General features: G+C 72.1%; 48 protein-coding genes. 32 read left to right on the top strand and 16 right to left on the bottom strand.

Translation table 11 applies throughout. The features are described from left to right. Positions 1-44: 44 nt before the first annotated feature. The 5 genes from ABT116_RS08140 to ABT116_RS08120 all read right to left on the bottom strand — a co-directional run bounded on the left by ABT116_RS08140 (position 45) and on the right by ABT116_RS08120 (position 6,451). Positions 45-3,164 (bottom strand): efflux RND transporter permease subunit, encoded by a 3,120-nt coding sequence (locus tag ABT116_RS08140; protein ID WP_351629526.1) that lies wholly within the window; start codon positions 3,162-3,164, stop codon positions 45-47. Between the two features lie 159 nt (positions 3,165-3,323). Next, a complete protein-coding gene (locus ABT116_RS08135; RefSeq protein WP_351629523.1) occupies positions 3,324-4,007 on the bottom strand; it encodes a response regulator in 684 nt (227 codons plus the stop codon). Continuing rightward, positions 4,004-5,224 (bottom strand): sensor histidine kinase, encoded by a 1,221-nt coding sequence (locus ABT116_RS08130; RefSeq protein ID WP_351629520.1) that lies wholly within the window; start codon positions 5,222-5,224, stop codon positions 4,004-4,006. Before ABT116_RS08130 ends, ABT116_RS08135 begins: the two co-directional genes overlap by 4 nt. Positions 5,225-5,363: 139 nt before the next feature. After that, positions 5,364-5,642: a PspA-associated protein PspAA gene (pspAA, locus tag ABT116_RS08125; RefSeq protein ID WP_175432129.1), complete on the bottom strand. Its 279-nt coding sequence runs from the start codon at positions 5,640-5,642 to the stop codon at positions 5,364-5,366. Between the two features lie 23 nt (positions 5,643-5,665). Continuing rightward, on the bottom strand, positions 5,666-6,451 hold the full coding sequence (locus tag ABT116_RS08120) for a PspA/IM30 family protein (RefSeq protein WP_351629517.1): 786 nt from the start codon (positions 6,449-6,451) through the stop codon (positions 5,666-5,668). 318 nt (positions 6,452-6,769) lie between these two features. Here ABT116_RS08120 and ABT116_RS08115 point away from each other — a divergent pair, with 318 nt between their 5' ends. Continuing rightward, the gene (locus ABT116_RS08115) at positions 6,770-7,369 is read left to right on the top strand and encodes a DUF3043 domain-containing protein (protein ID WP_344457273.1); all 600 of its coding nucleotides are present in this window, start codon (positions 6,770-6,772) and stop codon (positions 7,367-7,369) included. An 83-nt stretch (positions 7,370-7,452) separates the two neighbouring features. Then, positions 7,453-8,154, top strand: coding sequence for a class I SAM-dependent methyltransferase (locus tag ABT116_RS08110; RefSeq protein ID WP_351629514.1), 702 nt, complete (start codon positions 7,453-7,455; stop codon positions 8,152-8,154). A gap of 46 nt (positions 8,155-8,200) precedes the next feature. Here ABT116_RS08110 and ABT116_RS08105 read toward each other — a convergent pair whose 3' ends face one another. Continuing rightward, the gene (locus tag ABT116_RS08105) at positions 8,201-8,413 is read right to left on the bottom strand and encodes a hypothetical protein (RefSeq protein ID WP_062926420.1); all 213 of its coding nucleotides are present in this window, start codon (positions 8,411-8,413) and stop codon (positions 8,201-8,203) included. 222 nt (positions 8,414-8,635) lie between these two features. Between ABT116_RS08105 and ABT116_RS08100 the strand changes: the two genes are divergently transcribed. Further along, the gene (locus tag ABT116_RS08100; protein WP_351629511.1) at positions 8,636-9,835 is read left to right on the top strand and encodes a bifunctional adenosylcobinamide kinase/adenosylcobinamide-phosphate guanylyltransferase; all 1,200 of its coding nucleotides are present in this window, start codon (positions 8,636-8,638) and stop codon (positions 9,833-9,835) included. A 23-nt stretch (positions 9,836-9,858) separates the two neighbouring features. On the opposite strand, the gene ABT116_RS08095 is transcribed toward ABT116_RS08100, so the two are convergent. Next, the gene (locus ABT116_RS08095; protein ID WP_351629509.1) at positions 9,859-10,905 is read right to left on the bottom strand and encodes a class I SAM-dependent methyltransferase; all 1,047 of its coding nucleotides are present in this window, start codon (positions 10,903-10,905) and stop codon (positions 9,859-9,861) included. Positions 10,906-11,118: 213 nt separating this feature from the next. Here ABT116_RS08095 and cobT point away from each other — a divergent pair, with 213 nt between their 5' ends. Both cobT and ABT116_RS08085 read left to right on the top strand, forming a co-directional pair. Further along, complete coding sequence (gene cobT / locus ABT116_RS08090; protein ID WP_351629507.1) at positions 11,119-12,276, top strand: nicotinate-nucleotide--dimethylbenzimidazole phosphoribosyltransferase; 1,158 nt, start codon at positions 11,119-11,121, stop codon at positions 12,274-12,276. Positions 12,277-12,410: 134 nt separating this feature from the next. Further along, positions 12,411-13,109: a hypothetical protein gene (locus ABT116_RS08085; RefSeq protein ID WP_351629505.1), complete on the top strand. Its 699-nt coding sequence runs from the start codon at positions 12,411-12,413 to the stop codon at positions 13,107-13,109. Here ABT116_RS08085 and ABT116_RS08080 read toward each other — a convergent pair. Beyond that, a complete protein-coding gene (locus ABT116_RS08080) occupies positions 13,049-13,810 on the bottom strand; it encodes a hypothetical protein (RefSeq protein ID WP_351629504.1) in 762 nt (253 codons plus the stop codon). The genes ABT116_RS08085 and ABT116_RS08080 overlap by 61 nt on opposite strands. A gap of 60 nt (positions 13,811-13,870) precedes the next feature. Here ABT116_RS08080 and ABT116_RS08075 point away from each other — a divergent pair, with 60 nt between their 5' ends. Both ABT116_RS08075 and ABT116_RS08070 read left to right on the top strand, forming a co-directional pair. Further along, on the top strand, positions 13,871-14,653 hold the full coding sequence (locus ABT116_RS08075; protein WP_351629501.1) for an adenosylcobinamide-GDP ribazoletransferase: 783 nt from the start codon (positions 13,871-13,873) through the stop codon (positions 14,651-14,653). A gap of 81 nt (positions 14,654-14,734) precedes the next feature. After that, positions 14,735-15,346, top strand: a complete 612-nt coding sequence (locus ABT116_RS08070) for an RDD family protein (protein ID WP_351629499.1) — start codon at positions 14,735-14,737, stop codon at positions 15,344-15,346. Here ABT116_RS08070 and ABT116_RS08065 read toward each other — a convergent pair. Further along, the gene (locus ABT116_RS08065) at positions 15,306-16,085 is read right to left on the bottom strand and encodes an endo alpha-1,4 polygalactosaminidase (protein WP_351629496.1); all 780 of its coding nucleotides are present in this window, start codon (positions 16,083-16,085) and stop codon (positions 15,306-15,308) included. The two genes, ABT116_RS08070 and ABT116_RS08065, sit on opposite strands and share 41 nt — an antisense overlap. 441 nt (positions 16,086-16,526) lie before the next feature. On the opposite strand from ABT116_RS08065, the gene ABT116_RS08060 reads away from it, so the two are divergent. From ABT116_RS08060 to ABT116_RS08030, 7 genes are all read left to right on the top strand, one after another. Further along, positions 16,527-18,053: a leucyl aminopeptidase gene (locus tag ABT116_RS08060; RefSeq protein ID WP_351629493.1), complete on the top strand. Its 1,527-nt coding sequence runs from the start codon at positions 16,527-16,529 to the stop codon at positions 18,051-18,053. Positions 18,054-18,344: 291 nt separating this feature from the next. Continuing rightward, positions 18,345-19,733, top strand: a complete 1,389-nt coding sequence (gene lpdA, locus ABT116_RS08055; RefSeq protein WP_033312603.1) for a dihydrolipoyl dehydrogenase — start codon at positions 18,345-18,347, stop codon at positions 19,731-19,733. Positions 19,734-19,796: 63 nt separating this feature from the next. Then, the gene (gene sucB / locus ABT116_RS08050) at positions 19,797-21,602 is read left to right on the top strand and encodes a 2-oxoglutarate dehydrogenase, E2 component, dihydrolipoamide succinyltransferase (protein ID WP_351629489.1); all 1,806 of its coding nucleotides are present in this window, start codon (positions 19,797-19,799) and stop codon (positions 21,600-21,602) included. A 234-nt stretch (positions 21,603-21,836) separates the two neighbouring features. Next, complete coding sequence (locus ABT116_RS08045; RefSeq protein WP_351629483.1) at positions 21,837-22,460, top strand: GntR family transcriptional regulator; 624 nt, start codon at positions 21,837-21,839, stop codon at positions 22,458-22,460. 267 nt (positions 22,461-22,727) lie between these two features. Further along, positions 22,728-25,430 carry a pyruvate dehydrogenase (acetyl-transferring), homodimeric type gene (gene aceE / locus ABT116_RS08040; RefSeq protein WP_351629480.1) on the top strand — a complete coding sequence of 901 codons (2,703 nt, stop codon included), beginning with the start codon at positions 22,728-22,730 and terminating at the stop codon, positions 25,428-25,430. A gap of 204 nt (positions 25,431-25,634) precedes the next feature. Continuing rightward, on the top strand, positions 25,635-26,621 hold the full coding sequence (locus ABT116_RS08035) for a helix-turn-helix transcriptional regulator (RefSeq protein ID WP_351629479.1): 987 nt from the start codon (positions 25,635-25,637) through the stop codon (positions 26,619-26,621). A gap of 56 nt (positions 26,622-26,677) precedes the next feature. After that, positions 26,678-27,196 carry a DUF4240 domain-containing protein gene (locus tag ABT116_RS08030; RefSeq protein WP_351629531.1) on the top strand — a complete coding sequence of 173 codons (519 nt, stop codon included), beginning with the start codon at positions 26,678-26,680 and terminating at the stop codon, positions 27,194-27,196. On the opposite strand, the gene ABT116_RS08025 is transcribed toward ABT116_RS08030, so the two are convergent. Further along, a complete protein-coding gene (locus ABT116_RS08025) occupies positions 27,197-27,424 on the bottom strand; it encodes a hypothetical protein (RefSeq protein WP_351629476.1) in 228 nt (75 codons plus the stop codon). A gap of 52 nt (positions 27,425-27,476) precedes the next feature. Beyond that, on the bottom strand, positions 27,477-28,340 hold the full coding sequence (locus ABT116_RS08020) for a peptidoglycan recognition protein family protein (protein ID WP_502983839.1): 864 nt from the start codon (positions 28,338-28,340) through the stop codon (positions 27,477-27,479). A gap of 188 nt (positions 28,341-28,528) precedes the next feature. On the opposite strand from ABT116_RS08020, the gene ABT116_RS08015 reads away from it, so the two are divergent. Beyond that, positions 28,529-29,713 (top strand): MarP family serine protease, encoded by a 1,185-nt coding sequence (locus ABT116_RS08015; protein ID WP_351629473.1) that lies wholly within the window; start codon positions 28,529-28,531, stop codon positions 29,711-29,713. 7 nt (positions 29,714-29,720) lie between these two features. Here the strand turns inward: ABT116_RS08015 and ABT116_RS08010 are convergent, their stop codons facing one another. Next, complete coding sequence (locus ABT116_RS08010; RefSeq protein WP_351629471.1) at positions 29,721-30,218, bottom strand: GNAT family N-acetyltransferase; 498 nt, start codon at positions 30,216-30,218, stop codon at positions 29,721-29,723. Positions 30,219-30,289: 71 nt separating this feature from the next. On the opposite strand from ABT116_RS08010, the gene ABT116_RS08005 reads away from it, so the two are divergent. Both ABT116_RS08005 and ABT116_RS08000 read left to right on the top strand, forming a co-directional pair. Then, entirely contained in the window at positions 30,290-31,192 is a 903-nt protein-coding gene (locus ABT116_RS08005) for a TIGR01777 family oxidoreductase (protein WP_351629469.1), read from the top strand. Positions 31,193-31,473: 281 nt separating this feature from the next. Continuing rightward, entirely contained in the window at positions 31,474-32,880 is a 1,407-nt protein-coding gene (locus tag ABT116_RS08000) for an NAD(P)/FAD-dependent oxidoreductase (protein WP_351629466.1), read from the top strand. 67 nt (positions 32,881-32,947) lie between these two features. Here ABT116_RS08000 and ABT116_RS07995 read toward each other — a convergent pair whose 3' ends face one another. Continuing rightward, positions 32,948-34,426 carry an NsdA family TPR-like regulatory protein gene (locus ABT116_RS07995; RefSeq protein ID WP_351629464.1) on the bottom strand — a complete coding sequence of 493 codons (1,479 nt, stop codon included), beginning with the start codon at positions 34,424-34,426 and terminating at the stop codon, positions 32,948-32,950. Positions 34,427-34,664: 238 nt separating this feature from the next. Between ABT116_RS07995 and lipB the strand changes: the two genes are divergently transcribed. The 4 genes from lipB to ABT116_RS07975 all read left to right on the top strand — a co-directional run bounded on the left by lipB (position 34,665) and on the right by ABT116_RS07975 (position 37,869). Next, entirely contained in the window at positions 34,665-35,507 is an 843-nt protein-coding gene (gene lipB, locus ABT116_RS07990; protein ID WP_351629463.1) for a lipoyl(octanoyl) transferase LipB, read from the top strand. Between the two features lie 133 nt (positions 35,508-35,640). Beyond that, positions 35,641-36,627, top strand: coding sequence for a lipoyl synthase (gene lipA, locus ABT116_RS07985; protein ID WP_351629461.1), 987 nt, complete (start codon positions 35,641-35,643; stop codon positions 36,625-36,627). A gap of 261 nt (positions 36,628-36,888) precedes the next feature. After that, positions 36,889-37,092: an SCO2195 family GlnR-regulated protein gene (locus ABT116_RS07980; RefSeq protein WP_030837456.1), complete on the top strand. Its 204-nt coding sequence runs from the start codon at positions 36,889-36,891 to the stop codon at positions 37,090-37,092. Between the two features lie 75 nt (positions 37,093-37,167). Further along, the gene (locus ABT116_RS07975; protein WP_351629458.1) at positions 37,168-37,869 is read left to right on the top strand and encodes a DUF4191 domain-containing protein; all 702 of its coding nucleotides are present in this window, start codon (positions 37,168-37,170) and stop codon (positions 37,867-37,869) included. A gap of 112 nt (positions 37,870-37,981) precedes the next feature. Here ABT116_RS07975 and ABT116_RS07970 read toward each other — a convergent pair whose 3' ends face one another. Then, positions 37,982-38,449 carry an RDD family protein gene (locus tag ABT116_RS07970; protein WP_351629456.1) on the bottom strand — a complete coding sequence of 156 codons (468 nt, stop codon included), beginning with the start codon at positions 38,447-38,449 and terminating at the stop codon, positions 37,982-37,984. A 210-nt stretch (positions 38,450-38,659) separates the two neighbouring features. On the opposite strand from ABT116_RS07970, the gene glnA reads away from it, so the two are divergent. The 8 genes from glnA (at position 38,660) to ABT116_RS07930 (ending at position 45,540) form a co-directional block, all read left to right on the top strand. Continuing rightward, positions 38,660-40,069, top strand: coding sequence for a type I glutamate--ammonia ligase (glnA, locus tag ABT116_RS07965; protein ID WP_351629454.1), 1,410 nt, complete (start codon positions 38,660-38,662; stop codon positions 40,067-40,069). 109 nt (positions 40,070-40,178) lie between these two features. Beyond that, positions 40,179-40,445: an SCO2583/SCO2584 N-terminal domain-containing protein gene (locus ABT116_RS07960; protein ID WP_351629452.1), complete on the top strand. Its 267-nt coding sequence runs from the start codon at positions 40,179-40,181 to the stop codon at positions 40,443-40,445. Between the two features lie 13 nt (positions 40,446-40,458). Beyond that, entirely contained in the window at positions 40,459-40,632 is a 174-nt protein-coding gene (locus tag ABT116_RS07955; protein WP_351629450.1) for a hypothetical protein, read from the top strand. Between the two features lie 11 nt (positions 40,633-40,643). Beyond that, positions 40,644-41,015, top strand: coding sequence for a cupin domain-containing protein (locus ABT116_RS07950; protein ID WP_351629448.1), 372 nt, complete (start codon positions 40,644-40,646; stop codon positions 41,013-41,015). A gap of 96 nt (positions 41,016-41,111) precedes the next feature. Next, positions 41,112-42,029 carry a zinc metalloprotease HtpX gene (htpX, locus tag ABT116_RS07945; protein ID WP_351629445.1) on the top strand — a complete coding sequence of 306 codons (918 nt, stop codon included), beginning with the start codon at positions 41,112-41,114 and terminating at the stop codon, positions 42,027-42,029. A 7-nt stretch (positions 42,030-42,036) separates the two neighbouring features. Continuing rightward, entirely contained in the window at positions 42,037-42,621 is a 585-nt protein-coding gene (pspAB, locus tag ABT116_RS07940) for a PspA-associated protein PspAB (protein WP_351629442.1), read from the top strand. 41 nt (positions 42,622-42,662) lie between these two features. Beyond that, entirely contained in the window at positions 42,663-44,285 is a 1,623-nt protein-coding gene (locus tag ABT116_RS07935) for an alpha/beta fold hydrolase (RefSeq protein WP_351629439.1), read from the top strand. Positions 44,286-44,352: 67 nt separating this feature from the next. Then, positions 44,353-45,540 (top strand): winged helix DNA-binding domain-containing protein, encoded by a 1,188-nt coding sequence (locus ABT116_RS07930; RefSeq protein WP_351629437.1) that lies wholly within the window; start codon positions 44,353-44,355, stop codon positions 45,538-45,540. A 129-nt stretch (positions 45,541-45,669) separates the two neighbouring features. Here the strand turns inward: ABT116_RS07930 and ABT116_RS07925 are convergent, their stop codons facing one another. Continuing rightward, the gene (locus ABT116_RS07925; RefSeq protein ID WP_351629434.1) at positions 45,670-46,296 is read right to left on the bottom strand and encodes a TetR/AcrR family transcriptional regulator; all 627 of its coding nucleotides are present in this window, start codon (positions 46,294-46,296) and stop codon (positions 45,670-45,672) included. 103 nt (positions 46,297-46,399) lie between these two features. Here ABT116_RS07925 and ABT116_RS07920 point away from each other — a divergent pair, with 103 nt between their 5' ends. Continuing rightward, on the top strand, positions 46,400-47,455 hold the full coding sequence (locus ABT116_RS07920; RefSeq protein WP_351629432.1) for an aldo/keto reductase: 1,056 nt from the start codon (positions 46,400-46,402) through the stop codon (positions 47,453-47,455). Positions 47,456-47,509: 54 nt separating this feature from the next. Here the strand turns inward: ABT116_RS07920 and ABT116_RS07915 are convergent, their stop codons facing one another. Then, positions 47,510-47,824 (bottom strand): hypothetical protein, encoded by a 315-nt coding sequence (locus ABT116_RS07915; protein WP_033312582.1) that lies wholly within the window; start codon positions 47,822-47,824, stop codon positions 47,510-47,512. Between the two features lie 228 nt (positions 47,825-48,052). Between ABT116_RS07915 and ABT116_RS07910 the strand changes: the two genes are divergently transcribed. After that, positions 48,053-48,412 (top strand): arsenate reductase family protein, encoded by a 360-nt coding sequence (locus tag ABT116_RS07910; protein ID WP_351629430.1) that lies wholly within the window; start codon positions 48,053-48,055, stop codon positions 48,410-48,412. Positions 48,413-48,531: 119 nt separating this feature from the next. Next, the gene (locus ABT116_RS07905) at positions 48,532-49,218 is read left to right on the top strand and encodes an SCO2207 family protein (RefSeq protein ID WP_351629427.1); all 687 of its coding nucleotides are present in this window, start codon (positions 48,532-48,534) and stop codon (positions 49,216-49,218) included. Positions 49,219-49,336 lie beyond the last annotated feature (118 nt).

The raw sequence follows: 49,336 nt of genomic DNA, 5'->3' as shown, positions 1-49,336 counted from the left end.
ACCGTCCGTGAAGGCCGGTGCCCGGCCGCCGCCGGGTCAGGCCGTCACACGCCCGCGCGCTCCGGCTCCGCCGCGTCCGTCCGCTGGGCCGGGAGGCCCTTCTTCGCCGCGCGCTTCTTCGCCCGGCGCTCCTTGCGGAGTTCGACCATCGCGTACAGCGTCGGGACCAGCAGCAGCGTCAGCAGCGTCGACGTGACCAGGCCGCCGATCACGACCACGGCCAGCGGCTGGGCGATGAAGCCGCCCTCGCCGGTGATGCCGAGGGCCATGGGCAGCAGGGCGAAGATCGTCGCCAGGGCGGTCATGAGGATCGGGCGCAGCCGGTGCCGGCCGCCCTCGATCACGGCCTCGACGACGCCGTGACCCTGCTTGCGGTACTGGTTGATCAGGTCGATCAGCACGATCGCGTTCGTCACCACGATGCCGATCAGCATCAGCATGCCGATCATGGCCGGGACGCCCATCGGGGTGCCGGTGGCGATCAGCAGGCCGATCGCGCCGGTGGCGGCGAACGGGATGGAGACGAGCAGGATCAGCGGCTGGACCAGGGACTTGAAGGTGCCGACCAGCAGCATGAAGACGATCGCGATGGCCGCCAGCATCGCCAGGCCCAGGTTGGCGAACGCCTCGTCCTGGTCCTCGGAGACACCGCCGATCGACGCCGTGGCGCCGTCCGGGAGCTTCAGCGCGTTGATCTTCGACTGGAGCTGGGCGCTGACCGCGCCGGTGTTGTCGCCGGTCGGCTTCGCGGTGACGGTGGCCGCGCGCTGGCCGTCGATGCGGGTCATCGAGACCGGGCCGTCGACCTGCTTCACCGTGGCGATGTCGCCGAGCTTCACCGCGCCGCCGAGGCGCAGTTCCTGAAGCTGCTTCAGGGTCTTGGCGGGCTTGGCCGAGCGGATGACGACATCGCGCTCGGTGTCGTCCAGGACCGCCTTGGCCGCGGTGGTGCCGCGAACGGCCTGGGCGACGGCGGCGCCGAGCGTCTGGTCGTTGAACCCGGCCGCGGCAGCCTTGTCGTTGGCCTTGACCGAGATGCGCGGCACGCTGGTCGCGAGGTCGCTGCTGACGTCCGTGACGTCGTCGAGCGAGGCGACCGTCTTGCGGACCTCCTCGGACGCGGCGCGCAGGACGTCGGCGTCGGCGGCCTTCACGACCACGCTGAGGTCCTGGCTGCCGAAGCCGTCACCGGCGGCGACGGTGGTCGTGCCGATGCCCTTCAGCCCGGCCAGGCCCTTCTCGATGCTGCTCTGGACGTCCTCGTAGGACGCCGAGTCGTCCAGCATCACCTGGTACGAGGCCTGGTTGGTGTCCGTGCCGCCGCCGAAGGCCGCCATGAATCCGGACGAGCCGACCGTGACCTGGTAGTCCTTCACGCCCTCGGTACCGGCGAGCAGCCGCTCGACCTTCTTCGCCTGGGCGTCGGTGGCCGCCAGGCTGGTGCCGGGCTTCAGCTCCTGCTTGACGGTGAGGACTTCCTGCTCGCCCTGGTCGAAGAAGTTCGTCTTCAGCAGCGGCGCCATGCCGAACGTGCCGACCAGGACGACGATCGCGATGGCCACGCTGGTGAGGCGGCGGCGGGTCGCGAAGCGCAGGACAGGGACGTAGATGCGCTGGAGGCGGCTCTTGGCCTCCTTCTCCTCAGCGATCCGGCGTGCCTCGTCCGCGTCCTCGGGGGTGCCCTTCGGGGGCCGCAGGAACCAGTACGACAACACCGGTACGACCGTCAGGGAGACGAGGAGCGACGCCAGCAGCGCGGCCGTGACCGTCAGGCTGAACGAGCCGAACAGTTCGCCCACCATGCCGCCGACCAGTCCGATCGGCAGGAACACCGCGACCGTGGTGAGCGTCGAGGACGTCACCGCGCCCGCGACCTCGCGCACGGCGTTGAGGATGGCCGAGTGGCGCTCCTCGCCGTAGCCGAGGTGGCGCTTGATGTTCTCCAGGACCACGATCGAGTCGTCGACGACCCGGCCGATGGCGATGGTCAGGGCGCCCAGGGTGAGGACGTTCAGCGACAGGTCGCGCGTCCACAGCACGATCAGGGCGAGGACCACGGACAGCGGGATGGACACCGCCGTCACGAGGGTCGAGCGGATCGACGCCAGGAAGACGAGGATCACCAGGACGGCGAAGAGCAGACCGAGCGCACCTTCGGTGGTCAGGCCCTTGATGGACTTGGACACGGCCGGGCCCTGGTCGCTGACGACCGTGAGGTTCGCGCCGGACCCGAGGTCCTTGCGGAGGTCCGGGAGCTTGTCCTGGACGGCGTCGGAGATGGCGACCGCGCTGCCGTCGCGGTCCATCGTCACGGCGACCGAGAGGCTCGGCTTGCCGTCGGTGCGGGTGATGGAGTCGGCCGTGGCCTCCTGCTGCTTCACGGTGGCGACGTCACCGAGGCGCACCGGCTTGCCCTTGCCGGGCTCGCCCGTGACCATCAGGTCCTGGATCTGGCGCAGCGAGGTCAGGCCCCCGCCGACCTGGACCGTGCGGTTGGCGCCGTCCTCGTCGAAGGAGCCGGCCGGGACGGTCGCGCCGCCCGCCTGGAGCGCCTGGGAGAGGGACTGCGAGGTCAGACCCGCCTTGGCGAGCTTGGCGTCGTCGGGCGTGACGGTGACCTGGAGGTCGCGCACACCGTCGACGGTGACCTGGCCGACGCCGTCGATGCTCTTGAGGTCCGGCACGACGGTCTTGTCGAGCTGGTCGGCCAGGGCCTGCTGGTCACGGCCGGAGGTGACGGCGAGGACGACGGTCGGGATGTCGTCCGTGGAACCGGCGACGACCTGCGGGTCGACGTCGTCCGGAAGCTGGACGCGGGCCCGGTTGACGGCCTGCTGGACGTCGGCGACCAGCTGCTCGGTGCCGTTGCCGTAGTCGAAGGACGCCATGATCACGGCGTTGCCCTCGCTGGCGGTGGAGGTGACGCCGCTGATGCCGTCGACGCCTTCGAGGCTGTCCTCGATGGGTTCGACGACCTGCTTCTCGACCACGTCCGGCGACGCGCCCTGGTACGGCGCCAGCACGGACACCATGGGCAGTTCGATGGTGGGCAGCAGCTGCTGCTTGAGCTGGGGTATCGCGATCGCCCCGAAGACGAGCGCGATGATCGACATCAGCCCGATCAAGGCCCGTTGCGCGAGGCTGAACCTGGACAGCCAGGACATGGGTGAAGGTCTCTCTTCTGTTAACGGCAGAAGCGGCAGCGGGCGCGCAGATGAGCGCCCGCCCCTACACCCTGAGCCATGGGGGGACGGTGTTTCGTAGACCCCAGGTCCATTTCCTTATGCGGCGCATACTCCGGCCGCAGTACGCCCGGGTCGAGCTCACTCCACCCTTGGTCGGACCAGGCCGGACTCGTACGCGGTCACCACGAGCTGGGCGCGGTCGCGGGCGCCCAGCTTGGCCATGGCCCGGTTGACGTGCGTCTTCACGGTCAGCGGGCTGACTTCGAGGCGCTCGGCGATCTCGTCGTTGGAGTGCCCGCCGGCGACCAGGACCAGCACCTCGCGCTCCCGGACGGTGAGCGAGTCGAGCCGCTCGCCGCGAGCCGGGTCGCTGTCGCCGTCGGCCGGGTCGTCCGTGGCGAGGAACCGGGCGATCAGACCCGTGGTGGCCGCCGGGGAGAGCAGGGCCTGGCCACCGGCCGCGATGCGGATGGCGTTCAGCAGCTCCTCGGGTTCGGAGCCCTTGCCGAGGAAGCCGGAGGCGCCGGCCCGCAGCGACTGCACGACGTAGTCGTCGACCTCGAAGGTCGTCAGGATGACGACCCGGACGTCGGAGAGGTCGGGGTCGGCGCTGATCATGCGGGTCGCGGCGAGCCCGTCGGTGCCGGGCATGCGGATGTCCATGAGGACGACGTCGGCCTGCTGCTCCTTCGTCAGCCGGACCGCTTCCGCGCCGTCGGAGGCCTCGCCGACCACCTCCATGTCGGGCTCCGAGTCGACGAGCACACGAAAGGCGCTGCGCAGCAGCGCCTGGTCGTCGGCGAGCAGGACACGGATGGTCATGCGGGGTCCTCCCCGGTCGGTGTGCGGTTCTTGACCGGCAGGATCGCATGGACGCGGAAGCCGCCGCCGTAGCGGGGACCGGTGGTGAGGGTGCCGCGCAGGGCGGTGACGCGTTCGCGCATGCCGAGCAGTCCGTGGCCGCCGCCGCTGTCCTGGGGCTCGTGCTCGCCGCTGCCGTCGTCGAGCACGGTGATCTCGATGTGCGGTCCGACGCGGACGACGCTGACCTCCGCCTTGGCCTGGGGCCCGGCGTGCTTCTGCACGTTGGTGAGGGCCTCCTGGATGATCCGGTAGGCGGCCAGGTCGACGGCCGCGGGCAGGGTGGTGCCCTGGTCGGCGCGGGCGACCTCGATGTGCAGGCCGGCGTTGCGGAAGGTGCCGGTGAGTTCGTCGAGGCGGTCCAGGCCCGGGGCGGGTTCGGTGGGGGCCTCGGGGTCGTCCGACTGCCGGAGCAGGCCGACGGTGGCGCGGAGTTCGTTGAGCGCGGAGCGGCTGGCCTCGCGGACGTGCCCGAGGGCTTCCTTGGCCTGGTCGGGGCGCTTGTCCATGACGTGGGCGGCGACCCCCGCCTGCACGTTGACCAGGGCGATGTGGTGGGCGACGACGTCGTGCAGGTCCCGGGCGATGCGCAGGCGTTCCTCGGCGACGCGGCGGCGGGCCTCCTCCTCGCGGGTGCGCTCGGCCCGTTCGGCGCGTTCCCTGATCGCCTGGACGAAGGCGCGGCGGCTGCGGACGGCGTCGCCGGCGGTGGCGCCGATGCCGGTCCAGGCGAAGATCGCGAGATTCTCCTGGGCGTACCAGGGCAAGGGGCCGGCCGACATGGCGGCGCCGGTCAGCACGGTCATGGTGAGCAGGCCGACGCGCCAGGTGGTGGGGCGGTCGGTGGTGGAGGCGACGGTGTAGAGCGCGATGACGGCGGACATCGCGACGGGGGCGCGGGGGTCGCCGGTGAGGGACTCGATGACGGAGAGGGTGCCGGTGAGGGCGAGGACCGTCATGGGGGCGCGGCGCCGGAAGACCAGCGTCGCGGCGCCGAGGGCCATGAGGACGAGGCTGAGAGGGTCGGGGGTGCGCAGGGCCCAGCTGACGCTGTGCTGGTGCCGGGGCTCCACGAAGGAACCGGCGACCATGCAGGTCAGGACGGCCGCGGCCAGGACGGCGTCCATGGCCAGGGGGTGCGCCTTGGCCTGGCATCGGGCCCGCGCGAGGGTGCTCACGGGGGTTTACGGTAGCCGGGGTGGGTGTGCGGGGGTATGGGGGGGCGGGGTCGCGAGGCCGGTTGTACGGCGCTCGGCGTCGGGGCCGGGTGCGTCCGCAGCCCGGCGTGCCGGAGTGCCGCCCTGGGCCGGCACGGGGCTAACCCGGAATCAAGCCGTCGTCGCTGAGGAGCTCCCGGACCTCCTCCAAGGTCGCGTCGGGAGACGGCAGGATCAGTTCCGACGGTTCCAGGGAGTCGTCCGGGAGGGGGTCGCCGAGGTCGCGGACCCTGGCCAGGAGGGCCTGGAGGGTGCGGCGGAAGCCGGGGCCGTCGCCGTTCTCCATTTCCGCCAGGAGTTCGTCGTCCAGCTTGTTCAGCTCGGCGAGGTGGCCGTCGGCCAGACTCACCTGGCCCTCCCCCATGATCCGTACGATCATGTCGCCCTCCTAGGCGTGGACCCCTACTGCTTGTCGAAGCGCGGGGTGTCCTGCGGCTGCTGCTGGGCCTGCTGCTGGCTCGTGCCACCTTCGAGGGCCTGCTGCCCGCTGCTCGGGCCTCCGGCCAGCTCGGCCTTCATGCGCTGCAGCTCCAGCTCTACATCCGTACCACCGGAGAGCCGGTCCAGCTCGGCCTGGATGTCGTCCTTGTGCATGCCGGAGGGGTCGTCGAGGGCGCCGGAGGCGAGCAGCTCGTCGATGGCGCCGGCGCGGGCCTGGAGCTGGGCCGTCTTGTCCTCGGCGCGCTGGATCGCCAGGCCCACGTCGCCCATCTCCTCGGAGATGCCGGAGAAGGCCTCGCCGATCCGGGTCTGCGCCTGCGCCGCCGTGTACGTGGCCTTGATGGTCTCCTTCTTCGTACGGAAGGCGTCGACCTTGGCCTGCAGCCGCTGGGCCGCGAGGGTGAGCTTCTCCTCCTCGCCCTGGAGCGTCGCGTGCTGGGTCTCCAGGTCGGTCACCTGCTGCTGCAGCGCGGCCCGGCGGGAGAGCGCCTCCCGGGCCAGGTCCTCGCGGCCCAGCGCGAGCGCCTTGCGGCCCTGGTCCTCCAGCTTGCCGGACTGCGACTGCAGCTGGTTCAGCTGCAGTTCCAGGCGCTTGCGGGAGGTCGCCACGTCGGCCACGCCACGGCGGACCTTCTGCAGCAGCTCCAGCTGCTTCTGGTACGAGTAATCGAGGGTCTCGCGCGGGTCCTCGGCCCGGTCAAGGGCCTTGTTCGCCTTCGCGCGGAAGATCATCCCCATACGCTTCATGACACCGCTCATGGGCTTCGCGCGCCCCCTTCTGACCGACTCCGGCAGCTGCTCCTGCGACAGAACCCACAGTACGGGCCCTGCATCCATTACCGCACTGTTCGGGGACGGATGCGCTCATCCCCAAGGACGACTGCGTGCGCTCCCGCTCCGGCGTAGGGAGTAGGTGGTCCCCGGGATCTCCGGAGCCGTACACCCCGGGGACCATCCGGAGGCGTACGCAACGTCCCCTCTGTCCCCCTTACTGACGACTGGTGTTGCCGGATCGTTCCCCACCGGGCTGGGGTCCATGCCCGGAAGCCCTTACCCTTGGGTTTTGTGTTCCGTAGCCGTGCGAAGGATGAGAAGGCCCAGGACGCCGACAAGGCGCCGGTGACCGACTCCAGTCAGCCCCGTCACCCCGAGGCCCCCAAGGGCCGCCCCACGCCCAAGCGCAGCGCGGCCCAGTCGCAGCGCCGCAGCGTGGCCAACACGTCGACGACGCGCAAGGAGGCCGCCAAGCGACAGCGCGCGGAGCGCCGTACCGCGATGGAGCGGCAGCGCCAGGCGCTGGCGAGCGGCGACGAGCGGTATCTGCCCGCGCGTGACAAGGGACCGGTCCGCCGGTTCGCGCGCGACTTCGTCGACTCGCGGTTCAACATCGCGGAGTTCTTCCTGCCGATGGCCGTGGTCATCCTCGTGCTGAGCATGGTGCGGGTGGCGGCGCTGCAGAACATCGCGCTGCTGCTGTGGCTCGTGGTGATCGTGCTGATCGTGCTCGACTCGTTCGTCACGTCCTTCCGGCTGAAGAAGCAGCTGAACGAGCGCTTCGCGGGTGAGAACAAGCGCGGCGCCGTCGCCTACGCCCTGATGCGTTCCCTCCAGATGCGCCGGCTCCGGTTGCCGAAGCCGCAGGTCAAGCGCGGAGAGCGGCCCTGACCACGACGCCGTTCTCCGGGGGTGCGGCGGATGCCTGGCTGGACAAGCTGGGCGGGCTGCGCGATGTCGTCCGTCAGGAGCTGGTGGCCCGCCAGCTGGACGAGCAGATAGTCGGCCGGTTCCCGGTCGGTCGGCGCCTGCGGGTGCTCGACGTGGGGATGGGCCAGGGCACGCAGGCGCTGCGGCTGGCCCGGGCCGGGCACCAGGTGACCGGTCTGGAGCAGGACGCGACGATGGTCGCCGTGGCCCGGGAGTCCCTCTCCGGGGAGCCGGAGGGCATCCGGGAGCGGATGCGGATCATCGAGGGCGACGGCCGGGACACCGGCGTGCACTTCCTGCCGGGCAGTTTCGACGTGGTGCTGTGCCACGGCGTCCTGATGTACGTGGAGGAGCCCGACCCGCTGCTGGCGGGGCTCGCGCGGATGCTCGCGCCCGGCGGGCTGCTGTCCCTGCTGGTGCGCAACGGCGACGCGCTCGCGATCCGGCCGGGCCTGTCCGGTGACTGGTCGGGGGCGCTGACGGCCTTCGACACCGTCTCCTACCGCAACCGGCTGGGGCTCGACGTGCGGGCCGACCGGCTGAAGGACCTGACGTCGACGCTCGCGGGGATCGGGGCGCCGCTGCACGCCTGGTACGGGGTTCGGGTGTTCACCGACACGGCGGCGGACGGCGCGGAGGTGCCGGCCGACGTGGAGACGCTGCTCGCGGTGGAGGAGAAGGCCGGGCGGACGGATCCGTACCGCGGGGTGGCCGCGCTGCTGCACCTGTGCGGCGTGCGCGGCTGACACACGGAAGGGGGGCGGGGGCCGACGGCCCCCGCCCCCTCCGGGCTCACGCCTCGGCCGCGTGCAGGCTCATCGGCCCGTAGATCTCCGTGGCGTCCTCGAACAGTCGCACCTGGTCGGCACCGCCCTCCTGGAGGGCCTTCCAGTGCTCTCCGATCCAGGACTCGGCGTCCCCCTGGGTGGGGAACTCCTCCGGCGGCACCGCGGGCTGGACCTCCGTCCCGTCGGTCTTCTCGAACCGCCACGTCCATGCCGCCATGTACGCCTCCCATGTGTGTGAGCACACTGCACAGCGAAAGCCGGATCTTGGTCCGGCTCCTCCTCAGAGCGTAAGCGCTCCGCCGGGTGGGGCGTTATAGGCCTTGCGAGTGCGCGTAATCGGGCGCGTTCGGGTTGTTGCGGGCTGGTCGCGCAGTTCCCCGCGCCCCTTCAGGGGCGTCTCCATCACGCGTGTCCCATGCTCACGGGTGAGAATCGTTGCGTGGAACTCACTCTGCTCGGCACCGGCGCCCCCGCGGGACTCCCCCGCCCCGACTGTCCCTGCGCGGCCTGTGCGGCCGCCCTCGGTCCCGACGCGCGGGCGGCCACCTCGCTGCTCCTGGACGGGGCGCTGCTGCTCGACCTGACGCCGGGCGCGGCGTTCGCGGCGGCGCGGGCGGGGCGTTCCCTGACCGGTGTACGGCAGGTGCTGCTGTCGCATCCCCACGACGGGCCTGCGGTCGAGGTGCCCGCCGGGCTGCCGCAGCCCGGACGGGTGCCGGACGGGCGGGAGTTGACGCTGCTGACGGGGCACCGGGTGCGGGCGGTGGCGCTGGACGCGCCGGGCACGGGGTACGCGGTGACCGGGCCGGAGGGACAACGGCTGCTGTATCTGCCGCCGGGCGGAGCGCCGGCGGGTCTGGAGCAGCCGGCCGAGTCGTACGACATGGTCCTCGCGGACGTCGTGGGGCGGCCGGACGCGCTGGCCAGGCTGCGGGCGGTGGGGGCGGTCGGGCCGACGACCGACGTGGTCGCCGTTCACCTGGATCACGACCTGCCGCCCGGCCCCGAGCTCGGGCGGCGGCTCGCGGCGGCCGGGGCGCGGGCCGTGCCGGACGGGGTGACGCTGGTGGTGGGTGCGTACGAGGACGTGCCGGACGTGCCGCGGCGGACCCTGGTGCTGGGCGGGGCGCGGTCGGGCAAGTCGGTGGAGGCCGAGCGGAGGCTGGAGGCCTTCCCGGACGTGCTGTACGTGGCGACGGGCGGGTCGCGCAACGGGGACACGGAGTGGTCCTCGCGGGTGGCGGCCCACCGGGACCGGCGGCCGGGGTCGTGGCGGACGGTCGAGACCTGCGATCTGGTGCCGTTGCTGGAGGCCGAGGGGCCGCCCCTGCTGATCGACTGTCTGTCCTTGTGGCTGACCGACGCGATGGACTCCGCCGGGGCGTGGGACGACGCGGTGTGGGCGGAGCGCGGGGAGAAGGTGCTGCGGGAGCGGGTGCGCGAGCTCACGGAGGCGGTGCGGGTCACCCGGCGGACGGTGGTCGCCGTGTCGAACGAGGTGGGGTCCGGGATCGTGCCGTCGACCGCGTCGGGAAGGCGCTACCGGGATGAACTCGGGCGGCTGAACGCGCGGTTCGCGGACGAGTGTGAGCATCTGCTGCTGGTGGTGGCGGGGCAGGCGATGGTGCTGCGGGGCTGAGGCGCCTCCCCCTCAGCCTCCGTCTACAAAGCTGTTCGGGCGATCACCCGGTAGGTGTTCGCGAAGCGCGTGCGGCGGGCCACCGGGGCGATGAGGTGGTCCGCCAGTGCCGCCACGGCCACCAGGGGGGCGCCGGCGCGCAGCAGGGCCGTTCGGGCGTGCCGCTGCACGGGGGGCGGGGGGATCGCCCGCCAGGGGGTGTCCGGGGCGGGCAGCGCGTGGGAGAGGGCCAGGGACGTGGCGCCCGCGAGGTCGTGGGGGACGTGGACCGGGCGGTGGTCGAGCGTCAGGATCGTGCAGCCGGCCGACTCCAGTTCCGCGCGGACGTTCTGCGGGGGCAGCAGGTGCAGGTGGCGCGGCTGGTCGTAGGGGAGCCACCAGCGGCCCAGCAGGGCCGCGAAGACGCTGCGGGGGCTCAGGGTCTCGATGAGCAGGTGGCCGCCCGGGCGCAGGACGGAGAGGGCGGCCCGGAGTTCCGCTCGGGGGTCCGGCGTGCCCTCCAGGTGGTGGAGCATGCTGACCACGTCGTAGCGGGCGCGCAGGGGGCCGGCGATCCGGGGGTCCGTCAGGCGGCCGACGTGGGCTTCCTCGACGCGGTCGGCCGTGCGGGCGCGGACCACGCGCGGGGTGGGGTCGAGGCCGTCGAAGCTGGTGTAGGGAAAGAACTGACGGGCCGTGGCGGGGAAGCGGGCGTGGCCCGTCCCGACGTCCAGCCAGCTCTCCGGCTCGCCGCAGCGCAGCATCGCGCGGGCCGCCGAGCGGTGGCGACGGGGGCTGCCGCGCAGGGCGAGGAGGCCGTCGCTCGCCGGGTCCCTGGGCGTCCCGCGCGCGGTCCGGTGGTAGAGCGCGAGACCCTCCACCGTGAGGCGGGGGTTCTGGAAGGTGTGGCCGCACTCCCGGCACGCGTCGACGGTGAAGCTGCCCGGCTTGTACTGCCGCAGGTCACCGGTGCGCAGCCGGTTCCGCAGCTGTGCGGAGCCGCACCAGGGGCAGTCCTCCCGGCGCGGTTCGTGGACCGGTGCGGTCGCCTGGGAGACGGGGAGTGCGGACGAGGCGGGGTGTGCGGGCATGGGCGGCTCCCGGGCGCGACGGCGTACGGCGAGGACGTACGGCGGGGACGTCGCACGACCGTGTACGACCACGTACGACCGCCTACGGCCGTGTACGACAATCCGCTGCAAAACGGAACGTATGGGATGCCGATCTCGGGTGCAACGACGTCGCCCTCACGGAGTGGTGATGTGGCGCCGTGCTGTTCGACCCGGGCCGGTACTGTTCGGCGAATGAGCTCGCTTAATCTCGACGACTTCACCGATCTGATCGAGCGTCCGGACGGCGGGATCCGCCGTGACGCCGAGGCGCGCCGGGAGCGACAGATCGTGCCGCCCGGGTCGCTGGGCCGACTCGACGAACTGGGTGAGTGGCTGGCGGCGGCGCAGTCCGCCGTGCCGGTCCGGCCGGTCGAACGGCCGCGGGTGGTGCTCTTCGCCGGTGACCACGGCATCGCCGAGCTGGGCGTCTCGGCCCGGCCGGCGGGCAGCGCCGGGGAGTCGGTGCGCGAGGTGCTGGAGGGCGGCCGGCCCGTGTCGGTGCTGGCACGGCGGCTGGGCGTGCCGGTGCGGGTCGTCGACATGGCCCTGGACTGCGACCCCGAGGCCTTGCCGGCGGACGTCGTACGGCACCGGGTGCGGCGCGGCAGCGGGCGGATCGACATCGAGGACGCGCTGACCCCCGAGGAGGCCGAGGCGGCCTTCCTGGCCGGGGTCGCGGTGGCCGACGAGGAGGCCGACTCGGGCACGGACCTGGTGGTGCTCGGCGATGTGAGCGTCGGCGGCACCACGGTGGCGGGCGTGCTGGTCGCGGCGCTGTGCGGGGTCGACGCGTCGGTCGTGACCGGGCGCGGCGGGCAGGCGATCGACGACCTGGCGTGGATGCGCAAGTGCGCGGCGATCCGCGACGCGCTGCGCCGGGCGCGTCCGGTGCTCGGGGACCAGTTGCGGCTGCTGGCGGCGGTCGGCGGGGCCGACATCGCCGCGATGACGGGCTTCCTGCTGCAGAGCGCGGTGCGCAAGCTCCCGGTGGTGCTCGACGGGGTCGTGGCGGCCGCGTGCGCGCTGGTCGGGCAGCGGATCGCGTTCCGGGCGCCGGACTGGTGGCTGGCCGCGCACGACAGCGGCGAGCCCGGGCAGGCGAAGGCGCTGGACCGGATGGCGCTGGAGCCGCTGCTCACCCATGGTGTGACCGTCGGGGAGGGCGCGGGCGGCCTGCTGGCGCTGCCGCTCGTGCAGGCCGCTGCCGCGCTGGCGGCGGAGCTGCCCGAGAAGCCGAAGGAGTCCGAGGAACCGAAGGGGTCCGGGGAGTCCGAGGGGGCCGAGGAGCCGGGTGGGTCCGAGGAGCCGGGTGGGCCGGAGGCCTCGGAGGCGGCGCCCGCCGGGCAGTAGCGGTCCCGAGATCCAGGTCACTCACGCCTGGCTCAACTTCGTCCCGTTCCGGCCGGTCTTGGAATGTGGTGTCGGTTTGACCGAGTCACAGACACCCTCAGACCACGCCGTGCACGGACGAGGACGACCGCCGGATGACCACGCTCGCCCGCTGGGCCCGCGCCGAATGGGGTGCGCTGTACGCCGCGGTGCGCGGGCCGCTGGCCGAGCGGCGGTGGCGGGCCGCGCCGTTGGCGGTCGGGGCCGTGTGCCTCACGGCCGTGCTGCACGTCGTGCACAGCCAGGCGTGGGGCTACCAGCTCGTGCAGAGCGCCGGTGGCGTGCGTGCCGAGGACCCGTTGTGGCTCGCGCTGCTGCGCACGCCGCTGTCGCTCTTCGTGCCCGCGCTGGATCTTCCGGTGTGGGGCGCGCTCGTCCAGATCCTGCTGGTCTTCGGCATCGCCGAGCTGTGCCTGGGCCGGTGGCGCACCCTGGCCCTCGCCTACGTCGCGACGCTCGCGGGCACGCTGTACGCGCGCCTGGGCATCTGGCTGGGCCCGGACTCGCCGCTCGGGCTGCCCGCCTCGGACGCCCGGGTCGTGGACACCGGGCCGTCGGCGGCGGTGGTGGGCCTGGCCGTCTTCCTGGGCCGGCGCCACCGCGCGTACGTCACGGCCTCGGTGGTGATCGTGGCGATGGTGGTCGAGGTCGCACTGAAGGAGAACCTCGCGGGCAAGGAGCACCTGGCGGCGATCGTGGCGGTACTGGTGCTGTGCGCGGCGGGCGAGCTGCGTCAGCGGCGTTCGAGGGAGCGGGTCGGCTCAGGGTCGGGCGCGCCGCCGATCCAGTCCTGAACAGCTCGCATGGGAGTCGCCCAGCGGCGGTCGTGGTGGTAGGAGCGCAGGGCGGATCTGGCCCGGGCGCGGGGCCTGTTGCGGTAGAAGCGTTTGGCCCACGGGGAGGTGGGCCGGGCCAGCCGTACGGCCGCGACCAGGGCGACGAGCGGGATGATCACGCCGAGGACGGCGAGCCGGACCTTGCCCTTGAACAGGGCGATGAGGGCGAACGCGAAGTTGACGAGGACGTTGACCAGGACGACGGCGCGGTTCTGCTGCTGGTCCTCGTCGAGGTCGTTGACGCCCAGCGGCGAGAAGCCGATCAGGAGCAGGCCGACCAGGGAGGCGGTGAGGACGACCATCTCCACGCTCTTGCGGCCGTCGGGGCTCCAGTAGACGTCGGCGAGATGCAGGACCAGGGCGAACTCGTCGAGGACGAGGCCGGCGCCGATGCCGAAGAGCACCGCGGCCAGGCACGACCCGAAGCCGTGCTGGCCGCCCGCCACCGCGCCGAAGCCGCCGACGATCGTCAGGATGACCCCGGGGACCACGTGGTGGACATGGACGCCACCGCTGCTGACGTTGCCGAAGGGGCCTCTGCCCGCCCGGATGAGGCGGGTGATGAGCCGGGTGATCAGGAAGGTCAGCACGAAGGCGACGAGAGCGAGAAGCAGCGGCAGCTTGCCGGGTTCGATGATGTTCCGCTCCAGCCATCCCATATGTGAACTTTATCCTCGGCTGCCGTACCCGCTCTCCTGACCGGCCGGTAGCCTGCGCCGGTGCCCAGAACCTCGTCCTTCGACGGCCTCCGCTTCGCCTTCGGCACCCTCACGGTGATCCCCGTCCGGGTGACCCGGTGGGACCGGGAGGCCGCACGCGGCGGCATGCTGTGCGCTCCGCTGGCGGGTCTCGCGGTCGGTGCCGCCGCCGCCGGGCTCGGGCTGGCGCTGCTGTTCCTCGGCGCGGGCGCACCTCTCGCCGCCGTGGCGAGTGCCGCCGTGCCGGCCGCCCTCACCCGGGGGCTGCATCTCGACGGGCTCGCGGACACCGCCGACGGGCTGGGCAGCGGGAAGCCCGCCGAGGACGCGCTGCGGATCATGAAGCAGTCCGACATCGGGCCGTTCGGGGTCATCACCCTCGTCCTCGTCCTGCTCGCACAGGTCGCCGCGCTCGCCCAGGCGTACGACGCCTCCTGGGCCCGGGGCGCGTGCGCCACAGTCGTCGCGGCGGCCCTCGCCCGGCTGGCCCTTACGCTGGCGGCCCGGGCCGGGGTTCCGGCGGCCCGGCCGGAGGGGCTGGGCGCGGCGGTCGCGGGCGTGGTGCCGGTGCGGGGCGCGGTGCTCGCCGTGGTGGCCGTCACGGTGGCCGCGGCAGCGGCGGGTGCCCTCTTCGGGCCGTACGGCGTGATCCGCACGGTGCTCGCGGCCGTCCTCGCCCTGGCCGCCGCCGAGGTGCTGCTGCGTCACTGCACGCGCCGGTTCGGCGGGGTCACGGGGGACGTCTTCGGCGGTCTGGCGGAGACGGCGGCGACCACGGCGCTGGTCGTTCTGTCACTGGGCTGAAACGATCTCCTCGTGACTCTCCTGCACGGGCCGCTCGGCCGCTGGCTTCCTGCCCCGACACACAAGTGATCGGGGGACGTCATGCCGAAGCTGCGCCGCGCCCTGGCCTGGCTCGTCGATTTCGCACTGGTGGTGGCGCTGGCCTCGGCGCTCGCCGTGCTCACCTTCCACCGGGTCTCCGCGCTCGTCACCGACGTGCCCGAGCTGGCCACCCGCGGCGGTTTCGACCTGCTGACCTCGCGCGGTGACGTGCTCGACGCCTCGCAGGACCTCGGGCTCTCGCTGTGGAACAAGTCGGTGCTGTACGTCGGGCAGGCCTTCGGGCTGCTGGTGCTGACGGTGTTCCTCAACCAGTGGGCGTGCCTGTCCCTGGCCGGGCGCACGGTCGGCAAGGCCCTGGTGGGACTGAAGGTCACGACAAACTCCCCGCGCAGGGTCAGGGCGGCGCGCCGGGCCGCGGTCACCACCGCCGCGGACGTCGCCGTGTACGCCGTGGCCTGCGTGCTGCTGGTCGAGGGCCAGGTCGTGCTGTCGGTGCTGGTGTGGGCCGTCGCGGTGGTGCTGTTCCTGCTGAACGCGCTGCCGGTCCTCTCCCCCGCCCGCCGCTCCCTCGCCGACCGGTTCGCGGGCACCTCCGTCACCGGGATCGGGCTCAGCAGTCCCGTCGCCATGCCCCCAGTTCGTACTTCTTGAGCAGCGAACTGAGCTTCAGGCGGCGCGAGTCGGCGCAGAAGCGGCGGGTGGGAACCTCGTACTCGACGTGGAAGACGGCCTTGCCGGCCGCCACGAACGGCTTGAGGGCCGTGCACTCGCGGTACTGGGCGCACTGTTCGTTGACCGCGAAGTCGAAGTCGCCGACCAGTTCCGGGATCTGGTCCAGGTCGTTCTTGAGGCCGACGGCCAGGCCCCGGTCGTGGGCGAGCCGGGCGATGAGGCGGTTGTAGCGCAGCTGGTCGGTGGCCGTGAGCGGGAAGCCCGTGTCGTTGCGGTAGCCGTCCATGTTGTCGGGTTCCACCGCGTCGAAGCCCTTGTCGCGGCACATGTCGATCCGGGCCGCCATGAGCGGCTCCAGGACGTCGGTGCGGCGGATGTCGAGCCAGCGCTCGCCCTTCCAGCCGTTGCCGCGGCCGAGGACCCGCTCGGGGAAGTCACCGGCGTCCGGGCGGAACTCCTCCCAGGCGCCCGTGGAGAGGTAGCAGATGACCTTGCGGTCCTCGTCGTGCAGCCGGGCGACGGTGTCCCCGGAGTGGTCGAAGCCGTCGATGTCGTAGACCGGCACGTCGACGGAGGTGTCCAGGCGCCCGCTGAGCTGCCACTGCCAGGCGGTGCCGGGGCGGGGCTGCCAGCGGGGGCCGGGCTTGTCGTCGGGGGCCCTGGAACATCCCGCGAGCAGCAGGACGAGCAGGGCGGCGAGCAGGGACGGGCGTCTCACGGGGCGAATCTCCGTGGTGTCTGGGAGGGGCGCAGGGCGTACGGCAGTGTGCCGCCGCCGGTGCCGTACCAGTCGCGGTGCCGGTGCGGGGGCGGACAGCAGGAGCCGTTCGCGACCCATCATCGGCAGGACGGTGGCCGCGGCCACGTGACGGGACCGCCCTGCGGCGAAGACGGCCCCGGCCGGGGCGGCACCGGGCAGTGTGACCCGGTTCACCGGTGTGAGGGATCAGGAAATGGCCACTACGCCACCGACGGGTGAACGCCCGCAGGAATGAGCGAACGAGGCCACGCGCGTAGTCTCGTCGTCGAGTGTTCGCCGCACCGGGGAAGGCCCCGTGAGACCAGCCCTAGAAGGTCGACATAGGGTCGGCTGTCGGGCCCGGTCGACCCACACCGTTCGACCCCAGAAACTTCACATCGGAAGCGAGATTTCACCACCGTGACTGCTCTCACTCTCAGCACCGCCGCGGCGCCCGGTCTGCGGGCCGACGCGATCGTGATCGGTGTCGCCAAGGGTGCCAAGGGGCCGGTCGTCGCACCGGGCGCCGAGGCCGTGGACAAGGCGTACGACGGCAGGCTCGCCGGCGTTCTGGAGACTCTCGGCGCCTCCGGCGGCGAGGGCGAGGTGACGAAGGTGCCGGCGCCGTCCGGCTTCAAGGCACCGCTCGTCCTGGCGGTCGGCCTGGGCGCGGTCCCGGAGAAGGACGCCGACTACGACACCGAGGCCCTGCGCAAGGCCGCCGGTGTCGCCGCCCGCGCCCTGGCCGGGTCCAAGAAGGCCGCCTTCGCACTGCCGCTCAGCGACGCCGCCGACGCGGGCGCGATCGGGGAGGGCGCGCTGCTCGGCGCGTACTCCTTCGACGCCTACAAGGACAACGGCAAGGACCCCAAGGCGAAGAACGGCAAGGCTCCCCTCGCCGAGGTCGCCCTGCTCGGGGGCAAGCCCCGCGACAAGGCGTACAAGGCCGCCGTCGAGCGGGCCGTGGCCGTGTCCGAGGAGCTCAACCGCGCCCGCGACCTGGTCAACACCCCGCCGAACGACCTGAACCCCGAGTCGTTCGCCGCGATCGCGCAGGCCGCGGCCAAGGAGCACGGCATCAAGGTGCAGGTGCTCGACGAGAGGGCTCTGGTCAAGGGCGGCTACGGCGGCATCCTCGGCGTCGGCGCCGGCTCGGCGGCGGGCCCGCGTCTGGTCAAGCTGTCGTACACCTCCTCGAAGGCCAGGAAGCACCTCGCCCTCGTCGGCAAGGGCATCACGTACGACTCGGGCGGCATCTCGCTGAAGCCGGCCGGTCACAACGAGACGATGAAGTGCGACATGAGCGGTGCGGCCTCGGTGTTCGCCGCGGTCGTCGCCGCTGCGCGTCTCGGCCTGGAGGTCAACGTCACCGGCTGGCTCGCCCTGGCCGAGAACATGCCCTCCGGGTCCGCGACCCGTCCGGGTGACGTGCTGCGGATGTACAGCGGCAAGACGGTGGAGGTGCTCAACACCGACGCCGAGGGCCGGCTGGTGCTCGCGGACGCCCTGTGGGCGGCGTCGCAGGAGAAGCCGGACGCGATCGTGGACGTGGCGACGCTGACCGGGGCGATGGTGCTGGCACTGGGCAACCGGACGTTCGGGATCATGGGCAACGACGACGCGTTCCGCGCCGCGCTGTGCGAGGCCGCCGAGGAGGTCGGGGAGCCGGCGTGGCCGATGCCGCTGCCGGAGCACCTGCGCAAGGGCATGGACTCGCCCACGGCCGACATCGCGAACATGGGCGAGCGGATGGGCGGCGGCCTGGTCGCCGGTCTGTTCCTGCGCGAGTTCGTGGGCGAGGGCATCACCTGGGCGCACCTGGACATCGCCGGCCCGGCCTTCAACGAGGGCGGGCCCTTCGGGTACACGCCGAAGGGCGGCACGGGGACGGCCGTGCGGACGCTGGTTCGGCTGGCCGAGCTGACGGCTTCGGGTGACCTTGGCTGAGTTCGCCTCCTAGCTCGGTCTCGCCTGTTGTGTGGCGGGTGCGGGGGCGTGGGGGCTGTTCGCGCAGTTCCCCGCGCCCCTCAGGGGGCACGCGCCCCTTCGGGACGTGGCTCATCTGAACGTGGGGCGTCTCACACCGCAGCCCGGCGTCTCCTTGTGTGCCGACAAGTGCGAAGATGGGGCTCGGCAGGACAGGGCCCCACCGAAGGGCCGAAGAACGAGCGGCCGGACACCAGCCGCCTGCCGGTCATCGAAGACCGGCTCACGGCGCACATGCATGGAGGACGTGACGTGGCGAACGACGCCAGCACCGTTTTCGACCTAGTGATCCTCGGCGGTGGCAGCGGTGGTTACGCCGCGGCCCTGCGCGGGGCGCAGCTGGGCCTGGACGTCGCCCTGATCGAGAAGGACAAGGTCGGCGGCACCTGCCTGCACCGGGGATGCATCCCCACCAAGGCCCTGCTGCACGCGGGCGAGATCGCCGACCAGGCCCGCGAGAGCGAGCAGTTCGGTGTGAAGGCCTCCTTCGAGGGCATCGACATCGCCGGGGTCCACAAGTACAAGGACGGCGTGATCGCGGGCCTGTACAAGGGCCTGCAGGGGCTCGTCGCCTCCCGGAAGGTGACGTACATCGAGGGTGAGGGCCGCCTGTCCTCCCCCACCTCCGTCGACGTGAACGGCCGCCGCGTCGAGGGCCGCCACATCCTGCTCGCGACCGGCTCCGTGCCGAAGTCGCTGCCCGGCCTGGACATCGACGGCAACCGGATCATCTCCTCCGACCACGCCCTCGTCCTGGACCGCGTGCCGAAGTCCGCGATCATCCTGGGCGGCGGCGTCATCGGCGTCGAGTTCGCCTCCGCCTGGAAGTCCTTCGGCACCGAGGTCACGATCGTCGAGGGCCTGAAGCACCTCGTCCCGGTCGAGGACGAGAACTCCTCCAAGCTCCTGGAGCGCGCGTTCCGCAAGCGCGGCATCAAGTTCAACCTGGGCACCTTCTTCCAGAAGGCCGAGTACACCCAGGACGGCGTCAAGGTGACCCTCGCCGACGGCAAGGAGTTCGAGGCCGAGGTCCTGCTGGTGGCCATCGGCCGCGGCCCGGTCTCCCAGGGCCTGGGCTACGAGGAGCAGGGCGTCGCCATGGACCGCGGCTACGTCCTGGTCGACGAGTACATGCGCACGAACGTGCCGACCATCTCCGCCGTCGGTGACCTCGTCCCGACCCTCCAGCTCGCGCATGTCGGCTTCGCCGAAGGCATCCTGGTGGCGGAGCGCCTGGCCGGTCTGAAGACCGTTCCGATCGACTACGACGGTGTCCCGCGGGTGACGTACTGCCACCCCGAGGTCGCCTCCGTCGGTATCACCGAGGCCAAGGCCAAGGAGATCTACGGTGCGGACAAGGTCGTCGCTCTGAAGTACAACCTCGCGGGCAACGGCAGGAGCAAGATCCTGAACACCGCGGGCGAGATCAAGCTCGTCCAGGTCAAGGACGGTGCCGTCGTCGGCGTCCACATGGTCGGCGACCGCATGGGCGAGCAGGTCGGCGAAGCCCAGCTGATCTACAACTGGGAGGCGCTGCCCGCCGAGGTCGCGCAGCTCATCCACGCCCACCCGACCCAGAGCGAGGCGCTCGGCGAGGCCCACCTGGCCCTCGCAGGCAAGCCCCTCCACGCGCACGACTGACCCCTCGGTCGACGAACGCGACGACACAGACTTCCGCACTTTCCGTAAGGAGCAACCGAAACCATGGCGGTTTCCGTAACCCTTCCGGCGCTCGGTGAGAGCGTCACCGAGGGCACTGTCACCCGCTGGCTGAAGGCCGAGGGCGAGCGCGTCGAGGCCGACGAGCCGCTGCTCGAGGTGTCGACCGACAAGGTCGACACCGAGATTCCTTCGCCCGCCGCCGGTGTCCTGGCCTCCATCAAGGTCGCCGAGGACGAGACGGTCGAGGTCGGCGCCGAGCTGGCCCTGATCGACGACGGCAGCGGCGCGCCCGCCGCCGCCGAGGCCCCGCAGGCCGAGCAGGTCGCCGAGCCCGCTCCCGAGCCGGCCCCGGCCGCCCCGTCCACCGAGCAGGCCGCCCCGGCGCCCGCTCCCACCGCCGACGCCGCCACCGGCGGCGGCTCCGCCGAGGGCACGGACGTCGTCCTGCCCGCGCTCGGCGAGTCCGTCACCGAGGGCACGGTCACCCGCTGGCTGAAGTCGGTCGGTGACAGCGTCGAGGCCGACGAGCCGCTGCTCGAGGTCTCCACCGACAAGGTCGACACCGAGATCCCTGCGCCCACCTCGGGCACGCTGCTGGAGATCGTGGTCGGCGAGGACGAGACCGCCGAGGTCGGCGCCAAGCTCGCCGTCATCGGCGAGGCGGGTGCCGCTCCGGCCGCCGCCCCCGCGCAGGAGGCCCCGGCCGCCCCGGCGCAGCCCGAGCCCGCCCAGGCCCCGGCGCCGCAGCAGGCCGCCCCGGCCCAGCAGGCCCCGGCTCCGGCCCCGCAGGCTCCGTCGGCTCCGGCCCCGCAGCAGCAGACCACCCCGGCTCCCGAGCCGGCCCCGGCCGCTCCCGCGCCCGCCCCGGTTCCGGCCCAGGCCCCGGCCGCTCCGGCCGCCGCCAAGCCGGCCGACGACGGCGCCTACGTCACCCCGCTGGTACGCAAGCTCGCCGCCGAGCAGGGCGTCGACCTGGCCACCGTCAAGGGCACCGGCGTCGGCGGTCGTATCCGCAAGCAGGACGTCGTCGCCGCCGCCGAGGCCGCGAAGGCCGCCACCGCTCCGGCTCCGGCCGCCGCCCCGGCTGCCCCCGCCGCCAAGAAGGCGCCGTCGCTGGAGGCCTCCCCCCTCCGTGGCCAGACCGTCAAGATGCCTCGCATCCGCAAGGTCATCGGCGACAACATGGTCAAGGCCCTGCACGAGCAGGCCCAGCTGTCCTCGGTGGTCGAGGTCGACGTCACGCGCCTGATGAAGCTGCGCGGCCGTGCCAAGGACGCGTTCGCGGCTCGCGAGGGCGTCAAGCTCTCCCCGATGCCGTTCTTCGTCAAGGCCGCGGCCCAGGCGCTGAAGGCGCACGCGCCGATCAACGCCAAGATCAACGAGACCGAGGGGACCATCACCTACTTCGACACCGAGAACATCGGTATCGCGGTGGACTCCGAGAAGGGCTTGATGACCCCGGTCATCAAGAACGCCGGTGACCTCAACCTCGCCGGTATCGCCAAGGCCACGGCCGACCTGGCGGGCAAGGTCCGCGCCAACAAGATCACCCCGGACGAGCTGTCCGGCGCGACCTTCACCATCTCCAACACCGGGTCGCGCGGCGCGCTCTTCGACACGATCATCGTGCCGCCGGGCCAGGTCGCGATCCTCGGCATCGGCGCGACGGTCAAGCGCCCCGCCGTCATCGAGACGGAGGAGGGCACGGTCATCGGCGTCCGCGACATGACGTACCTGACCCTGTCCTACGACCACCGCCTGGTGGACGGCGCCGACGCCGCCCGTTACCTGACGGCGGTCAAGGCCATCCTGGAGGCGGGCGAGTTCGAGGTCGAGCTCGGCCTCTGACCCTCTTTCACGGTTGCACGGTGCCCCTGTCCGGAATTCTCCGGGCAGGGGCACCGCCCGTTTTTCAGGGGCGCGGGGAACTGCGCGGGCAACCCCCCACAACCGTCAGCCGAACGACAACCCCACTCCCCCGTGTAAGTCTCGTCTCACCTGCACCAAGACACCCCCACCCGCCCCACCCGCGGCGCGAACCGGCCGTATTGTCTAAACGTCAATCCCGACCGAGGAGCCCTCATGACCGCGCCCGTCATCCACTCGCTCCGCGAGCAGATCCGCGAGCACATCCTGGAGGGGATCATCAGCGGACGCTGGCAGCCGGGCGAGCGGATCGTCGAGCGCCGGATCGCCACCGAGCTGGAGGTCAGCCAGACCCCGGTCCGCGAGGCGCTGCGCGAGCTTGAGTCCCTGCGTCTGATCGAGTCCGCTCCGAACAAGGGCGTGCGCGTCCGCAACCTCACGGCCGCCGACCTGGAGGAGAGCTACCCGGTCCGGGCCGGACTGGAGGCCATCGCCGCCGAGCTGGCCGCCCAGGGCCTCGCGGAGGACTGCACGGCTCTGGAACCCCACGTCACCGCCCTGTACGAGGCCGACCGCGTCGCCGACGGCACCGCCCAGGTCCGCCACACCGTCGCCTTCCACCGCGAACTGGTCCGCGCCGCCGGCAACTCGGTGCTGCTGCACACCTGGGAAGGCCTCGGCATCGAGGTGTTCACGGCCCTGTCCATCCGCTGGCTGGGCACGCAGCAGCAGTCGTACGCCGAGGAGCACGAGGAGCTCGTCGCCGCGTTCAAGCGCCGCGACCCCCGGATCGCCGAACTCGTGAAGGCGCACGTCCTGGGCTGCGCGCCCCGGGCGTGACACTCGAGCACATCCCCGCTCAAAAGCCTCCGACCTGCGAAAACCATTCGAAAACCAGTCACCGCGTGCCACTGCCGGAGGCACCCCGTGCCTACTTTCTCGTGATCAAGAGGTTTTGCCCCTCAACCCTTTGATCGATCATCGATCAGCGAGTTACAGTCGCCGACGGGCTTGCCACCCAAGCCCTCCGCCCTGTCCTGCCAAAGACAAAGGGCACCCCCGATCCCGCATGTGAGGGAACCCCCTTCGACTGAGGAAGGCGGCGACATGACCGACCCCAACGCCATCCAGCCGAGCGAGCTCGACCAGCTCCACGACCGGGACCCCGAGGAGACCGCCGAATGGCAGGCCTCCCTGGACGCGGTCACCAAGGCTGCCGGGCCGCACCGTGCCGCATACCTGATGCGCCGCACGCTGGAGCGCGCCGAGGGCGCCGGCATCGCGCTGCCGAAGCTCCTCGAGACCGACTACGTCAACTCCATCCCGACCTCCGCCGAGCCGGCCGTGCCCGGTGACGAGGCGCTGGAGCAGCGGATCACCGCGTGGAACCGCTGGAACGCGGCCGCGATGGTCACCCGCGGCAGCAAATACGGCGTGGGCGGCCACATCGCCACCTTCGCCTCCGCCGCCTGGCTGTACGAGACCGGCTTCAACCACTTCTTCAAGGGCAAAGAGGCCGACGGCTCCGGCGACCAGCTCTACATCCAGGGCCACGCCTCCCCCGGCATCTACGCCCGCGCGTTCCTCGACGGCCGTCTGGACGAGGAGCAGCTCGACAACTTCCGCCGCGAGGCGGGCGGCAACGGCCTGCCCTCCTACCCGCACCCGCGCCGCCTGCCCTGGCTGTGGGAGTTCCCGACGGTCTCCATGGGCCTCGGCCCGCTGTCGGCCATCTACCAGGCGCGCTTCAACCGCTACCTGACGAACCGCAACATCAAGGACACCTCCGCCTCGCACGTGTGGGCGTTCCTCGGCGACGGCGAGATGGACGAGCCCGAGTCGACGGCGGCCCTGGCGCTGGCGGCCCGTGAGGAGCTCGACAACCTCACGTTCGTCATCAACTGCAACCTGCAGCGCCTCGACGGCCCGGTGCGCGCCAACTTCAAGATCGTGCAGGAGCTGGAGGCCCAGTTCCGCGGCGCCGGCTGGAACGTCGTCAAGACGCTGTGGGGCACGGCCTGGGACGAGCTGTTCCAGCTCGACACCACCGGCGCGCTCGTACGCCGCCTGCGCCAGGTACCCGACGCGCAGATCCAGACGTACCAGACCCGTGACGCGGCCTACATCCGCCAGGACTTCTTCGGCGGCGACCCGGCGCTCGTGGAGATGGCGAAGTTGCTGAGCGACGACAAGATCCTCGAGTGTTTCCACCTCTCGCGCGGTGGTCACGAGTCCCGCAAGGTGTTCGCCGCGTACAAGGCGGCCGTCGAGCACAAGGGCGCGCCGACCGTGATCCTGGCCCAGACGGTCAAGGGCCACACCCTCGGCGAGGGCTTCGCGTCGAAGAACGCCAACCACCAGATGAAGAAGCTGACGGTGGACGAGTTCAAGAACATGCGCGACCTGCTGGAGCTGCCCATCAAGGACAGCGACTTCGTCGACGGCGTGGTCCCCTACGGCCACCCGGGCGCCGACTCCCCCGAGGTCCGCTACCTCCAGGAGCGGCGTGCCGCCCTCGGCGGTCCGGCCCCGGCCCGCCGCGTGCACCCGGTCGCGCCGCTGCCCGCCCCGGCGGACAAGGCGTTCGCGTCCTTCGACAAGGGCTCGGGTTCGCAGAACGTGGCCACCACCATGGCGTTCGTCCGCCTGGTGAAGGACCTCGTCCGCGACAAGGAGACCGGCAAGCGCTGGGTGCCGATCGTCCCGGACGAGGCGCGCACCTTCGGTATGGAGTCGCTGTTCCCGTCGCTCGGCATCTACTCGCCGAAGGGCCAGACGTACGAGCCGGTCGACCGCGACCAGCTGATGTACTACAAGGAGGCCAAGAACGGCCAGATCCTCAACGAGGGGATCACCGAGGCCGGTTCGATGGCCGACTTCATCGCCGCTTCGACGTCGTACGCGACGCACGGCGAGACGATGATCCCGTTCTACATCTTCTACTCGATGTTCGGCTGGCAGCGCACGGCCGACCAGATGTGGCAGCTCGGCGACCAGCTCGGCCGCGGCTTCCTCGTCGGCGCCACGGCCGGCCGTACGACCCTGACGGGCGAGGGCCTGCAGCACGCCGACGGCCACTCCCCCGTGATCGCGGCGACCAACCCGGCGGCGCTGTCGTACGACCCGGCGTTCGCCTACGAGGTCGCGACGATCGTCAAGGACGGTCTGCGCCGGATGTACGGCGAGGCCGCCCCGGGTGAGGACCAGAACGTCTTCTACTACCTGACGGTCTACAACGAGCCGCTGCCGCAGCCCGCGAAGCCGTCCGTCGACGGCATCGACGAGGGCATCGTCAAGGGCCTGTACCGCTTCAACACGGCGGAGTCGGCGGGCATCACGCCCCCCGCGAACGCCCCGCGCATCCAGCTGCTCGGCTCCGGTACGGCGATCCACTGGGCGCTCAAGGCGCAGCAGTTGCTCGCCGAGGAGTGGGGCGTGGCGGCCGACGTGTGGTCGGCGACGTCCTGGAGCGAGCTGCGCCGGGACGCCCTGGAGGCGGACGAGGCGCTGCTGCGCGGCGAGGAGCGGGTGCCGTTCGTCCGGCAGGCGCTCCAGGGCGCCGAGGGCCCGGTGCTGGCGGTCTCCGACTACATGCGCCAGGTCCCGGACCAGATCGCGCAGTGGGTCGAGCAGGACTGGTCCTCGCTGGGCGCCGACGGCTTCGGCCTCTCCGACACCCGTGAGGCGGCCCGCCGCCACTTCGGTGTCGCCGCCGAGTCGATCGTCGTCGCGGCCCTGGCCCAGCTCGCCAAGCGCGGCGAGGTGAAGGCGGCGGCCGTGAAGGAAGCGCGCGAGCAGTACGGTCTGTAGGGGTCTGCGGCCCTCATCGGTCCCGGTCGTTCGTCGACTGCGGGCCGGTGGGGGCTTGTCGCGCAGTTCCCCGCGCCCCTGAAGCAGGCCTGCTCGGGCCCGCCCATTCTCGGGGGCGCGGGGCTGTATCGAATTGCGGCTCCGCCGCGTGGGCGCGACAGGCCCCCCACACACCCGCACCCGAACACGCACCATGATGGCCCTATGCGTGCTGCCCGGCTGATCAAGATGGTGCTGCTGCTCCAGTCCCGGCCCTCCATGACGGCCGCCGAGCTCGCCCGAGAGCTGGAGGTGTCGGAGCGGACGGTCACCCGCGACGCGCAGGCGCTGTCGGAGGCGGGCGTGCCGGTGTACGCGGACCGGGGCCGGGCCGGTGGCTACCGGCTGGTCGGCGGGTACCGGACGCGGCTGACCGGGCTGCACCGCGGCGAGGCCGAGGCGCTGTTCCTGTCCGGGGTGCCGGGGGCGCTGCGCGAGATGGGCCTGGAAGACGCCGCCTCGGCGGCCCGGCTGAAGGTGTCGGCGGCGCTGCTGCCCTCGCTGCGGGACGCCTCCCGGTCGGCGGCGCAGCGGTTCCACCTGGACGCGCCGAACTGGTTCAAGGAGCCGAAGACGCCGGCCCTGCTCCCGGCCGTCGCCGACGCGGTGTGGGACGACCGCCGCATCAGCGCCCGCTACCGGCGCGGGGAGGACGAGGTCGTCCGGGAGCTGGAGCCGTACGGGCTCGTACTGAAGGCGGGCGTCTGGTACCTGTGCGCCCGGGTGGCCGGGCCCGAGTCGTTCCGGGTCTACCGGATCGACCGGTTCACGGCGGTGGACACGGACGGTGAGCGCTTCGAGCGGGAGCCGGACTTCGACCTGCCCGCGTTCTGGGAGGAGCGGGCGGAGCAGTTCGCGCGGTCCATCCTGCGGGCGCGGGTCGTGGTGCGGCTGTCCCCCGACGGGGTGCGCGCACTGCCGTACGCCCTCGACTCGGTGTCCGCCCGGGAGGCCCTGGCGGACGCGGACGCCCCGGACGCGGACGGCTGGGTGACGGTGGCCCTGCCGGTGGAGTCCGAGGAGGTCGCCCACACCCAGCTGGCGGCGCTGGGCCCTGAGGCGGAGGTGCTGGCGCCGGAGAGCCTGCGCGCGCGGTTCGCCGGGGACGCGGCCCGGCTGGCCCGGCTCTACCGGCCCGAGGACGGCGCATAACGATCCCGCCCACTCCGGGTGCGCCCCTGTGTCCCAGGGCCGATGCTTGACCCGTGATGGACGAGACGGAGTTCTGGGAGCTGGTGGACGACGCCCGGGAGGCCGCCGAGGGCGACCCGGAGGAGCAGGCCGACCTGCTCGTGGACCGGCTCGCCCAGCTGGATCCGGACTCGGTCCTGGACTTCGCCCGGCACTTCGAGTCCCGCTACAACCGCGCCTACCGCTGGGACCTGTGGGGCGCCGCCTGGGTGCTGCTCGACGGGGCGAGCGACGACGCCTTCGACTTCTTCCGGTGCTGGCTGATCGGCCAGGGGCGCGAGGTGTTCGAGGGCGCCGTGCACGACCCGGACGCGCTCGCCGAGCTGCTGGACGACTTCGACGAGGAGATCGACGGCGACGGGGAGGAGCTCGGCTACGCGGCGGACGAGGCCTACGAGCAGCTCACCGGGGTGGTCGCCCCCGATCTGGAGATCGCGCCGGCGCCCCCGGAGCCGGAGGGCACGCCGCTCGACTTCGAGAACGAGGGGCTGCTCGCCGAGCGCTACCCGCGCCTGTGGCAGCGCTTCAGGGGCTGATCAGGCGGCCCGGCGGCGGCCTGTGTCGGACGCGATGTACGCGTGGGTCCCCTCGGCCCGCACCGCGTGGTGCAGGGGGGCGGCGTTGGCCTGGTCGAGGGCGGACGCGGTGACCGCGGCCGGGCCCAGGACGACGGTCACGACCGCGCAGAGCACCGCCCAGGGGCCGCACGTGCTCCCCGTCCGCACGTCCGTGTTCCCCGGGGCCTTCGTACGACCGTTGTTCATGGTCCCACCTTCGGTCGGATCTCTGTGGGCACGACCGTAGGGGGCCGGGATCTCAGGACGCTGCGCGTTCGCTGTGGCCTCGCTGTGGACCGTCCGGCCGTCCCTGGAGACGGGCCGCGAGCTGTCTGATCTCGGGCAGGCGGGCGTGCAGGGCGGCGCCCGGGCAGCTGGTCATGTAGCCGTCGTTGTGGCCCGCGAGGGCGGGCAGCCGGGCTGTGGTGCCGGCCGCGTACCGGCTCAGGCCGTTGCTGGAGACCAGGCGGACGTCCGAGCGCGGGTCGGTGCCGCTCAGGCCCAGTTTCCAGGCGGACAGCGCGGCGATCGCGCGGATCATGGGCTGCGGCACGGGCATGCCCTCGGTGAAGGTGCCGAGGGCGGCGATGCCCGTGGTGCGGTGGTTGAAGCCCTGGGTGTGGGCGCCGGTGACGGCGCGCTCCACGCCCCCGGCGCGGCCCTCGTAGATGGTGCCGCAGCGGTCGACGACGAAGTTGTAGCCGATGTCGTCCCAGTCGCGGGTGCCGGTCTGGCCGGTGTAGAGGTCCCGGATGATGCGGGGCGCGTCGGAGCAGTCGTAGCCGTTGGGCGAGTCGGTGTGGTGGACGAAGACGGCGGCGACCCGGTCGTCATAGCGCGGGCGTGGCTGCGCGCGGGCGGCGTCGCCCAGCCAGTGCGCCCGGGGCTCGATGGGCGGGCGCGGGGCGGTGTAGGACGTGGCCGGGGAGCGGGGCGGGGCGGCGCGGGAGCCGGTGTCGGCGGCGTTCTCCACGCCGTGGGCGCACAGGAGCAGCGCGACGACGGCGGCGGCGCCCGGCAGGCAGCCGAACAGCACACGGACCGCGCGCGGCAGGCCGGCTGTGCCGGGTGTCCCGTCGGCGGAGCGCCTGCGTGCGCCCCGCCGCCTTCGGAAGACACGCATGGTCCCACTGTCGGCCTGATGCGGTCCGTCCGCGATGTGTGATGTGCCACCCGGTGGAACCATCGTCACGGTCCGCGTCGTTTTTCCCTGTGCACGCCCGCGACCGATTCCGATCACCCGTGCGCGTGTGACTGATCACCGGGCCCTCCCCCCGCGTATTAAGGGGTTCCGAGAGAAAGGCGGCGTGCGTGGACCTGCTCGACATCCTGCTGTTGCTGGTCGTCCTGGCCTACGCGGCGTCCGGGTACCGGCGCGGGCTGGTGGCCGGCTGTGTGTCGCTGGCGGGCTTCGTGGGCGGTGCGGTCGTCGGCGTGTGGATCCTGCCGTGGGTCATGGACCTGGTGGAGGCGGGCACGACGCGGGCGACGCTGACGGCTGTGTTCACGGTGCTGCTCCCGGCGGTGGTGGGGCACGAGCTGGCGGGGCGCCTGGCGCTGCGGCTGCGGCGGGAGCTGGACCGGGGGCCTCTGCGGGTTGCGGACGGGATCGGCGGGGCGGTGGCCAACGCGGTGGCCGTGCTGATCGTGGCGTGGGTGGCCGCGAGCGTCCTGGGCGCGTCCTCGTCGCCGCTGGTCACCTCGGCGATCCGGGACTCGCGGCTGCTCGGCGCCGTGCAGCGGACGATGCCGGACACCACTCCGGCCTGGTTCTCGGGGGCCACGTCCGCGCTGACGCAGGCGGGCTTCCCGCAGGTCTTCAACCCCTTCGAGAACGAGTCGACGGCCGAGGTCGCCAAGCCGACCGGCGACAGCGTCACGGCGGCCGCCACCGACGCGGCCAAGCGGAGCACGGTGAAGGTGGAGGGCGTCGCGGGCACCCAGGGGCGCGAGGGCAGCGGGTTCGTGTACGCGCGCGAGCGCGTGATGACCAACGCCCATGTGGTGGCGGGCATCGACGAGCCGACCGTGCAGATCGGCGGCGTCGGGCGGACGTACGAGGCGCGGGTGGTGCTCTTCGACCCGCAGAAGGACGTGGCGGTGCTGTACGTGCCGGGCCTCAGGGCGCCCGTGCTGCGGTTCCATGACGACGCCGAGCGCGGTGACTCGGCGGTCGTCGCCGGCTATCCGCAGGACGGCGATCTGAACCTCCAGGCGGCGACGGTCGCGAACCGGGTGCGGGCCACGGGCCAGAACATCTACAACGACGGGACGGCCACCCGGGAGATCTACTCGATCCGCTCCACGGTCCGCCCGGGCAACTCCGGCGGCCCGCTGCTCACCACGGACGGCCGGGTGTTCGGCGTGGTCTTCGCCCGCTCCACCTCGGACGCCGAGACGGGCTACGTCCTGACGGCGGACGAGGTCGCCTCCGACGCGCGGCGCGCAGCGGGTGCGACGGCGCCGGTGGACACGGGAGAGCTGGCCGCGTCGTAGCCCCCGCTCACAGGAAGCGCCCCATCACCACGTCGTCGACGTAGGTCCCGTCGAGCAGGAACTCCTCGGGCATGATCCCCTCGACCACGAACCCCTCGGCCGCGTAGAGCGCCCGGGCCGGGGTGTTGTGCCCGAGGACGCGCAGGGTGATGCGGCGGGCGCCGCGCCGGCGGGCCTCGTCGACGGCGGCCCGGACCAGTGCCCGCCCGACCCCGCGGCCGCGCGCCTCCTCGGCGACGGCGAGGCCCTGGATCTGGCGGACGTGCCGGTTCGAGTCGAGCGGAGTGGGGAAACCGAGGAGGACATAGCCCGCGAGACGGTCACCGAGCTCGGCGACCAGGCAGTCCTCGGGGGCGTACCGCTCGCTGAAGAAGGGAGCGTAGGGCGGCTGCGGCTCGGGCTTCACCGCGTGCAGGGGCGACCAGGCGAGCCGGTCGAGCAGGGCCAGCTCGTCGCCGTCCTCGGTGCGGGCGGTGCGGATGCGCGGTTCGGGGAGCTCGGGCATGGGCGTCACCCTACGGTGAGCGGGTCGAGGCCTTGCAGGGGTTTTACGGGGCCACCCGGCAGGATGGATTCATGGAACATTCAAGATTCGCGGTGGCGGGTGCGTCCGGGCTCATCGGCAGCGCCCTGGTACGGTCCCTGACCGCCGACGGACACGAGGTGCGCCGCCTGGTACGCGGCACGCCCCGCTCGGACGGGGAGGTCCGCTGGGACCCCGAGGGCGGTCGGGTGGACGCGGCCGGGCTCGCCGGGTGCCACGCGGTGGTGAACCTGGCCGGGGCCGGGGTCGGCAACCGGCGCTGGACGGATGCCTACAAACGGCGGATCCGCGACAGCCGGGTGAACGGCACGGCGGCCCTCGCCGAGGCGGTCGCGTCGCTGGACGCGAAGGACCGGCCGCGGGTCTTCGTGAACGGCAGCGCCATCGGCTACTACGGCGAGACCGGACAGCGCACGGTCGACGAGAGCGCGTCCGCGGGAGAGGGGTTCCTGCCCGAGCTGTGCGTCGAGTGGGAGGGAGCCACCGCGCCCGCCCAGGAGGCCGGTGTCCGCACGGTGTTCACCCGGACCGGTCTGGTCGTCTCCCGCGAGGGCGGCGCCTGGGGGCGGCTGTTCCCGCTGTTCCGGGCGGGGGCCGGCGGGCGGATGGGCGACGGGCGGCAGTACTGGTCGTTCGTCGCGCTGCACGACGAGGTCGCCGCGATCCGGCATCTGATCGACACCGACGGCCTGTCCGGGCCGTTCAACATCACCGCGCCGAACCCCGTGACGAACCGTGAGATCACGGCGGCGATGGGGCGTGTGCTGCACCGCCCGACCCTGTTCCCGGTGCCCGCGAGCGTCCTGCGGACCGTGCTGGGCGAGATGGCCGGGGACGTCCTCGGCAGTGCCCGGGTGCTGCCCACGCGTCTGCTGGAGTCGGGCTTCCGGTTCGCCTTCCCGGAGATCGAGGGAGCGATCAGGGCGGCACTGTGACGGCTCCCCGCCCCGCCGGGACCTGACGGTCCGCGCACACCGGCCGCCTGTCCGGGATCCGACCGGCCGTTCCGAGACACCTCCCCGATCCGCACACCAGCCTCCTGCGACCACTTGATGCCCACAAGGCGTCCGAATGCGACCGCCGTGCGACCGTGCCCTGCCGATGCGCGACTCCCGCCGACCGATCACGGTCCTACCCTCGACCAGAACTCGCGTATCCCTGCGGCCTGTTGAGGGCATGACGTCTCCAGCGCCCGCGCAACCTCGAGGAGGGGCACGTGCTTGAGCCCGCGTACCAGGCGGACGTGGTCGTCGTGGGGGCCGGGGTCGCCGGACTCTCGGCCGCGCACCGGCTGACCAGCGCAGGAGTGACCACCATGGTCCTGGAGGCCGCCCACGGGGTCGGCGGCCGCATGGCGACGGAGAAGGTCGACGGCTTCCGGCTCGACAGGATCGGCCAGTTGCTGTCCACCGCATATCCAGAACTACGACTGACACCCGGTCTCGACGGGCTGGTGCTGCGGCCCTTCGCGCCCGGTGTCCTGCTGCACGGCGGCGGACGCCACCACCGTGCCGGCGTCCAGCCGGGCTCAGGGGGCGCAAGGGGCGCACTGCACGCGGTTCGCGCGCTGGCGAGTGCGCCCCGGTCGCCGTCCGCTCCGAGGCCGCCACGGAGGCCGGTGGCGGTGCCCGGCCGGCAGGTCTCGGTCCCCCGCAGCCGGCCCGGCGCTCCGCTGGGCACGGCCGTCGACCAGGCCAGGCTCGGCGCCGCCCTGACCCGGCTGGCGGGCACACCGGCCGAACGGCTGCTGGCCCGCCCGGAGTTGCCCGCCGGGGAGGCCCTGGCCGCGCGCGGGCTGCCCGCCCGTACGATCGACGGCTTCCTGCGTCCGCTGCTCGCCGCCCTGCTGTGCGACCCGGGCCTGACGACGTCCAGCCGGTGCGCGGACCTCGCGCTGCGCGCCTTCGCGCGGGGCCGGTTGTGCCTGCCGGAGGGCGGCGCGGAGGCCCTGCCGGAGCAGCTGGCGCGCACGCTGCCGCCGGGCACGGTGCACACCGGTGTGCGCGTCACCTCCGTCTCGACGACCTCGGTGACCACCGCGGAGCACGGTGAGATCCGGTGCAGGGCGGTTCTGGTGGCGACGGGCGCGCGCGCCGCCGCCGAGCTGCTGCCCGGGCTGCGGGTGCCGGAGTTCCACCCGGTGACGGTGGTGCACCACACGACCGACGAGCCACCGGGAACAGGCGCGTCACTGCTGCTCGACGCGGACCTCGGCGGGCCGGTCGCGCACACGGCGGTGGTCAGCCAGGTCGACCCGACCCGGGCGCCGGCGGGGCGGTCGCTGGTGTCGTCGACGGTGCTCGGGCGGCCCACCGGGGACGTCGACACCGCTGTGCGCATGCATCTGGCGCGGTTGTACGGGGTGTCGACGGCCCGGTGGGAGACGCTGGCCGTGCACCGGACGGTGGAGGCGGTGCCGGCGATGCGGCCGCCGCACGATCTGCGGCGGCCGGTGCGGTTGATCGCCGGGCTGTATGTGTGTGGAGATCACCGCGACACCAGTACGGTCCAGGGCGCTCTGCACTCCGGGCATCGGGCGTCCGCGGCGATCTTGGCGGACTTGAGGGTCGGGCGGTCCATGCACGTTGCCGATCCGCTGCCCAGCGTGCCACGGGCTGCTTAGGTGCTCCTCGGGTGCCGGAGCGTCGGGGCTCGTCGCGCAGTCCCCGCGCCCCTGAAAGCAGGGCACCTCAGCCGAGGGCCGCTACTTTGTCGCGGTAACTCCGCACCGGCGCCGCGTCCTTGTACGGCTCCAGTCGTCGCTCGAAGTCCCTCACGTACTCCACCGCCCGCACCGAGCGCATCTCGGCCGCCTGGCCCGCCGCCTCCGCGGCCAGCTGGCAGGCCTGGTCGAGTTCGCCGAGGCCCAGGCGGGCGGTGGCGAGGACCACGCGGCAGAAGAGGCGGCTGCGGGCGTAGGAGGGGGCCCGCAGCTGGAGTGAGCGCTCGGCGTGCTGGGCGGCGGCGCGGAACTGCTGCAGGTCGCGGTGGCAGTGGCCGAACTCGTCGGCGAGCTGGGCCTCGTCGAAGAACTTCGCCCAGTGCGGCACGTCGTCGCCGGGCCGGGCCGTCTCCAGCGCGCGTTCGGCCCGGACGAGGGCGGCGGTGCAGGCCCGGACCTCGCCGAGGACTCCGTGCCCACGTGCCTCGGAGGCGTGCAGCAGGGCCTGGACGACGGGCGGACCGGAGGTGCCGACGCCCTGCTGGGCCACCCGGGCGAGCTGGACGGCCTCCCGCCCGTGCCCGAGGTAGACGGCCTGGCGGCTCATGGTGACCAGCACGTAGGCCCCGTACGTGCGGTCCCCGGCCGCCTGGGCGAGCCGCAGCGCCTGCACGAAGTAGCGCTGGGCGAGTCCGTGCGCGGCGATGTCGTACGAGGTCCAGCCGGCGAGCCGGGTCAGGTCGGCGGCGGCCGCGAACAGCCGGCGGCCGGTCTGTTCGCCGTAGGTGCCGCGCAGCATGGGCTCGCACTCGTGCTCCAGGTAGCGCACGAGGGCCTGGCGGGCGTGGCCGCCGCCGTAGGCGTCGTCGAGGGTGCGGAAGAGTTCGCCGACCGAGCGCAGGGCGGCGATGTCGCCGGCGGTGACCTTCTGGCCGGGTCCCCGTTCGGCCTGTCCGCGCCGGCGGGGCAGGGACGGGGAGCCCTGCTCGGTCGTGGCCGTGGGGCGGAGCGTGGGGCGGCCCTGCGCCGGGATGCGGGACACCGGCATCTCGCCCCGGGCGACCTTCTCGTCGGCCCGGCCGATCAGCCAGTCCCGGCTGGGCACGACGAGCCCGGCCGGGGTGAAGGCAATCTTGCGGAGTTCGGCGTGGCTGCCGGAGTCCTTGCGCCACAGTCCGCTGACGATGTCGACGGCCTCCTCGGGGGTGGCGGCGAACTCCAGCCCCGCGTAGACGGGGGCGCAGGCGTCCAGGCCGAGGTCCTGGGCGGTGAGGCGTCGGCCCAGGCGCCGGGTGAAGACCTCGGCGATCAGGGCCGGGGTGGTGCCTCTGGGCTGCTGACCGCGCAGCCACCGGGTGACGGATGTCTTGTCGTATCTCAGATCAAGCCCGTGTTCGAGACCGAGCTGGTCCACGCGACGGGCGAGTCCCGCGTTGGAGAACCCCGCTTCTGCGATGAGCGCGGCGAGCTGTCGGTTGGGGGTGCGCTGCGCGGGTCGTTCCGTCATCTGCGGTGCGGTCTCCTGCCTTCCGGCCTTCGTGATGTGCGCGGATTGCCTGTGAGCAGGCCTTATGCCTTGCTGAACGGCGCGAATGTAGCGGAGAGTAAGCACCCCATCACACATTTTCGGGGACATTCATCCGATCGTGTGAGGATTGCCCCCGGGACTGACGCGTCCGGGCCGGACGTACAGTGGCCAGGGCGCGATACGTGCCTTACACACCCGTTCGAGGGAGGCGCTTGCCGTGAGTGAGTTGCGGTTCGTCCGCATGGGGTTCGGCGACGAGGCCGTCGAGTACCAGGAGGCGTGGGACGAGCAGCGCCGGGTGCACGCGGCGCGCTTCGCGGACGAGATCCCCGACACCGTGCTGCTCCTGGAGCACCCCCCGGTCTACACGGCCGGCCGGCGCACGGCGGACAACGAGCGGCCCCTCGACGGCACGCCCGTCATCGACGTGGACCGCGGCGGCAAGATCACCTGGCACGGCCCCGGCCAGCTGGTGGGCTACCCGATCCAGAAGCTCCCGCGCCCGGTGGACGTCGTGGCGCACGTACGCCGCCTGGAAGAGGCCCTGATCCGCGTCTGCGCCGATTTCGGCCTGGCGACGAGCCGGGTCGAGGGCCGCAGCGGTGTGTGGATCCTGGGCGACCCGGTCGAGCGGCGCCCCGCCTGGGGGTCCCCCCGGCCGGAGGTTGGGGGAGGACTGTCGCTGGACTTCGACCCCCGGCTGCACGACGAGGAGTTCGACCCGCGCATGAACGGCCCGGAGTACGCGCCGTCCAACGCGGGCCAGCGCCGGGAGGACCGCAAGATCGCCGCGATCGGCATCCGCGTGGCCAAGGGCGTGACCATGCACGGCTTCGCGCTCAACGTGAACCCCGACAACAAGTGGTTCGACCGGATCATCCCGTGCGGCATCCGCGACGCGGGCGTCGCCTCGCTGGCCGGCGAGCTCGGCCGGGACGTGACGATCGAGGAGGTCCTGCCGGTCGTCGAGCGTCACCTGCGGGAGGTCCTGGAGAACGCGGAGCTGAAGCCCCGGGAGATCGAGAAAGCACCGGCAGCCGTCAGCCCGTCCGGCGTTTGAGGACGAGGCCCTCAAGGGCCGGAGCGGGGGCCCGGGGGCGGCAGCCCTCAGGGGCCAGGAGACCACCGCCGGGTTTCAAATCAACGGGCGTACGCTAGAGGACGCCGAAGAATCAATCGCTAGGGAGCCGGTCGTGTCCGCAGTCGCACCCGACGGACGCAAGATGCTGCGCCTGGAGGTCCGCAACAGCCAGACCCCCATCGAGCGCAAGCCCGAGTGGATCAAGACCCGGGCGAAAATGGGTCCCGAGTACACCGCGATGCAGAAGCTCGTGAAGAGCGAGGGCCTGCACACGGTCTGCCAGGAAGCCGGCTGCCCCAACATCTACGAGTGCTGGGAGGACCGCGAGGCGACCTTCCTCATCGGCGGCGACCAGTGCACCCGGCGCTGCGACTTCTGCCAGATCGACACCGGCAAGCCCGAGGCGCTCGACCGCGACGAGCCCCGCCGCGTCGGCGAGTCCGTGGTCACGATGGACCTGAACTACGCCACGATCACCGGCGTCGCCCGCGACGACCTGGAGGACGGCGGCGCCTGGCTCTACGCCGAGACCGTGCGCCAGATCCACCAGCAGACCGAGGGGCGCGAGGCCGGACGTACGAAGGTCGAGCTGCTGGCCCCCGACTTCAACGCGGTTCCCGAGCAGCTGGCGGAGGTCTTCTCGTCCCGGCCCGAGGTCTTCGCGCACAACGTCGAGACGGTCCCGCGGATCTTCAAGCGCATCCGCCCCGGCTTCCGCTACGAGCGCTCCCTGAAGGTGATCACCGAGGCGCGTGACTACGGCCTGATCACCAAGTCGAACCTGATCCTCGGCATGGGCGAGACCCGCGAGGAGGTCAGCGACGCGCTGAAGCAGCTGCACGAGGCGGGTTGCGAGCTGGTCACCATCACGCAGTACCTGCGGCCCTCCGTGCGCCACCACCCGGTGGAGCGCTGGGTCAAGCCGCACGAGTTCGTGGAGCTCAAGGAGGAGGCCGAGCAGATCGGTTTCTCCGGCGTGATGTCCGGGCCGCTGGTGCGCTCCTCGTACCGCGCCGGGCGGCTCTACCAGATGGCCATGGAGCAGCGTTCGGCCGCTCCGCGGCGGGCGGACGGGCACATCGCGGCGCAGGCCGTCTGACGAACCGTCACCACCCCTGCCCACCAAGGGGCGGGACAAGCGTGTGAATTCGCGCACAAGAGACTACCCGCCGGTAGCGGCTGATTCGACGCGGTCCTGACCGTCCTCGCAGATGAGGGCACATGTCAGGACCGCGTCGGCGTTCCACCACTCCCCGCCAGGGCTTCATGGGTGTTTGACCGGCCGGTCACGCCCTGGTAACACCAATCAGTGACGCTGAACTCACAGCACGTACACCCGTACCGAGGGGGGACCTCACCCATGCAGGCCGCGCCGCCCGTCCGCGCCACCGCGATCCCGTCCTTCACGACCGCCCTGCGTGCCGTCGAGTCGCTGCTGATGAGCAGCGGTCAGCGCACGGCCCGCCGCAACGCCTGGACCTCCGTGCTGGAGGACCGCCGTCGTGCCAAGGACCGGGTCGAGACGCAGCGCGTCATCGAGCAGTCCCTGTCCGTCCGCCCCTGACCCCGGGCCCTCCCCCAGGGGCACCCGCGGACACTGCCGTCGTCGGGGCTTGTGGGGCCACGTAGACTTCGTGGCATGGCGAGGAAGGAACCTGCAGCGGACGCTGCGAATGCCGGGCGACTGAAGCAGATCGCCCTGACCTACAAGATGACCCGCAGGGCCGACAAGAAGATCGGTCTTGTACTCGCGGCAGTCGGAATTGTCACCTTCGGTGTCTTCCTCGCGATCGGTTTCTTGATCGGTCACCCCATCTATCTCGGCATCCTGGGCCTCCTGCTCGCCTTCCTCGCGTCGGCGATCGTGTTCGGGCGCCGGGCCGAGCGGGCCGCCTTCGGGCAGATGGAGGGACAGCCCGGTGCCGCGGCGGCGGTGCTCGACAACATCAGCCGGGGCTGGACGACGACCCCCGCGGTGGCGATGAACCGCAACCAGGACGTGGTGCACCGCGCGGTCGGCAAGGCCGGCATCGTCCTGGTCGCCGAGGGCAACCCGAACCGGGTGAAGACCCTGCTCGCCGCCGAGAAGCGGAAGATGAACCGCATCGTCGCGGACGTCCCGGTGCACGATCTGGTCGTGGGCACGGGCGAGGGCCAGGTCGAGCTGAAGAAGCTGCGGACGACCATGCTGAAGCTCCCGCGCGTGCTGACCGGCCCGCAGGTCACGGCCACCAACGACCGGCTGCGCGCGCTCGGTGACCTGATGAGCAACATGCCGCTGCCGAAGGGGCCGATGCCGAAGGGCATGCGCCTGCCGAAGGGCGGGCCGAAGGCTCGCTGACACCCGCACACGACATGAACGAGGGGCGCCCGGATCACACCGGGCGCCCCTCGTTCGTGTCGGTCTTCGTCCTTGCCGGTTCGAGCTTCGTCCTTGCCGGTTCGAGCTTCGGTCAGATGCGGACCTCGACCGTGCCGGCCAGCCGGTCGTGCAGGCCCCGGCCGTCGCGGTCCCAGATCAGCGCAGGGATCGCCAGGAAGAGCAGGACCGTACGCAGGGCGGCGCGCCACGGGCTGACCCGGCCGGTGTCCAGGGCGAGCACCCGCAGGCCGAGGAGGCGCTTGCCGGGGGTGAAGCCGATCGTGCCGACCGTGAGGACCATCAGCGCGAACATGATGAGCGGCGCCCAGATCTGGGCCGCCTCGTTGTAGCTCTGCGTGATGAGACCGTATGCGATCAGGAGACACAGACCCCAGTCGACGGCGAGGGCACCGAGCCGGCGGCCCGGGCGGGCGATCGAGCCGGGTCCCTCCTCGGGCAGACCGAGCTGCTCACCCCGGTATCCGAAGTCGACACCGGCCTCTTCCGCGGCCGCGCGGGGCCCGGAAAGCCACGATCCGAGTGCTTGCCTGTTGTCCACCCGTCCACGGTACTGCGCCCGTAAATGACCAGGGCACGGCGGGGTGTGTCCGGACTACGGTGGAGGGTGAGCCGGTTAACTTGTGCGAAACAAATGAGTCACGCCCGAGAAACCACCCGTCCCTAGGGTCGAGGTCAGCGTGTGCCACCCGCACTGGCAGCACGAACGAACTACCACCCCGGCGGGACGGTCGGGAGTAGGAGGAGCTGGATGTTCCAGAACGCCGACGAGGCCAAGAAGTTCATCGCGGACGAGGACGTCAAGTTCATCGACGTCCGCTTCTGCGACCTGCCGGGCGTGATGCAGCACTTCACGATCCCTGCATCGGCCTTCGACCCGGCCGAGGAGCTCGCCTTCGACGGCTCCTCGATCCGCGGCTTCCAGGCCATCCACGAGTCCGACATGGCGCTGCGCGCGGACCTGTCGACCGCCCGGGTCGACCCGTTCCGCCGCGACAAGACCGTCAACATCAACTTCTTCATCCACGACCCGATCACGGGTGAGCAGTACTCCCGTGACCCGCGCAACGTGGCGAAGAAGGCCGAGGCCTACCTCGCCTCCACCGGGATCGCCGACACGGCGTACTTCGGTCCGGAGGCCGAGTTCTACGTCTTCGACAGCGTCCGCTTCGCGACCAGCGCGAACGAGTCCTTCTACCACATCGACTCCGAGGCCGGCGCGTGGAACACCGGCGCCCTCGAGAACAACCGTGGTTACAAGGTCCGCTACAAGGGTGGCTACTTCCCGGTCCCGCCGGTCGACCACTTCGCCGACCTGCGTGCCCAGATCTCCCTGGAGCTGGACCGTGCCGGCCTGCAGGTGGAGCGCCAGCACCACGAGGTGGGCACCGCCGGCCAGGCCGAGATCAACTACAAGTTCAACACGCTGCTCGCCGCGGCCGACGACCTGCAGCTCTTCAAGTACATCGTGAAGAACGTGGCGTGGCAGAACGGCAAGACCGCGACCTTCATGCCGAAGCCGATCTTCGGTGACAACGGCTCGGGCATGCACGTCCACCAGTCGCTGTGGACCGGCGGCCAGCCGCTGTTCTACGACGAGGCCGGTTACGCGGGCCTGTCGGACACCGCCCGCTACTACATCGGCGGCATCCTCAAGCACGCTCCGTCGCTGCTGGCCTTCACCAACCCGACGGTGAACTCGTACCACCGCCTGGTGCCGGGCTTCGAGGCGCCGGTGAACCTGGTGTACTCGCAGCGCAACCGCTCCGCCGCGATGCGTATCCCGATCACGGGCTCGAACCCGAAGGCCAAGCGCGTCGAGTTCCGCGCGCCCGACTCCTCCGGCAACCCGTACCTGGCCTTCTCGGCGCTGCTGCTGGCCGGTCTGGACGGCATCAAGAACAAGATCGAGCCGGCCGAGCCGATCGACAAGGACCTCTACGAGCTGGCCCCCGAGGAGCACGCGGGCGTCCCGCAGGTCCCGACCTCACTCCCGGCCGTCCTCGACTCCCTCGAGGCCGACCACGAGTTCCTCCTCCAGGGCGACGTGTTCACGCCGGACCTGATCGAGACGTGGATCGACTACAAGCGCACGAACGAGATCGCGCCGCTGCAGCTGCGTCCGCACCCGCACGAGTTCGAGCTGTACTTCGACGTGTGATCGACGCCTGATCGAGGTATCACGCCCGCGCCCCCGCTGTTGTTCCGACAGCGGGGGCGCGGGCGTTTGTTCTATTCTTGGGTGAGGACCTCACGGGGGTGGAGCGGGGATGCCCGAGCACGAACAGGACGACCAGGAGCGCGAGTTCGACCTCAGATGGGCGGACGGGGCCGAGCACAAGGAGCCCTCGGCCAGGGCCCGGATGCTCGCCGCGCGCTGGAAGCACGACCCGCCCGGGCCGGTGCCGTTCCGTGCCGACCCGGAGCACGTCGGCTCCCGCCGCCGCTCCTCCTGGATCTCGACCGCCGTGGTGCTGGGCTGCGTGGCGGCGGTGATCGTGCTGCTGGGGTACATCAACTTCCGGGCGCCGTATTAGACACCCTGCGGTCATGGCCACGGCCGCGCTGCTGCCGTCCGCCGCGCTGCTGCCCGAGGCGTGGTTGCGGGAGCGGCTCGCAGCGGAGCGGCCCCGGCACGTCCATGTCGCCGCGCTCCGGCTCGCCGAGGCGAGAGGCTGGGGCGTGCGTGCGCGCGTCGGTCGCGGGGCCGGGGCGGGCTGCTAGCGTCCGGCGGCGTGAGTGACAGTGTGTACGTGGGGAACGCCGGCAAGGACGCGGCGCTGGACCGGGGCTGGATTCTCGGGCATTTCAAGGACGCCGGGGATCCGCGGCACAGCGAGGACGTGGAGATCAAGTGGGGTGTGCATCCTCCGGGTGACGAGCGGGCGCAGTGGGTGCGGGGTGAGGCGCGTACCGCGCTGCTCGTGCTGATCAGCGGGCGGTTCCGGGTGGAGCTGCCCGGGCGCAGTGTGCTGCTGGAGCGGCAGGGGGACTATGTCGTGTGGGGGCGCGGCGTCGATCACTCGTGGGTCGCCGAGGAGGAGTCGGTCGTGCTGACGGTGCGGTGGCCGTCCGTGCCCGGTTATGCGGTGGCCGCGGGCGAGTGACGCCTTTGCCCGCTCTGGGGATGCGCACGACCCGTTCATGAGCGGGGCCGGTGCACACTGGCGGTGGGACGAGTGCGTGACTGCGGGGTGAGGCAGATGCACAGCCGCTTCCGGAGCGACCGGCGGTTGACCACCCGCATGGGTGTCACGCTGTTCCTGCTCGGGCTGTTGTACGTGGGGTTCGTCGCCGCGTTGATCGTGCTGCTGAAGTCGTGGGTGCTCGTCGTGGTGATCGCGGCGGCGCTGCTCGGCTCGCAGTACTGGTTCTCCGATCGGATCGCGCTGTACGCCATGCGCGGGCGGGTCGTGGAGCGGGAGGAGTATCCCGAGTTGCACGGCGTCGTGGACCGGCTGTGTGCCATCGCCGACATGCCCAAGCCGGTGGTCGCCGTGTCCGAGATGGACATGCCGAACGCGTTCGCGACCGGGCGGAACCCCGATCACGCGGTGGTCTGTGTGACGACCGGCCTGCTGCGGCGGCTGGAGCCGGCCGAGCTGGAGGGCGTTCTAGCCCACGAGCTCTCGCACGTGGCGCACAAGGACGTCGCCGTGATCACGGTCGCGTCGTTCCTCGGGGTGATCGCCGGGCTGCTCGTGCGGTTCGCCTTCTACTCGCAGCTGTTCGGCAGCGGCAGGAGGGACCAGAACACGGCGGCGGTCTTCGCCGCCGTGATGGGCGTGTCCGCCGCCGTGTACGCGCTCAGCTTCCTGTTGATCCGGGCCCTGTCGAGGTACCGGGAGCTGGCCGCGGACCGGGCGGCGGCCCTGCTCACCGGCCGCCCCTCGGCATTGGCCTCCGCGCTCACCAAGGTCTCCGGCGACATCGCCCGCATCCCGACCAAGGACCTGCGCACGGCCCAGGCCTTCAACGCCTTCTACTTCACACCGGCGCTGGGCCGTGAGCCCGGCGTCGCACGGCTCTTCTCGACCCACCCGAGCCTGGAGCAGCGGCTCGACCAGCTGGGCCGGATCTCCGCCGAGCTGGGCGAGGCGGCGGCACCGGGAGGGGGGTGACCGCCGCATGGGGCTGCTGGACATCCTGCTCGGCCGGACGAAACCGGTCGTGGCGGACCTCGACCGGCTCTTCGCGCTGCCCTCGGCGGCCGTGACCTTGGAGGCGGCGGCCGGCTTCACGCCGACCGGCCGGGGCGCGGTCTGCTTCGCCTCGGTCGAGGGCGCGGCCTTCGAGCAGTCCCACCGCGAAGTGCAGGCGCTGCTGGACGCCGACATCGACCGCGACGGACCGCCGGTGGAGCTGCGGCGGGACGACTACGGCTACTCCTGGCTGGTCTCGCGCCGTGCCCCCGCCCGGCTCTCCGACCTCGTGAACGACCTGCACGCCGTGAACAGCCAGATGGAGGTCAACGGGTTCGGCCCCCAGCTGCTGTGCTCGCTGGCCGGGTTCGAGGACTCCTCCGGCCGGCGGCTCGCGCTGGTCTACCTCTACAAGCGCGGCACCTTCTATCCGTTCGCGCCCCTGCCGGACGGGACGCAGCGGCGCGACAACGCACTCGAACTGCAGGTGCGGGCCGCGCTCTCCGGCGATCTGCGCATCGAGCAGGACCTGGGCCGCTGGTTCCCGGTGTGGGGGGCGCCGGGACTGTGAACTCCCCTCATGGGCCGTGGGTCACGTGAGTGAATGGCCGGATGAGCGAGCTGATCCCTTTCACGCACGTCGTCGGCGGCGAACGGCTCAAGGGGCTGTCGACCGGCGGCGGTGCGCCGGCCCGGGCGACGGTCGTCCTGCTGCACGGCGCGGGCAACGGCAGCAAGGAGCGACTGGTGCCGTGGCTGGCGGAGTTCGCCGCCCACGGCTGTCACGCCCTCGCCTTCGACTTCTCGGGACACGGGGAGAGCACCGGTCTGCTGCGGGAGCTGAGCCTGCGCCGCCGTTTCGAGCAGGCCGTCTCCGTCATCGACGCCCGCGCGCGGGTGGACGCGCCGCTGGTCCTGGTCGGGTTCAGCATGAGCGGCCACACGGTGGCGGATCTCGTGCGGCACTACGGGGACCGGGTGGCGGCCCTGGGGCTGTGCGCGCCGGCCGTGTACGCGGGCGAGGCGTGGGACGTGCCGTTCGGCGCGGGCGACGGGCGGTTCAGCGAGCTCATCCGCCGCCCCGGGAGCTGGCGCGCCTCCCCCGCCCTCGACGTGCTGCGGGCGTACGAGGGGCGGGCCGTGCTGGTCGTGCCGGGCACGGACGAGGTCATTCCGCCTGCCGTGACGGAGGCCCTCTCCGAGGCGCTGGCCCGTCGCGCGCAGTTCACCCACCGGGTACTCCCCGACGCCGGGCACCGCTTGGGCCTGTGGCTCCGTGATCACCCCGACGACCGGCGCGAGTTCGTCACCGCGGTCCTGACCGGGCTCGGTGAGCAGGGCTGGACGGCGACCCGTGGGTGGGTGGCCAAGCAGCTTCCCGAAGGCCGTACCGTCGACAAGTCGGCTTTTCTGACCGGTGGCTGGAGCGCCCAGATGCGGCGGCTCACCCTCGACGACGGCACCGAACTGGCCCTGCGGACCTTCGTGAAGCCCTTCTTCCGGCGGCACGCGCCCGGGCTGCTGGCCCGCGAGGCGGAGGTTCTCGCGCTGCTGGCGCAGCAGGAGGGCGTGCCGGCCCCCGAGCTGATCGGCGTCGACGCGACGGGCGAGCACTGCGACCATCCGTCCCTGCTGATGTCCGTCCTGCCGGGGCGGGTCCGGGTCGACGAGCAGGACCTCGACGCCCGGGTGGAGCTGCTCGCGGCCCAGCTGGCGCGGATCCACCGGGTCGTCCCCCGGCAACGGCCGCGGGCGTACCAGACGTGGATCTCGCCGGCGGCGGTCCCGACGGGTTGGGAACGGGCGGGGCACGTCATCCGCCGCACTCCCCCGCCCTACGACGGCTGCTTCCTGCACCGGGACTTCCACCCCGGAAACGTGCTGTTCACGGGCTCGGGGACCGGCCTGCGGATCAGTGGGGTCGTCGACTGGGTGGAGACGTCGTGGGGGCCGGCCGACCTCGACGTCGCCCACTGCTCGACGGCGCTCGCGCTGCTGCACGGGCCGGAGTGCGGCCTCGGGTTCCGGGAGCGCTACGCGGCACAGGGCGGGCGGCGCCTGGCCGACGGCCCGGACCATCTGTACTGGCGGCTGCTCGACGCGCTGGCCTACGTACCCGACGCGGCGAAGCTCGCGGGGCCGTGGCGGGAGCTGGGGCGGTCCGATCTGACGCCGGAGGTCCTGGCCGGACGGCTGGAGGCGTATGTGACGGGGCTGCTGGAGCGGTATTCCTGAAACGACTGGCCGGTGGCGTCCGCTCTGACGCGGCCGGGCCGAAGGGACACGAGGAGTGGAGGCCGGCATGGGCGGCGGGGTGCGGTACATCGGCGTGGCGGAGCGGCGGGCCCGGCTCGCGCTGCGGCAGCGGCTGGCCGGGCAGGCACGGGCGGGGACACCCGAGGAGGTCGCCGGTTCGCTGGTCGCGCTGCACGGCACCGACCCGGCGACGGTGTACCTGGCCGTGGGCGCGCGGCTCGCCGACCCCGCGAGGACGGTGGAGGAGACCGGGCGGGCCCTGTACGACGACCGTCGTCTGGTGCGGATGCACGGCATGCGGCACACCGTGTTCGTGTTCCCCGGCGACCTGACCGCCGTCGTGCACGCCTCGACGGGGCTGGCCGTCGCCGCCCGGGAGAGGGCCTCGCTGCTCAAGCACATGGCGGCGGCCGGTGCGCCGGACGCGGCCTGGCTGAAGGAGGTCGAGGAGTCGACGCTGGCGGCGCTCGCCCGGCGCGGGCAGGCGACGGCCGCCGAACTCGCCGAGGACGAGCCGCGACTGCGGGAGCAGTTCGTGTACGCGGCCGGCAAGAGCTACGAGGGGCTGCACACGGTCTCGACCCGGCTGCTGAGGGTGCTGGGCGTGGAGGGGAAGGTCGTCCGCGGCCGGCCGGTCGGCTCGTGGACGTCGAGCCGGTTCCGCTGGGCGGTCGCGCCCGAGCATCCCGAGCTGGACACGGCCGGGGCGCAGGCCGAGCTGCTGCGGCGGTGGCTCGCCGCGTGCGGCCCGGCGACGGAGGCCGATCTGAAGTGGTGGACCGGGTGGCGCGTGACGGAGGTCCGCAAGGCCCTGGCCACGATCGGGGCGGAGGCGGTGTCGCTGGACGAGGGCACGGGGTACGTCACCGAGGGCGACGCCGACCCGGTCGCCGGGCCCGAGGGGCCCTGGGCGGCGCTGCTGCCCGGCCTCGATCCGACGGCGATGGGGTGGCAGCAGCGCGACTGGTACCTCGCGCCGGAGCTGCGGCCCCGGCTGTTCGACGGCAGTGGCAACGTCGGACCGACGGTGTGGTGGAACGGCCGGGTGGTCGGCGGCTGGGCGCAGCGGCCGGACGGGGAGATCGTCTGGCGGATCCTCGACGAGGAGGGCATCGGCGGGGACGCCCTCGCGGCGATCGAGTCGGAGGCGGAGCGGCTGAGCGGATGGCTGGACACGACCAGGATCACGCCGCGCTTCCGCACGCCGCTGGAGAAGGAGCTGGCGGCGGGCTGAACGGCGTCCCCCGGCAGCGCCCCTCAGGCCTTCCTCCCCTGCCCAGGACGTACACGCCCGCCCGCGCTTCCGCACGCCGCTGGAAAAAGAGCCGGCGACGGGCTGAACGGCGTCCCCTGGCAGCGCCCCTCAGGCCTTCCTCCCCCGGTCGGTGACGTACACGCCCGCTCGCGCCGCCGTCGCCGCGGCCTCGGCGGCCCGGGTGGCCGTGGCCTCGTCGAGCCGGTCCCCACTGATCAGCAGGCGGTAGTACAGCGGGGCGGACACCGCGCGGACCACCTCGTGCGCGTCGGTGCCTTCGGGCGCCTCGCCCCGGTCGACGGCCTGCCGGACACAGGGAGCCCACTCCCTGACGCGGATGTCGTAGAAGCGGTGCAGTGCCGCGGCCGTCCTCGCATCGCCGGCCGCGGCGGCGATCAGCGCCTTGAACAGCGGCCCCTGCCGTGGGTCCGTCAATGTGCGCCGGACCAGGAGGGCGTTGGCCGTCAGGTCGCCGAGCAGCGAGCCGGTCTCGGTGCGCGGCGCGGACTGCTCGGCCATGTCCTGGAGGAGGTCGGCCACGAGCGCTGCGACCGTCCCCCAGCGGCGGTAGACGGTCGTCTTGCCCACACCGGCGCGGCGAGCGACGTCGGCCAGGTCGAGGCCGGCGAAGCCCTGCTCGGTCAGGGCGTCCTCGGCTGCTCGCAGCACGGCCTCGCGCACCCGCGCCGTGCGCCCTCCGGGCCGTACGGTCCCCGGTTCGCCCCCGTCAGCCATAACGGCACTCCTGTTCCATTAGTGACCTCACCCTGCTACCTTAGTGACCACTAACGGAACCGCAGACCCGTTAACGAGGGGTCGCTGCCGAGAGGGGTTCGCAATGGAGTACAGGCGATTGGGCGCGTCCGGGCTCATGGTCCCGGCACTGAGCTTCGGAGCCGGCACCTTCGGTGGGCGAGGGCCGCTCTTCGGCGCGTGGGGCACCACCGACGCACAGGAGGCGCGCCGTCTGGTGGACATCTGCCTGGACGCCGGGATCACGATGTTCGACACCGCCGACGTCTACTCCGCCGGCGCCTCCGAGGAAGTGCTCGGAGAAGCCCTCGCGGGACGGCGTGACCAGGTGATCGTCTCCACCAAGACGAGCCTGCCGACGGGTGACGGACCGGGCGACGCGGGCTCCTCCCGCTCCCGGCTGATCCGCGCCTGCGAGGACGCCCTGCGCCGCCTCGGCACGGACCACATCGACCTCTTCCAGCTGCACGCCTTCGACGCCGGCACGCCGGTCGAAGAGGTGCTGTCCGCGCTCGACTCACTGGTCCGGGCGGGCAAGGTGCGCTACACCGGCGTCTCCAACTTCTCCGGCTGGCAGGTGATGAAGTCCCTCGCGGCCGCCGAGCGGCACGGCCGGCCGCGCTACGTGGCGCACCAGGTGTACTACTCCCTGATCGGCCGCGACTACGAGTGGGAGCTGCTGCCGCTCGCCCTCGACCAGGGCCTCGGCGCGATCGTCTGGAGCCCGCTCGGCTGGGGGCGCCTCACCGGCAAGGTCCGCCGCGGCACACCACTCCCGCCCGGCAGTCGCCTGCACCGCACCGTCGGCTACGGCCCGCCCGTCTCCGACGAGCACCTCTACGACGTCGTCGACGCACTGGACGAGATCGCGGAGGAGACGGGCAAGGCGGTGCCGCAGATCGCCCTCAACTGGCTGCTTCAGCGGCCGACCGTGTCCTCCGTCCTCATCGGCGCCCGGGACGAGCGGCAGCTGCGCCAGAACCTCGGCGCCGTCGGCTGGAGCCTCACCCCCGAGCAGGTGGCGAAGCTCGACGCGGCGAGCCACCGCCCGGCGCCCTACCCGTACTTCCCCTACGAGCGCCAGGAGGGCTTTGCCCGTCTGAACCCGCCGGTGTTCACGGCGCCCGGCCGGGCGGCATGAACGAGCGCCGGGCGCCCCGTCGTTCGGGGTGGCCGGCGCTCGGACCGGAACGGGTCAGCGGGCGTATCGCATGAACGCCCGCACCATGTGGCACGTCGTGTCCGACGGCGGGTGGACGCCGATCTGCTCCGCCGTGTCGCGGATCGTCTCGTTGCGGGCCTGGTTCGGCATGTAGACGCCCGAGTCGAGCAGGGCGATGGCCAGGCGCATCGCCTTGAGACGGCGGTTGTGCGTCACGTACCACTGGCGCGGCCGGCCCGGCGGCAGCGGCCGCTTCTCCACGGGCGCGTACGGCAGGTCGAGCAGGACGGGACGCTTCGCGGTGGACTGGGTGGGCAACGGCTTCGACTTCAGGGCGGCAGCGGGCACAGGCATCCTCCTGTCGCGGTCGGGCGGCTCACCGAGGACGTCGTCATCCCCGGCACCACCCTCGAACACTGCTTACAGTTTACCGCCCGGCACTGACAACAGGGAGTCCACAAGGCCCCGTAAAAGCCCTGGTGGGCATGGGAATTGGCACCGTGTCACGGCAGGTCCGCGAGGTACGGGAGGGGCGCCGGAAATTCGAACAAGCCGGTCGGCGCGTACCGTGTGCGCATGGAGATCTGGATCAATCCCGCGTGTTCGAAGTGCCGCAGCGCCCTGACGCTGCTCGACGCCGAGGGCGCCGACTACACCGTCCGCCGCTACCTGGAGGACGTGCCGAGCGAGGACGAGATCCGGGGCGTGCTCGAACGCCTCGGTCTCGAACCCTGGGACATCACCCGCACCCAGGAGGCCGACGCCAAGGAACTCGGAGTCAAGGAGTGGCCGAGGGACGCCGCCTCGCGCGACCGCTGGATCACCGCTCTCGCCGAGCACCCGAAGCTGATCCAGCGCCCGATCATCACGGCGGACGACGGTACGGCCGTGGTCGGCCGCACCGACGAGGCCGTGCGGGACGCCCTGTCACGCTGACCGGCCGCCACCCCTCGTGTGGTGCAGGTCACTTGAGTGACTCCTGCAACCGCTGAGTAACCTCGTTCGGTATCTCGTACATAGCGGCGTACCCTCCCCTACCTCTTCAGGAGGCGCGCATGTCGCGTAGGAGAACTCTCGGCACGAAGAAGAAGATCGCGCTGCTGGTGAGCGCGGCGACGGTGGCGGGAGGCGGGGCCTTCGTCATGGCGAGCACGTCGAACGCCGCTCCGACCCCCAAGTCGGCGTCGGAGTCGACGGTCTGTCTGGGTCTCGCCACCGCCCTCGGCAACAACCAGAAGTTCATCGCGGACCAGCGGGCCAACCCGGACGCGCAGTCCGAGGCGCGGATCGCCAACCGCGAGGCGGTCGTCGCGGAGATCAAGCGGAAGCAGGAGGCGTCGGGGTGCGCCGTCGGGGAGTCGGCTCAGGACTCCCAGACCGCGCAGCCGTCGCAGCCCGCCGAGGCGGCCCAGCCGCCCGCGGCCTCGGCCCAGCCGTCGCAGCCCGCCGAGTCCGCCCCCGCGGGAGACGCCGGGGGCGGTGCCGCCGCCTCCGGGCAGCAGGTGTGCAACGGCTCCACGGTCACGCTCTCCGGCGAGGGCGGTGCGCCCGCCGCGTCCAGCAACCAGTTCCCGGCCGGCACGAAGCTGAAGGTCACCAACCTGGACAACAACAAGTCCACGACGGTGGAGGTCACTTCGGTCTCCGGCAGCTGTGCGCTGCTCAACAACGCGGCCTTCGAACAGGTCCGTGAGCCCGGCAAGTTCCTGATCCGCCGGGCCCTGATCGAGAAGGTGGGGTGAGGCCTCACGCCCGAGTGAGTCGATGCCTACGGCGCTTGACGCGACGACTGTTCCCGTACGGCCGCTGGCAGGATTCGGCGTTGCGGCAGCCGGGGCTCGTGGTGACGAGCGATCACGA

The sequence above is a fragment of the Streptomyces sp. NPDC002130 genome, assembly GCF_040296465.1.
Taxonomy (GTDB): Bacteria; Actinomycetota; Actinomycetes; order Streptomycetales; family Streptomycetaceae; genus Streptomyces.
The sequence above is the reverse complement of the archived record's forward strand: the minus strand, read 5'-3'. Positions and strand labels throughout refer to the sequence as shown.

Excerpts from the sequence above, each read along its gene's own strand:
- cobT (WP_351629507.1), top strand. The coding sequence starts at position 11,119 with ATGAGCTCGCTTAATCTCGACGACTTCACCGATCTGATCGAGCGTCCG.
- ABT116_RS08120 (WP_351629517.1), bottom strand. The coding sequence starts at position 6,451 with ATGAAGCGTATGGGGATGATCTTCCGCGCGAAGGCGAACAAGGCCCTT.
- ABT116_RS07955 (WP_351629450.1), top strand. The coding sequence starts at position 40,459 with ATGGCCACGGCCGCGCTGCTGCCGTCCGCCGCGCTGCTGCCCGAGGCG.
- ABT116_RS08135 (WP_351629523.1), bottom strand. The coding sequence starts at position 4,007 with ATGACCATCCGTGTCCTGCTCGCCGACGACCAGGCGCTGCTGCGCAGC.
- ABT116_RS08140 (WP_351629526.1), bottom strand. The coding sequence starts at position 3,164 with ATGTCCTGGCTGTCCAGGTTCAGCCTCGCGCAACGGGCCTTGATCGGG.
- ABT116_RS08020 (WP_502983839.1), bottom strand. The coding sequence starts at position 28,340 with ATGCGTGTCTTCCGAAGGCGGCGGGGCGCACGCAGGCGCTCCGCCGAC.
- ABT116_RS07995 (WP_351629464.1), bottom strand. The coding sequence starts at position 34,426 with ATGACGGAACGACCCGCGCAGCGCACCCCCAACCGACAGCTCGCCGCG.
- ABT116_RS07920 (WP_351629432.1), top strand. The coding sequence starts at position 46,400 with ATGGAGTACAGGCGATTGGGCGCGTCCGGGCTCATGGTCCCGGCACTG.
- sucB (WP_351629489.1), top strand. The coding sequence starts at position 19,797 with ATGGCGGTTTCCGTAACCCTTCCGGCGCTCGGTGAGAGCGTCACCGAG.
- glnA (WP_351629454.1), top strand. The coding sequence starts at position 38,660 with ATGTTCCAGAACGCCGACGAGGCCAAGAAGTTCATCGCGGACGAGGAC.
- ABT116_RS08010 (WP_351629471.1), bottom strand. The coding sequence starts at position 30,218 with ATGCCCGAGCTCCCCGAACCGCGCATCCGCACCGCCCGCACCGAGGAC.
- ABT116_RS07910 (WP_351629430.1), top strand. The coding sequence starts at position 48,053 with ATGGAGATCTGGATCAATCCCGCGTGTTCGAAGTGCCGCAGCGCCCTG.
- ABT116_RS08045 (WP_351629483.1), top strand. The coding sequence starts at position 21,837 with ATGACCGCGCCCGTCATCCACTCGCTCCGCGAGCAGATCCGCGAGCAC.
- ABT116_RS07930 (WP_351629437.1), top strand. The coding sequence starts at position 44,353 with ATGGGCGGCGGGGTGCGGTACATCGGCGTGGCGGAGCGGCGGGCCCGG.
- htpX (WP_351629445.1), top strand. The coding sequence starts at position 41,112 with ATGCACAGCCGCTTCCGGAGCGACCGGCGGTTGACCACCCGCATGGGT.
- ABT116_RS08085 (WP_351629505.1), top strand. The coding sequence starts at position 12,411 with ATGACCACGCTCGCCCGCTGGGCCCGCGCCGAATGGGGTGCGCTGTAC.
- ABT116_RS08070 (WP_351629499.1), top strand. The coding sequence starts at position 14,735 with ATGCCGAAGCTGCGCCGCGCCCTGGCCTGGCTCGTCGATTTCGCACTG.
- ABT116_RS07925 (WP_351629434.1), bottom strand. The coding sequence starts at position 46,296 with ATGGCTGACGGGGGCGAACCGGGGACCGTACGGCCCGGAGGGCGCACG.
- aceE (WP_351629480.1), top strand. The coding sequence starts at position 22,728 with ATGACCGACCCCAACGCCATCCAGCCGAGCGAGCTCGACCAGCTCCAC.
- ABT116_RS08005 (WP_351629469.1), top strand. The coding sequence starts at position 30,290 with ATGGAACATTCAAGATTCGCGGTGGCGGGTGCGTCCGGGCTCATCGGC.
- ABT116_RS07935 (WP_351629439.1), top strand. The coding sequence starts at position 42,663 with ATGAGCGAGCTGATCCCTTTCACGCACGTCGTCGGCGGCGAACGGCTC.
- ABT116_RS08025 (WP_351629476.1), bottom strand. The coding sequence starts at position 27,424 with ATGAACAACGGTCGTACGAAGGCCCCGGGGAACACGGACGTGCGGACG.
- ABT116_RS08030 (WP_351629531.1), top strand. The coding sequence starts at position 26,678 with ATGGACGAGACGGAGTTCTGGGAGCTGGTGGACGACGCCCGGGAGGCC.
- ABT116_RS07960 (WP_351629452.1), top strand. The coding sequence starts at position 40,179 with ATGCCCGAGCACGAACAGGACGACCAGGAGCGCGAGTTCGACCTCAGA.
- ABT116_RS07975 (WP_351629458.1), top strand. The coding sequence starts at position 37,168 with ATGGCGAGGAAGGAACCTGCAGCGGACGCTGCGAATGCCGGGCGACTG.
- ABT116_RS07980 (WP_030837456.1), top strand. The coding sequence starts at position 36,889 with ATGCAGGCCGCGCCGCCCGTCCGCGCCACCGCGATCCCGTCCTTCACG.
- pspAA (WP_175432129.1), bottom strand. The coding sequence starts at position 5,642 with ATGATCGTACGGATCATGGGGGAGGGCCAGGTGAGTCTGGCCGACGGC.
- ABT116_RS07905 (WP_351629427.1), top strand. The coding sequence starts at position 48,532 with ATGTCGCGTAGGAGAACTCTCGGCACGAAGAAGAAGATCGCGCTGCTG.
- ABT116_RS08095 (WP_351629509.1), bottom strand. The coding sequence starts at position 10,905 with ATGCCCGCACACCCCGCCTCGTCCGCACTCCCCGTCTCCCAGGCGACC.
- pspAB (WP_351629442.1), top strand. The coding sequence starts at position 42,037 with ATGGGGCTGCTGGACATCCTGCTCGGCCGGACGAAACCGGTCGTGGCG.
- ABT116_RS08035 (WP_351629479.1), top strand. The coding sequence starts at position 25,635 with ATGCGTGCTGCCCGGCTGATCAAGATGGTGCTGCTGCTCCAGTCCCGG.
- ABT116_RS08105 (WP_062926420.1), bottom strand. The coding sequence starts at position 8,413 with ATGGCGGCATGGACGTGGCGGTTCGAGAAGACCGACGGGACGGAGGTC.
- ABT116_RS08080 (WP_351629504.1), bottom strand. The coding sequence starts at position 13,810 with ATGGGATGGCTGGAGCGGAACATCATCGAACCCGGCAAGCTGCCGCTG.